Source organism: Peribacillus sp. SRI_006, assembly GCF_057586375.1.
In genome coordinates this window covers 288,357-346,027 of record NZ_JBYCZT010000001.1, presented here as the reverse complement: position 1 = coordinate 346,027, position 57,671 = coordinate 288,357, and the positions used below count along the sequence as shown (strand labels likewise).

Annotated in this window: 60 protein-coding genes and 1 other annotated feature (2 of these 61 cut by a window edge); of the genes, 6 read left to right on the top strand and 54 right to left on the bottom strand. The window is 42.2% G+C overall.

Annotated features, from left to right (window positions below; translation table 11 throughout):
• The 26 genes from AC2YHV_RS01655 to rpsU form a co-directional block, all read right to left on the bottom strand.
• A protein-coding gene (locus tag AC2YHV_RS01655; protein WP_098865759.1) for a Nif3-like dinuclear metal center hexameric protein crosses the window boundary here: on the bottom strand, positions 1–675 show its 5' portion. The gene continues 444 nt to the left of window position 1, outside the view; 675 of the gene's 1,119 nt are visible here — the first part of the coding sequence; its start codon is at positions 673–675; its stop codon lies off the left edge, out of view.
• A complete protein-coding gene (locus AC2YHV_RS01650) occupies positions 672–1,379 on the bottom strand; it encodes a tRNA (adenine(22)-N(1))-methyltransferase (protein ID WP_057278884.1) in 708 nt (235 codons plus the stop codon). Before AC2YHV_RS01650 ends, AC2YHV_RS01655 begins: the two co-directional genes overlap by 4 nt.
• 214 nt (positions 1,380–1,593) lie before the next feature.
• Positions 1,594–1,962: a cytochrome c550 gene (gene cccA / locus AC2YHV_RS01645; protein ID WP_328145143.1), complete on the bottom strand. Its 369-nt coding sequence runs from the start codon at positions 1,960–1,962 to the stop codon at positions 1,594–1,596.
• A 206-nt stretch (positions 1,963–2,168) separates the two neighbouring features.
• The gene (locus AC2YHV_RS01640; protein ID WP_487372470.1) at positions 2,169–2,720 is read right to left on the bottom strand and encodes a hypothetical protein; all 552 of its coding nucleotides are present in this window, start codon (positions 2,718–2,720) and stop codon (positions 2,169–2,171) included.
• Between the two features lie 178 nt (positions 2,721–2,898).
• On the bottom strand, positions 2,899–4,032 hold the full coding sequence (gene rpoD / locus AC2YHV_RS01635; protein ID WP_034308477.1) for an RNA polymerase sigma factor RpoD: 1,134 nt from the start codon (positions 4,030–4,032) through the stop codon (positions 2,899–2,901).
• Between the two features lie 35 nt (positions 4,033–4,067).
• A complete protein-coding gene (gene dnaG / locus AC2YHV_RS01630; protein ID WP_095389827.1) occupies positions 4,068–5,873 on the bottom strand; it encodes a DNA primase in 1,806 nt (601 codons plus the stop codon).
• Between the two features lie 51 nt (positions 5,874–5,924).
• Positions 5,925–6,380 carry a YaiI/YqxD family protein gene (locus tag AC2YHV_RS01625; protein ID WP_034311344.1) on the bottom strand — a complete coding sequence of 152 codons (456 nt, stop codon included), beginning with the start codon at positions 6,378–6,380 and terminating at the stop codon, positions 5,925–5,927.
• 511 nt (positions 6,381–6,891) lie between these two features.
• Positions 6,892–7,701, bottom strand: a complete 810-nt coding sequence (locus AC2YHV_RS01620; protein ID WP_034311346.1) for a pyruvate, water dikinase regulatory protein — start codon at positions 7,699–7,701, stop codon at positions 6,892–6,894.
• Between the two features lie 28 nt (positions 7,702–7,729).
• Positions 7,730–8,368, bottom strand: a complete 639-nt coding sequence (gene ccpN, locus AC2YHV_RS01615) for a transcriptional regulator CcpN (protein ID WP_034308483.1) — start codon at positions 8,366–8,368, stop codon at positions 7,730–7,732.
• A gap of 161 nt (positions 8,369–8,529) precedes the next feature.
• A complete protein-coding gene (gene glyS / locus AC2YHV_RS01610) occupies positions 8,530–10,599 on the bottom strand; it encodes a glycine--tRNA ligase subunit beta (protein WP_487372469.1) in 2,070 nt (689 codons plus the stop codon).
• The gene (gene glyQ, locus AC2YHV_RS01605; RefSeq protein WP_054400193.1) at positions 10,586–11,482 is read right to left on the bottom strand and encodes a glycine--tRNA ligase subunit alpha; all 897 of its coding nucleotides are present in this window, start codon (positions 11,480–11,482) and stop codon (positions 10,586–10,588) included. Before glyQ ends, glyS begins: the two co-directional genes overlap by 14 nt.
• A 95-nt stretch (positions 11,483–11,577) precedes the next feature.
• Positions 11,578–11,754: a binding site (T-box leader), on the bottom strand.
• Positions 11,755–11,812: 58 nt separating this feature from the next.
• Positions 11,813–12,565, bottom strand: a complete 753-nt coding sequence (gene recO, locus AC2YHV_RS01600; RefSeq protein ID WP_034308490.1) for a DNA repair protein RecO — start codon at positions 12,563–12,565, stop codon at positions 11,813–11,815.
• Positions 12,566–12,598: 33 nt separating this feature from the next.
• Positions 12,599–12,742: a YqzL family protein gene (locus tag AC2YHV_RS01595; RefSeq protein WP_065310843.1), complete on the bottom strand. Its 144-nt coding sequence runs from the start codon at positions 12,740–12,742 to the stop codon at positions 12,599–12,601.
• Between the two features lie 98 nt (positions 12,743–12,840).
• The gene (era, locus tag AC2YHV_RS01590; RefSeq protein ID WP_034308493.1) at positions 12,841–13,770 is read right to left on the bottom strand and encodes a GTPase Era; all 930 of its coding nucleotides are present in this window, start codon (positions 13,768–13,770) and stop codon (positions 12,841–12,843) included.
• Positions 13,763–14,161 (bottom strand): cytidine deaminase, encoded by a 399-nt coding sequence (locus AC2YHV_RS01585; protein ID WP_048685709.1) that lies wholly within the window; start codon positions 14,159–14,161, stop codon positions 13,763–13,765. The genes era and AC2YHV_RS01585 overlap by 8 nt, the downstream gene beginning before the upstream one ends.
• Positions 14,162–14,200: 39 nt before the next feature.
• Positions 14,201–14,578: a diacylglycerol kinase family protein gene (locus tag AC2YHV_RS01580; protein WP_034308499.1), complete on the bottom strand. Its 378-nt coding sequence runs from the start codon at positions 14,576–14,578 to the stop codon at positions 14,201–14,203.
• Complete coding sequence (gene ybeY / locus AC2YHV_RS01575) at positions 14,556–15,032, bottom strand: rRNA maturation RNase YbeY (protein WP_034308501.1); 477 nt, start codon at positions 15,030–15,032, stop codon at positions 14,556–14,558. Before ybeY ends, AC2YHV_RS01580 begins: the two co-directional genes overlap by 23 nt.
• A complete protein-coding gene (locus AC2YHV_RS01570; protein WP_187049757.1) occupies positions 15,029–17,194 on the bottom strand; it encodes an HD family phosphohydrolase in 2,166 nt (721 codons plus the stop codon). The genes ybeY and AC2YHV_RS01570 overlap by 4 nt, the downstream gene beginning before the upstream one ends.
• Positions 17,195–17,383: 189 nt before the next feature.
• The gene (locus AC2YHV_RS01565; protein ID WP_057278839.1) at positions 17,384–18,346 is read right to left on the bottom strand and encodes a PhoH family protein; all 963 of its coding nucleotides are present in this window, start codon (positions 18,344–18,346) and stop codon (positions 17,384–17,386) included.
• 3 nt (positions 18,347–18,349) lie between these two features.
• Complete coding sequence (gene yqfD / locus AC2YHV_RS01560; RefSeq protein WP_487372468.1) at positions 18,350–19,537, bottom strand: sporulation protein YqfD; 1,188 nt, start codon at positions 19,535–19,537, stop codon at positions 18,350–18,352.
• 15 nt (positions 19,538–19,552) lie between these two features.
• Complete coding sequence (gene yqfC / locus AC2YHV_RS01555; protein ID WP_034308511.1) at positions 19,553–19,837, bottom strand: sporulation protein YqfC; 285 nt, start codon at positions 19,835–19,837, stop codon at positions 19,553–19,555.
• Between the two features lie 127 nt (positions 19,838–19,964).
• A complete protein-coding gene (locus AC2YHV_RS01550; RefSeq protein ID WP_487372467.1) occupies positions 19,965–20,459 on the bottom strand; it encodes a hypothetical protein in 495 nt (164 codons plus the stop codon).
• A 22-nt stretch (positions 20,460–20,481) separates the two neighbouring features.
• Positions 20,482–21,465 (bottom strand): flotillin-like protein FloA, encoded by a 984-nt coding sequence (gene floA, locus AC2YHV_RS01545; protein ID WP_370023731.1) that lies wholly within the window; start codon positions 21,463–21,465, stop codon positions 20,482–20,484.
• A 56-nt stretch (positions 21,466–21,521) separates the two neighbouring features.
• Positions 21,522–22,847, bottom strand: coding sequence for an NfeD family protein (locus AC2YHV_RS01540; RefSeq protein WP_487372466.1), 1,326 nt, complete (start codon positions 22,845–22,847; stop codon positions 21,522–21,524).
• Between the two features lie 293 nt (positions 22,848–23,140).
• Entirely contained in the window at positions 23,141–23,584 is a 444-nt protein-coding gene (locus AC2YHV_RS01535) for a GatB/YqeY domain-containing protein (RefSeq protein WP_034308521.1), read from the bottom strand.
• Positions 23,585–23,598: 14 nt separating this feature from the next.
• Positions 23,599–23,772 carry a 30S ribosomal protein S21 gene (gene rpsU, locus AC2YHV_RS01530; protein WP_028391853.1) on the bottom strand — a complete coding sequence of 58 codons (174 nt, stop codon included), beginning with the start codon at positions 23,770–23,772 and terminating at the stop codon, positions 23,599–23,601.
• Between the two features lie 236 nt (positions 23,773–24,008).
• Between rpsU and AC2YHV_RS01525 the strand changes: the two genes are divergently transcribed.
• On the top strand, positions 24,009–24,941 hold the full coding sequence (locus AC2YHV_RS01525) for a Na/Pi symporter (protein WP_487372465.1): 933 nt from the start codon (positions 24,009–24,011) through the stop codon (positions 24,939–24,941).
• A gap of 540 nt (positions 24,942–25,481) precedes the next feature.
• Here AC2YHV_RS01525 and deoC read toward each other — a convergent pair.
• The 13 genes from deoC to gpr form a co-directional block, all read right to left on the bottom strand.
• Positions 25,482–26,153 (bottom strand): deoxyribose-phosphate aldolase, encoded by a 672-nt coding sequence (deoC, locus tag AC2YHV_RS01520; protein ID WP_145504659.1) that lies wholly within the window; start codon positions 26,151–26,153, stop codon positions 25,482–25,484.
• Between the two features lie 159 nt (positions 26,154–26,312).
• Positions 26,313–27,650 carry a tRNA (N(6)-L-threonylcarbamoyladenosine(37)-C(2))-methylthiotransferase MtaB gene (mtaB, locus tag AC2YHV_RS01515; RefSeq protein ID WP_034308527.1) on the bottom strand — a complete coding sequence of 446 codons (1,338 nt, stop codon included), beginning with the start codon at positions 27,648–27,650 and terminating at the stop codon, positions 26,313–26,315.
• Between the two features lie 6 nt (positions 27,651–27,656).
• On the bottom strand, positions 27,657–28,409 hold the full coding sequence (locus AC2YHV_RS01510) for a 16S rRNA (uracil(1498)-N(3))-methyltransferase (RefSeq protein WP_034308528.1): 753 nt from the start codon (positions 28,407–28,409) through the stop codon (positions 27,657–27,659).
• Between the two features lie 138 nt (positions 28,410–28,547).
• Positions 28,548–29,489, bottom strand: a complete 942-nt coding sequence (gene prmA / locus AC2YHV_RS01505; protein WP_098185694.1) for a 50S ribosomal protein L11 methyltransferase — start codon at positions 29,487–29,489, stop codon at positions 28,548–28,550.
• Between the two features lie 37 nt (positions 29,490–29,526).
• Complete coding sequence (dnaJ, locus tag AC2YHV_RS01500) at positions 29,527–30,642, bottom strand: molecular chaperone DnaJ (protein WP_057278850.1); 1,116 nt, start codon at positions 30,640–30,642, stop codon at positions 29,527–29,529.
• Between the two features lie 287 nt (positions 30,643–30,929).
• The gene (gene dnaK, locus AC2YHV_RS01495) at positions 30,930–32,762 is read right to left on the bottom strand and encodes a molecular chaperone DnaK (RefSeq protein ID WP_034308533.1); all 1,833 of its coding nucleotides are present in this window, start codon (positions 32,760–32,762) and stop codon (positions 30,930–30,932) included.
• A gap of 37 nt (positions 32,763–32,799) precedes the next feature.
• Entirely contained in the window at positions 32,800–33,393 is a 594-nt protein-coding gene (grpE, locus tag AC2YHV_RS01490) for a nucleotide exchange factor GrpE (RefSeq protein WP_063575648.1), read from the bottom strand.
• 99 nt (positions 33,394–33,492) lie between these two features.
• Positions 33,493–34,521 (bottom strand): heat-inducible transcriptional repressor HrcA, encoded by a 1,029-nt coding sequence (hrcA, locus tag AC2YHV_RS01485; RefSeq protein ID WP_048682856.1) that lies wholly within the window; start codon positions 34,519–34,521, stop codon positions 33,493–33,495.
• A 124-nt stretch (positions 34,522–34,645) separates the two neighbouring features.
• On the bottom strand, positions 34,646–35,797 hold the full coding sequence (gene hemW, locus AC2YHV_RS01480) for a radical SAM family heme chaperone HemW (protein WP_487372464.1): 1,152 nt from the start codon (positions 35,795–35,797) through the stop codon (positions 34,646–34,648).
• Positions 35,798–35,886: 89 nt separating this feature from the next.
• Positions 35,887–37,722: a translation elongation factor 4 gene (gene lepA / locus AC2YHV_RS01475; protein ID WP_063575647.1), complete on the bottom strand. Its 1,836-nt coding sequence runs from the start codon at positions 37,720–37,722 to the stop codon at positions 35,887–35,889.
• A gap of 175 nt (positions 37,723–37,897) precedes the next feature.
• Positions 37,898–38,221, bottom strand: coding sequence for a YqxA family protein (locus AC2YHV_RS01470; protein WP_053535740.1), 324 nt, complete (start codon positions 38,219–38,221; stop codon positions 37,898–37,900).
• A 21-nt stretch (positions 38,222–38,242) separates the two neighbouring features.
• Positions 38,243–39,442: a stage II sporulation protein P gene (gene spoIIP / locus AC2YHV_RS01465; protein ID WP_034308549.1), complete on the bottom strand. Its 1,200-nt coding sequence runs from the start codon at positions 39,440–39,442 to the stop codon at positions 38,243–38,245.
• A gap of 86 nt (positions 39,443–39,528) precedes the next feature.
• On the bottom strand, positions 39,529–40,647 hold the full coding sequence (gpr, locus tag AC2YHV_RS01460; protein ID WP_063575646.1) for a GPR endopeptidase: 1,119 nt from the start codon (positions 40,645–40,647) through the stop codon (positions 39,529–39,531).
• Positions 40,648–40,921: 274 nt separating this feature from the next.
• Between gpr and rpsT the strand changes: the two genes are divergently transcribed.
• Positions 40,922–41,188, top strand: a complete 267-nt coding sequence (gene rpsT / locus AC2YHV_RS01455; protein WP_034308554.1) for a 30S ribosomal protein S20 — start codon at positions 40,922–40,924, stop codon at positions 41,186–41,188.
• Positions 41,189–41,281: 93 nt separating this feature from the next.
• Here rpsT and holA read toward each other — a convergent pair whose 3' ends face one another.
• Positions 41,282–42,295: a DNA polymerase III subunit delta gene (holA, locus tag AC2YHV_RS01450; RefSeq protein WP_487372463.1), complete on the bottom strand. Its 1,014-nt coding sequence runs from the start codon at positions 42,293–42,295 to the stop codon at positions 41,282–41,284.
• A 340-nt stretch (positions 42,296–42,635) separates the two neighbouring features.
• Here holA and AC2YHV_RS01445 point away from each other — a divergent pair, with 340 nt between their 5' ends.
• Positions 42,636–42,770 (top strand): YqzM family protein, encoded by a 135-nt coding sequence (locus tag AC2YHV_RS01445; RefSeq protein ID WP_034308559.1) that lies wholly within the window; start codon positions 42,636–42,638, stop codon positions 42,768–42,770.
• Positions 42,771–42,846: 76 nt separating this feature from the next.
• Here AC2YHV_RS01445 and AC2YHV_RS01440 read toward each other — a convergent pair whose 3' ends face one another.
• From AC2YHV_RS01440 to AC2YHV_RS01430, 3 genes are all read right to left on the bottom strand, one after another.
• A complete protein-coding gene (locus AC2YHV_RS01440) occupies positions 42,847–45,153 on the bottom strand; it encodes a DNA internalization-related competence protein ComEC/Rec2 (RefSeq protein WP_487372462.1) in 2,307 nt (768 codons plus the stop codon).
• Between the two features lie 18 nt (positions 45,154–45,171).
• Complete coding sequence (locus AC2YHV_RS01435) at positions 45,172–45,732, bottom strand: ComE operon protein 2 (RefSeq protein ID WP_487372461.1); 561 nt, start codon at positions 45,730–45,732, stop codon at positions 45,172–45,174.
• Between the two features lie 68 nt (positions 45,733–45,800).
• Positions 45,801–46,436 carry a helix-hairpin-helix domain-containing protein gene (locus AC2YHV_RS01430; protein ID WP_057278858.1) on the bottom strand — a complete coding sequence of 212 codons (636 nt, stop codon included), beginning with the start codon at positions 46,434–46,436 and terminating at the stop codon, positions 45,801–45,803.
• 109 nt (positions 46,437–46,545) lie between these two features.
• Between AC2YHV_RS01430 and comER the strand changes: the two genes are divergently transcribed.
• Positions 46,546–47,376, top strand: coding sequence for a late competence protein ComER (gene comER, locus AC2YHV_RS01425; protein WP_222619912.1), 831 nt, complete (start codon positions 46,546–46,548; stop codon positions 47,374–47,376).
• Between the two features lie 97 nt (positions 47,377–47,473).
• Here comER and AC2YHV_RS01420 read toward each other — a convergent pair whose 3' ends face one another.
• From AC2YHV_RS01420 to AC2YHV_RS01385, 8 genes are read right to left on the bottom strand one after another with little or no spacing between them, the layout of a single operon-like run.
• On the bottom strand, positions 47,474–48,217 hold the full coding sequence (locus AC2YHV_RS01420) for a class I SAM-dependent DNA methyltransferase (RefSeq protein WP_057278859.1): 744 nt from the start codon (positions 48,215–48,217) through the stop codon (positions 47,474–47,476).
• Complete coding sequence (rsfS, locus tag AC2YHV_RS01415; RefSeq protein ID WP_034308569.1) at positions 48,214–48,570, bottom strand: ribosome silencing factor; 357 nt, start codon at positions 48,568–48,570, stop codon at positions 48,214–48,216. Before rsfS ends, AC2YHV_RS01420 begins: the two co-directional genes overlap by 4 nt.
• The gene (yqeK, locus tag AC2YHV_RS01410) at positions 48,570–49,142 is read right to left on the bottom strand and encodes a bis(5'-nucleosyl)-tetraphosphatase (symmetrical) YqeK (RefSeq protein WP_054400178.1); all 573 of its coding nucleotides are present in this window, start codon (positions 49,140–49,142) and stop codon (positions 48,570–48,572) included. The genes rsfS and yqeK overlap by 1 nt, the downstream gene beginning before the upstream one ends.
• Positions 49,132–49,701, bottom strand: a complete 570-nt coding sequence (locus AC2YHV_RS01405) for a nicotinate-nucleotide adenylyltransferase (RefSeq protein ID WP_034308571.1) — start codon at positions 49,699–49,701, stop codon at positions 49,132–49,134. The genes yqeK and AC2YHV_RS01405 overlap by 11 nt, the downstream gene beginning before the upstream one ends.
• Positions 49,702–49,712: 11 nt before the next feature.
• Entirely contained in the window at positions 49,713–50,003 is a 291-nt protein-coding gene (gene yhbY / locus AC2YHV_RS01400) for a ribosome assembly RNA-binding protein YhbY (RefSeq protein WP_034308574.1), read from the bottom strand.
• Positions 49,997–50,839: a shikimate dehydrogenase gene (aroE, locus tag AC2YHV_RS01395; RefSeq protein WP_063575642.1), complete on the bottom strand. Its 843-nt coding sequence runs from the start codon at positions 50,837–50,839 to the stop codon at positions 49,997–49,999. The genes yhbY and aroE overlap by 7 nt, the downstream gene beginning before the upstream one ends.
• 20 nt (positions 50,840–50,859) lie before the next feature.
• Complete coding sequence (gene yqeH, locus AC2YHV_RS01390) at positions 50,860–51,969, bottom strand: ribosome biogenesis GTPase YqeH (RefSeq protein WP_222619913.1); 1,110 nt, start codon at positions 51,967–51,969, stop codon at positions 50,860–50,862.
• On the bottom strand, positions 51,966–52,487 hold the full coding sequence (locus tag AC2YHV_RS01385; RefSeq protein WP_034308582.1) for a YqeG family HAD IIIA-type phosphatase: 522 nt from the start codon (positions 52,485–52,487) through the stop codon (positions 51,966–51,968). Before AC2YHV_RS01385 ends, yqeH begins: the two co-directional genes overlap by 4 nt.
• A 466-nt stretch (positions 52,488–52,953) precedes the next feature.
• Between AC2YHV_RS01385 and AC2YHV_RS01380 the strand changes: the two genes are divergently transcribed.
• Positions 52,954–53,094: a sporulation histidine kinase inhibitor Sda gene (locus tag AC2YHV_RS01380; RefSeq protein WP_034311351.1), complete on the top strand. Its 141-nt coding sequence runs from the start codon at positions 52,954–52,956 to the stop codon at positions 53,092–53,094.
• 53 nt (positions 53,095–53,147) lie between these two features.
• On the opposite strand, the gene AC2YHV_RS01375 is transcribed toward AC2YHV_RS01380, so the two are convergent.
• Positions 53,148–53,933, bottom strand: a complete 786-nt coding sequence (locus AC2YHV_RS01375) for a phosphatidylserine decarboxylase (protein ID WP_106026908.1) — start codon at positions 53,931–53,933, stop codon at positions 53,148–53,150.
• Positions 53,934–54,078: 145 nt separating this feature from the next.
• On the opposite strand from AC2YHV_RS01375, the gene pssA reads away from it, so the two are divergent.
• Entirely contained in the window at positions 54,079–54,618 is a 540-nt protein-coding gene (pssA, locus tag AC2YHV_RS01370) for a CDP-diacylglycerol--serine O-phosphatidyltransferase (protein ID WP_034308587.1), read from the top strand.
• 66 nt (positions 54,619–54,684) lie between these two features.
• On the opposite strand, the gene AC2YHV_RS01365 is transcribed toward pssA, so the two are convergent.
• Both AC2YHV_RS01365 and sigK read right to left on the bottom strand, forming a co-directional pair.
• Positions 54,685–56,475, bottom strand: coding sequence for a M3 family oligoendopeptidase (locus AC2YHV_RS01365; protein WP_487372460.1), 1,791 nt, complete (start codon positions 56,473–56,475; stop codon positions 54,685–54,687).
• 652 nt (positions 56,476–57,127) lie between these two features.
• Positions 57,128–57,671 carry the 3' portion of an RNA polymerase sporulation sigma factor SigK gene (sigK, locus tag AC2YHV_RS01360; protein ID WP_034308596.1) on the bottom strand. 179 nt of this gene lie beyond the right edge of the window, so 544 of the gene's 723 nt are visible here — the last part of the coding sequence; the start codon falls outside the window, past its right edge; the stop codon is at positions 57,128–57,130.

Here is a 57,671-nt window from a genome sequence, read left to right as displayed (position 1 = left end):
ATATGGATGGGCTTTAATCATCGCAGCTAATACTTTCTTCTCGATATTTTCCGGGAATATCGTTTCAATCCGCATTTCAGCTACTTCTTCAAGCCTTCCTTCAGAGCCGATAACCGGTTCACTGCCTTCACCTGGCAAGAAGCGTCCGGTACCTTCCCCCGAAAACGAACAATTGCTGTAGTTCCCGATCGCTCCGGCCCCCGCCTTGCCCAGGGCTTCCCTCACCTTTTGTTCGTCGGTCTTTGGAACATATACGACCAATTTCTTAAGAGCTGTCTCATAGGTTGGAATCAATACCTCTGTGTCCTGCAATTGAAGTGCTTCGGCAAGTAAATCATTCACTCCGCCCTTAGCAACATCCAAATTGGTATGTGCAGCATAAACAGCGATATCATGTTTGATCAGCTTTTCGATGATGCGGCCTCCAGCTGTGTTTGTATCGATCCTTTTCAATGGTCGGTAAATTAACGGATGGTGGGCAATGATCAATTCCACGCCATGTTCGATCGCTTCGTCTACAACCTCTTCCAGCACATCAAGGGCAATCAGCACTTTAGTAACCGGCTTATTTAGCTGCCCGACATGCAGCCCGATTGGATCTCCCTCCATTGCATAATGCTTTGGGGAGAATTGTTCAAACATCTCAATGATTTTGTGACCATTCACTGTCTTCAACCTTTAAGCACCTCCTCGATTACCGAAATTTGGGATTTCAATTCATTGCGCTTCGTTTCCAGTCCGCTTCTTCCGCTTTCATCCAATTGTTCGATGATTCTCTCCAAATGTTTTTTCTCAAGCTGCCATTTTTTTATGAAAATATCACTGAATTGCTCTCTTAAGAATGGACCGAAAGTGAGGCCCGTTTGCTTGTTTACACCATAAGGGCGGAGCGGGTCTCCTTTTTTGGCAATTAAGATCTCATAGATCTTCCCATCTTCCTCAAGGATCTCCTCTCCACAAAGCTCCCAGCCGTTTTCGATCAGCCAGCTGCGAACATTCGCTGCACCGACATTAGGCTGAAGGATTAGCCTTTCTGCCTTGCCGAGTTTCGCTTTTCCGCTTTCCAATATACTTGATATTAAAGTCCCTCCCATGCCTGCAATCGTAATGCATGTCGCTTCATCGGGATTCAATACTTCAAGCCCATCTCCTTTACGGACCTCTATCTTGTCTCCAAGACCCGTCATTGCCACTTGCTTGCGTGCTGACTGATAGGGTCCTTCTACAACCTCACCTGCTATGGCGCTGGCACACAAGCCGTTAGTCACCGCATAGCACGGCAAGTAAGCATGGTCTGATCCTATGTCTGCCAGGATGCTTCCTTTTGGTATATGTATGGCAACACGTTCTAATCTCATCGATAGTTTTTCATGATTCATATTTATCAACTCTCTTAATTCAAATAATGTCTTGCTATAATTACTTTCCCATTCGATTATACCAAGTTCAATCGAAAAATTACAGAAAGGAGAAATAGGGTTCTTTCTAATGGGCAAAAGAAAAACTGCAATCTGGATTCTTCCTTTTCTGAACAAATGAAAAACTGACTCAAAAAGTTCGCTTTCCAACGATTTCTTGAGTCAGTTTCATGAATTATTTCAGTCCATGAATATATTTGGCCATGGCGTCAATGTTCTGTTCTTCGACTAAACCTGGTGGCATTGCACCTCGTCCATTAGTGATTACGTTTTTAACCTCGTCCACCGAAAGGCGATCGCCAACTCCTTTTAGAGCAGGCCCGACACCGCCTTGATAGGCGTCACCATGACAAGAGATACAGTTTTGCTTATAAATGTCCTCAGGTGATGCTGAGGCATTTTCTGTTTCTTCTGTCTTTTCGCCGCCCTCTTTTTCCTTGGCAAGATCTTTGGCATCACCCAAACCTTTAAACGAAAGTAAAAACATAAGTCCAATACCAAAAACCATGATAATAATAAAAGGCATTACTGGATTGCGCTTCATAGTATTTCCTCCCCTATGTAGAACCTAAACTTACCATATTTAATATTATATACAAACAGCTATATATTATTTTACTTGAAAAGAGTTTCAAGTAAAAGCCCAAAAATAGAAGATATTATATAATTTCTTAAAATTGTCAAAAACTTATGTATATTTCCAAACATTTTTACTTTTTCTTACATATGTTTCATAATACCCAAAAATCATTATTTAAAACCGCTGGAGTGTCCTTGAATTATATTATTAAAAAGTAAAGAGTGACCAGTGCTCAAAGGCTTCCCGCTATGGATCAGCTTCAGCTTATAGCCCAATAAAATCCAGAGTCCGCAATTAATGAATAAGAAAATATAAAGGATACCCGCTTTGCCGGGTGCCATGAATTCCGCCAAACTGACAGTTAATAAAAGCAATGATAGTACCATCCCCATCAACGCCACCTGAAAAATGATTTTCCTGCCTTTTAAGCGGCGGACTGCCAGCCCAAAGACAAGTATTGAAATTGTTGTCATAAGCATTTGCATTCTTATGGTTATTTCAGTAAAATAATTCAAAAATACAATAAATGCAAAAAAAGTTCCATTTAACACCCCGAAAAAGATGTCGTTTTTTTTGCTCGCGGTTTCATTCGATTTTGATGGCGGAATTTCGCCTTGACCGTATAATGCAAGCAGGTAATTACAATATTGCTCCGGAAGCATACGACTTTCCCTCCAGGAGTTTATTTCTTGAATGATGATTTTCTTTCTCATTTCATCCATGAATCTCACATCCTCATGATGATCTTCTTTTTAACGGCTAAGCTTTTAAATCTTTTTCCGTTACATGGAAAAATGGATAACCATTGTTCTGATTAGGATATTTTTACATCGGAATTGAAAAAAAGAGCCGCTCCCGAACGCTGGGCATTCAAAGAGGGCTCTGTTAAGGGCATATATTCTATTCAAGGAAATCTTTCAATCGTTTGCTTCGGCTTGGATGTCTCAGTTTACGCAGCGCCTTCGCTTCGATTTGACGGATACGCTCGCGGGTGACCCCAAACACTTTACCTACCTCTTCAAGAGTACGGGTACGGCCATCATCAAGTCCAAAGCGGAGTCTCAAGACGTTCTCTTCACGGTCAGTAAGAGTATCCAATACGTCTTCAAGCTGTTCTTTCAATAGTTCATATGCTGCATGCTCCGATGGGGAAGTCGCATCCTGATCTTCAATGAAATCACCTAAATGTGAATCGTCTTCTTCACCTATTGGCGTTTCCAATGAAACAGGCTCCTGAGCTATTTTCAAGATTTCACGAACTTTTTCGGGAGTCAGGTCCATATCCTCCGCAATTTCTTCCGGTGAAGGCTCACGTCCTAAATCCTGAAGAAGCTGTCTTTGGACACGAATCAATTTATTGATGGTTTCCACCATATGCACCGGTATCCGGATCGTTCTTGCTTGGTCGGCAATGGCACGGGTTATCGCTTGGCGAATCCACCATGTTGCATACGTACTGAATTTGAATCCCTTGCGGTAATCAAATTTTTCCACAGCTTTGATAAGTCCCATATTACCTTCCTGAATCAAATCAAGGAAAAGCATTCCGCGTCCGACATAACGCTTGGCGATACTGACAACAAGACGTAGGTTAGCTTCTGCCAAACGGCGTTTCGCTTCTTCATCTCCATCTTCAATTCTCGTCGCCAAAGAGATTTCCTCTTCTGCCGATAAAAGGTCGACCCGGCCAATTTCCTTTAAATACATGCGTACTGGGTCATTGATTTTCACGCCAGGAGGAACACTTAAATCATTTAAGTCAAACTCTTCTTCTTTTGCAAGTTTCTTCTCATCTGGATCATCTTCATCTTCGTCTTCCTCACCATCAGTGAGTATTTCGACGCCGTTTTCTGCTAACACCTCATAGAACTCATCCATTTGATCGGAATCCAACTCAAAACCGCCAATCATTTCAGCGATTTTTTCTAAAGTCAAAGAGCCTCGTTTTTTACCTAGCTCTAGTAGTTTTTCTTTCACCTGTTCAAGGCTAAATTCATTATCAACTTGTTTGGAACGTGCTGGTTTTTCAGCCATTAGTTCCCCTCCTTCCAGGACTTACACCTAAACGACTACAACATTTTACGCAATTTAATGATTTCCATGGCAATTTGTGCAGCAGTGACATAATCACTTCGTCTAACTGCATCTTTTTCTTCAACTTGTTTTTCTTTTATCTTTAACAACTTTTCATATTTCAACACTTGATTTATACAATCGGTCAGTTCTTTATCGGTAACTTCCTCATTCACTGACATCATTTCTATTTCCGAAACGATCCTTCTCAAGTTTGGATCCGGTAAATAAGTAAGGAAAAAGCTTGTATCCGGTTCATGTCCATCTTCATAGAACGCATATAAATAGGTGATGATTGCCTGATGTTCATCTACATGAAAGACCGTTTGCCCAAGCAACTGCTGAATTTTGAAAGTCATATCCCTGCTTTTCAGCATATGGGCAATCAACTTCGTTTCAGCATTATGGTGAGCAGGTTTTAACTTATGCTCATATTGCAGGGCCATTTTCTTTTGGGCTGCTGGCTGCGGCAATGTCCCCTTCTTGCGTTCCGTAAAGAACACCTGACGCTGCTGCTGTTCCAGCGCATCCAATGAAAGGGAAAATTCAGAGGATAGCTGCCGGAGATAATGATCCCTCTCCACTGCATTGGGCAATCGCGAAATTTCTTTAAGGACTTCTTCGATATATTGAATTCGATCTCCTTCATTATTTACATTTTTCCCTCGACGCAAATAATGCATTTTGAATGCCATGTAGGTTAAACTGGCCCCTATTACTTCAGAAACAAAGCTTTTTTCACCGAATTCCTTTATGTAGTCATCGGGGTCCAGGTTATCAGGCATGAGAGCGACTTTCACGGAAAACTCATGGTCCTGTAGCATATTGACTGCACGATTGGCAGCGTTCAATCCCGCTGAGTCCGAATCGTAGCAAATAAGTATCTGGTCAGTATTTCTCTTTAAAAGCTGGATATGCTGGTCCGTCAGGGCAGTGCCCATTGTAGCGACCGCATTCTCCACACCTGCGCCAACTGCTGAAATGCAATCGGCAAAGCCTTCAAAAATGACTGCTTGTTCTTTCTTTCGTATGTGTGGTCTTGCATGATGGAAATTATATAAAGTTTTACTTTTATTAAAGATTGGCGTTTCAGGACTATTCAAATATTTGGGCTCATCGTCCCCCATTGCTCTTCCTGAAAACGCAATCGTATTTCCTTGATGATCCATAATTGGAAACATGACTCTATTTCTGAAACGGTCAAAATATGACTCGTCTTTTTCCCTGAAAATAATAAGCCCTGCCTGCTCCATGTATTCCGCTGGAAACCCGCGTTTTAAAAGAAACTTGGACACGAAGTCCCATGAATCCAAGGAGTAGCCAATTTGGAACTTTTCTATCGTCTCTTCAGTAAACCCTCGTTTAAGTAAATATTCGAGAGCATCCTGCCCCTCTTTCGTATTAACGAGGAGATGATGATAAAACTTCCTCAGCAGGTCATGGGCTTCAACCATTTGCTGAGCGCCTGCCGGCATGTTGGAACGCTTGGAATCCTTATTGATTTCAACTTCCAAAGGAACATTTCCTTTTTCAGCTAAAACTTTTGCAGATTCCACAAAGCTGTAGCCTTCTATATCCATTAAGAAGGTAAAAATATTTCCGCCTGCCCCGCAACCGAAACAGTGAAAGATTTGTTTTTCCGTTGAAACGGAAAACGAGGGCGAGTTTTCACCATGAAAAGGACATAGGCCAAAGTAATTGCGCCCCTGCTTCTTCAGCTGGACATACTCCCCAATTAAATCAACAATGTCAACAGCTTCACGAATTTGATTAATTTTCTCATCTTCTATACGGCCATTTATCATTTTTCCACCTTGCAATATTGGTGATAGTTTCTTATTCGATACTGTTTCCTAATTCCCTGCAAAGTTCGACAATGTTTTCATAAGTTTATTTGTAAAACATGCACGATCTTCCTTTGTGAATGCTTTCGGCCCTTTCGTATGCTTACCCTGCCTGCGGAGTTTCGCCGACTGATAACGCATATCCAAAAGCATGAAAATATTCTCTTCCGTGTATTCTTTTCCCCTTGGCGAAAGGACATAAACGTTTTTAGGAAGCAGTGTCCCAGCCAAACCAATATCTGCAGTAACGACAATATCACCCTTTTTTACTGAGTTTACTATATAAAGATCTGCCGCTTCTTTGTCAGCATCGACATATACCCATTTACCTTCAGGGTTATTCATCATATTTTTATATGATGCAACAAAACAGACTTCAATTTCGTGCAAACTTGCACAATGAAGGATTTCGTCTTTCACCGGGCATGCATCGGCATCGACGTGTATCGTAGGTTTATTATTCATACCTTCTAATTCTACATCTTTCTGCATAATCCTTTTTCTCCCCTAAACTTTATGAAGATATGGTGAATTTCCAGCATGATTCAAAGCGTTCCCTCTAAAAGAGCAAACATTATCCTTCAAAGAATACCTGTTTATGCAAGTGAAAGCACCTCATTTGCCTTGAAAAAGACCAGCCCTTCCTGAATTATACGGAACATGTCGAATTATTTTTATGATAAAAACCTTGACATCTCATTAACCTTTAGTTTATTCCTTATTAATTAAGTCTAAACCTTAAGATTACTTTTTTCTCACAATTTTTTATTATAGTCTATTTGATTAGAAGATGCCAACATTTAAATCCCGAATGTGTTTTCATGCAAATCAATGGATTTGCACGAGGAAACTAAGAGGAATTTTATGTAATTATTTTGAATTTATTCTTATTAATCCCTTATTTGACCTTGGCATTAAAATGTGAGCTGACACATAGAGTGTCTAGCTCACATTTTGATTTGCCTTAATTTAAGGATCAACGGTTTTTGTTTTGAAGGATATTGATGATTAAATTGGCTGTTTCTTCAACAGCTTTATTGGTTACATCAATGATAGGACAATTCAGCCTTGATATGATTTTATCAAAGTATGTCAATTCTTCTTTTATGCGCTCCACATTTGCGTAAATGGCATGATCATTGAGCCCAAGTGACTTTAATCGTTCTTTACGAATATGGTTCAGCTTTTCCGGGCTGATCTTTAAACCAATGCATTTTTCAGGAGGTACCAGGAACAGCTCTTCTGGCGGTTCCACTTCAGGCACTAAAGGTACGTTCGCCACTTTATAGCGTTTGTGGGCTAAATATTGTGATAATGGCGTTTTGGAAGTGCGTGAAACACCCACAAGGACGATGTCTGCACGTAAAATGCCGCGAGGGTCACGTCCATCATCATATTTTACAGCAAATTCAATGGCTTCCACACGCTTGAAATAGTCATCATCCAGCTTTCTTACCAGACCAGGTTCATTAAGCGGCCCTTTTGGAGCCCTTTCCTGAAGGATGTCCATGAGCGGCCCTAAAATGTCATAAGCAGCCAGGTTTTCTTTCTCGACCTGTGCTTTCATATACGCTCTAATTGCTGGCTTCACCAGAGTATAAGCAATGATTGCCCCATCCAACTTAGCCAGTGATATCACTTCATCCACGTTTTGTTCATCTTCAATATACGGAATTCTCTTTATGGAAAAAGCAGATCCCGAGAACTGGCTTGCAGCGGCTTTTGTGACCAATTCCGCTGTTTCTCCTACTGAATCCGATACAACATATATAATAGAACCGTTCATATTCTCCGTCATTCCTTTTGCAAGCCCCCTAATAGCCTTCATCAGCCAAAGCTACGAATGCTTTCGTAATATTGGTTTTTGTAATCCTTCCAATTACTTCATAGCCCTTTTCTGTGTCTTTGACGACCGGTAATGAGTCGATTTGTTTATCAATCAGTTTTTTGGCAACATCAATCAAAAGATCTTCTTTTGAACACATTGTAATATTGGGCATCCTAGTCATGATGATATTGACTGGAATGGAGTTAAGCTCTTGTTTCCCAATACTCGCACGCAATAAGTCTTTCCTTGATAAGACACCAACAAGCAATGCATGCTTATCGACGACGAACATTGTTCCGACATCTTCTAAAAACATCATGACGATTGCATCGTATACGGAAATGCCCTCGTCAACGACGACAGGTATCGATTGGTAGTCCCGTACATAAAGATGGTTAAGGCTATCTGTCAAAAGCTGTGTCCCTGACCTGCCTGTATAGAAATACCCCACTCTGGGCCGGGCATCAAGAAAACCTGCCATCGTTAAAATCGCTAAATCCGGGCGAAGTGTCGCCCTGGTAAGGTTCAATCTATCCGCAATATGTTCTCCAGTAATCGGTCCGTTTTCTTTTACAATTTGTAAAATTTGTTCCTGACGCTTATTCAATTGGATTATAATCACCACCCCACTGCTTTCGCAGAGTAAAGTAACAAAAGTTATTCATTTAATAATTATATACTAAATAATTTAATTAGGGCATTTTTGTCCTATTTATTGAGCATTTATCTTTTTAAGAAATCGGAAACCCATATTCAAAGGGTTTCCGATTCCATACATCCTTTCGATCATGTAAGGATGATTTTATTCATGGCAGCAAAACCTGCAACCAAATCACTGATTTCCTTCATTAAGGATAAACGGTTGTTGCGGATTGCTTCATCCTCTGCCATGACCATTGTATTCTCGAAATATGACTCTATTTCCGATTGAAGCGAAACAAGCTCTTCAAACCGCTCATTCTCATCTTTAGATTCCATATAACGCATTGCCACTTTTTGATATTTTACATATAACGCATTTTCTTGATCATTTTCAAAGGCAGCAGGGTCGACTGTCACCTGATTGTCACATTTTACGGCAATGTTCATGACCCGGCTTAAAGCTTCCAGGCTTTCCTTAAAGCCTGCTTCTTCTTTTTTCGCATCCAATACATGTGCACGTTCCACGATTGAGTGGATATAACCGATCTCATTGAACAAAACTGCGTCAATCAAATCATAACGGATTTGCTGTTCTTGAAGCATGTGTTTGACACGTGCTTTAAAGAATGTGAACATATCCGCTTTAACTTCTTCAAGATCACGTTTTAAGATACCTTTTGATTCCGGTCCTTTAAGACCTAAAACAATAAGCTCCTCTAATGAAATATTCCATTTCTTCTCAGCTAGAATTTGGACGACACCGCTCGCCTGCCTTCTTAATGCGTAAGGATCCTGGGAACCTGTCGGGATAACGCCAATAGCGAAGAACGAAGACAATGTATCAATTTTTTCAGCCAAACTCACAACCGCGCCAATGACTGAAGGCGGTACAGCATCCTCCGCATGCCTTGGCATATAATGTTCATTGATAGCCGCGGCCACTTCTTTGGCTTCCCCTTTTAAGAGAGCATATTTTTCACCCATATACCCTTGCAATTCAGGGAATTCATAAACCATATTACTTACCAAATCGAACTTGGCAATTGCCGCTGTACGAAGCGCCATTTCTTTTTCCGCCTTTAAATTCAAAGCATCCGCAAGAGCACCGGTCACTTCAGTTACCCGGGCAGTTTTCTCGGCCAATGTACCGATTTCTTCATGATAAACGATGCTGTCAAGCTTTTTCAAAGCATCCGAAATCTCTTTTTTCTGATCTTCTTTATAGAAAAATGCTGCATCCGATAAGCGGGCACGCAATACTTTTTCATTACCTTTAGAAACCTTATCCAAATGGCGGTCATCGCCGTTGCGCACGGTTACAAAGTAAGCAAGCAGGTTCCCTTCTTGATCTTTAACAGGGAAATAACGTTGGTGTTCCTTCATTGATGTGATAAGTACCTCAGCAGGAAGCTCAAGGAATTCTTCTTCAAAATGTCCAAATAACACCGTTGGATACTCTACCAAATTATTTACCTCTTCAAGCAGATCTTCATCGACAGGGATGATCCAGCCTTTCTCCTGCTCAAGCTCTTTAATCTGATCCAATATAACTTGCCGGCGTTTATCTGGATCTGCCATTACAAATTGTTCTTTCAGCGTATCTTCGTACCGTTCCGGCTGCTCGATGATGGCGCTATTGCCTAAGAAACGATGTCCTTTTGTTTCACGGCCCGTTTCCACATCAGCAATGCTGAATGGCACTATTTCATTGCCAAATAAGGCAATCAGCCATTTAATCGGACGGACGAAGCGGAGCTCCTGATTGGCCCAGCGCATATTTTTCGGGAACGTCATGCCGCTGATGATTTCAGCAAGCTCAGATAAAAGCTGAACGGTCTGCTGTCCTTTTATGAATTTATTCACATGGACATATTCAACACCCTTGAGTTCTTTAAAATATATGTCCTCTGAAGTCATGCCTTGACCCCTGACGAATCCCAATGCTGCTTTAGACCAGTTGCCTTCGCTATCCAACGCGATTTTTTTGGCCGGACCTTTTGCCTCTTCTTCGATATCCTTTTGGGATTCTTCCACGTCCTTCACCAATACTGCCAAACGTCTTGGTGTGGAAAAAACTTCAACCGTCCCGAATTCTATCGCTTTTTCCGTAAGCCATCGCTGTACTTTATCTGACAACTGTTTCATTGATGCTGTCACAAAACGGGCAGGCAGCTCTTCCAATCCAATCTCCAATAACAAATCACGCTTGCTCATTTGTATTCTCCCCTTTCACTTTCAGGATCGGGAAGCCTAATTTTTCCCGCTCTTCATAGAAGGTTTTGGCAACCTTACGCGCTAAGTTACGGCACCGGGCAATATAACCCGTTCTTTCCGTCACCGAGATGGCACCTTTGGCATCCAAAAGGTTAAATGTATGGGAACATTTCAAAACATAATCATATGCAGGATGTACAAGACCTTCTTCCATTTGTCGATGCGCTTCCTTTTCATACATCGTGAAAAGCTGAAACAGCATGTCAAGGTCGGAGGTTTCGAACGTATATTTCGAATGTTCGTATTCCGGCTGACCAAATATATCGCGAACAGTGAATCCATTTGTCCATTCTAGGTCAAATACGTTTTCCTTATCTTGAATGTAAGAGGCGAGACGTTCGATCCCGTATGTAATTTCCACGGAAACCGGTTTACACTCAAGGCCGCCCACTTGTTGGAAATATGTAAATTGCGTGATTTCCATTCCATCAAGCCACACTTCCCAACCGAGTCCGGCACACCCTAGGGATGGATTTTCCCAATTGTCCTCCACAAAGCGAATATCATGCTCGAGCGGATTTATCCCTAAAGCACGTAATGAATCCAAATACAACTCTTGGATATTGTCAGGAGACGGCTTCATGATCACTTGGAACTGATGATGCTGATACAGTCGATTAGGGTTCTCACCATAACGACCGTCAGCAGGACGGCGGGAAGGCTCTACGTAAGCCACGCTCCAAGGCTCCGGTCCAATGGCTCTCAGGAACGTGTATGGGCTCATCGTTCCTGCCCCTTTCTCGACATCATAAGCATTCATCAATATGCAGCCTTGCTCAGACCAATGCTTTTGTAACGTTAAAATCATATTTTGAATATTCATCGTACACCTCCAGGTTATTTAAACGGCTTTTAGATTAAAGGTCGGAAACCCATTACATTTAGGCAAACAAAAAACTCCCGTCCCTATGCGAAATGCATAGGGACGAGAGTATACCCGCGGTTCCACCCTAATTGCCGTTTACAAAACGGCCTCTTTTCAAAGCAACATGCTCCGGAAACGCCCTTCCCTGTAAATCCATATCCCGGCTTCCACCGTCCCGGGTTCGCTTTTTATGGAGAATGACAGATACTCTTTTCCATCAACGCAATCTTCTTATTTTGATGATTAGAATTTTATACAAACTAGCATGGAATGTCAATAGGTCAGAACCTAAAACATATCTTTCATCGTATCAATCTGTTTCAGGAACTTTTTTGATTTCAAAAGCAGACCGGAATATTCCTCATAATATGCATCGATGATCTTCCGCAGTTCTTTTTTCGTTTCAGGCTTGACGGAAATGTTTCCGAGCCTTGATAAATCTAAATAATAAAAAATCCGAAGCAATTTGACGGCTGCAGGTGAAATTTTAAAATGATAAGGGTCTTTCCCCAGACAGCGGTGACAAATAAAGCCCGCTTCCCGAAGCGAGAAGGAGAATTCCCCTTCCGTTTCACCACATACAGCACACTGATTCAACACTGGGTTAATCCCATTGACGGGCAGCATCTTCATTTCAAAAATGAATGTCAAAACCTCCGCGTCATATTCCTCGTTTATGTAATGCAAGGTTTGCGAAAGCAATTCATACAAATATGGATTCGGTTTCTTATCCTCGACGCTTTTATCAAGCAATTCAACAATATATGAAGCATAAGCGGTGGCAAAAAGATCCTCCCTTATGAAACGGAGTGAATCGACCATTTCGCCTTGCTGAAGACTGCCGAGTCCGGTTGATGTGGTTACAAGAAAATACCCGGAGCAAAAAAGCTGTGTGACGGCAGAAAGCCTGCTGTTAGGTTTACTGGCCCCTCTCGCCATGACGCCAATTTTCCCTAGCTCACGGGTATATATAGTAATGATTTTGTTATTTTCTCCATATGCAGTTCGCCTTATGACAATGCCCTCACATTTTTGGAGCATACCAAGACACCACCCATGCTCGCCAAGGCTAACCTATGAAACAGGAAAATCAATTTCTGCTAGCTCATCATTCAATCCCAAGTGTCTTTCCTGTCTTTCGACTTCTATCTCCTTAAACAGCAAATAGGTGTCCACATTACCTGTTTCTGTGAATAATTCCCAGGTAAAATCCAACATATAAAGCCCACCTTTCATTTTAACTAGCAATATGAATATCCGACCATATGATTAGCTTGACCGTTTTCCTAACTTTCATGACGCGTAAATTTTGTTAATTAATACTCGCTTTCATTGAAGCCGTAATCGCGAAGCTGGCTTGCTTTGTTACGCCAATCCTTCTGTACCTTCACCCACAGTTCCAAGAAAACTTTAGAGCCCAATAGGTTTTCGATATCCACCCTGGCACGGCTGCCGACTTCTTTAAGCATTTTCCCTTGCTTTCCGATGACAATGCCCTTTTGTGAATCCCGTTCGACAACGATAGTCGCCATGACATTGATGGTGTCGCTATTATCCATCTTTTTAATTGAATCGATGACAACAGCCACTGAATGCGGAATTTCTTCCCGTGTCAGGTGCAGTACCTTCTCGCGGACCAATTCGGAAATGATAAAACGTTCCGGATGGTCGGTCACTTGGTCAGCTGGATAGAACTGGGGACCTTCAGGCAGATGCTCTTTGATTTGTTCAAGCAGAGTATCCACATTATTTCCTTCAAGCGCAGAAATCGGGACGACTGCCGCAAAAGGGTAAAGCTGTTGGTATTTTTCAATGATCGGAAGCAAATCATCTGGATGCATCGCATCGATTTTGTTTACGACCAGGAAAACAGGCGTTTTTACGGATTGAAGTTTTTCGATGATAAACTCGTCCCCGCGTCCGTATCCTTCAGTCGCATTGATCATGAAGAGAATCAAATCGACTTCCTTCAATGTATTCGTTGCCACTTTCATCATGAAGTCGCCAAGCTTATGCTTTGGTTTATGAATGCCGGGTGTATCGATGAAAATCATTTGTGAATCGTTTTGCGTAAGTACACCCTGGACCTTATTTCTTGTAGTTTGCGGTTTATCACTCATAATGGCGATTTTCTGGCCGATGACCCGATTCAGAAATGTACTTTTTCCAACATTAGGTCGTCCAATTATTGAAATGAAACCTGATTTGTAACCTTTTACTTGTGTATCGTCAAATAGTTTATCCATTTAAATCCTCCGGTGAAAAAGCTCCTGGAAGCAATTCCTGTACTGTTAGTTCTTTTATATCCCCATGTAAGTTGGTCAAAACGACCGGCATATCCTTTTCGCACAGTTCTGAAATAACCTGCCTGCATGCCCCGCATGGAGCGACGGGACCATCGGTATCCGCCACGACTGCAAGTTTGGTGAATTTTTTATCGTCATGGGCATAAGCGCTGAATAAAGCTGTCCTTTCGGCGCAATTACACATGCTGTATGCAGCATTTTCTATATTACAACCATGATAGACCTTTCCATCAGCGGTTAAAAGGGCTGCCCCCACCTTAAACTTGGAGTAAGGCACATAAGCTTTATCCCTTGCTTTTTTAGCTTCCTCAATCAATTCTTTTGTATTCAATTCACATCTTCCTTTCAAATTGAGTACCATTTCGGCAACCTACAGGCCAACCTTAGGCAAAAAGATAATCAATCCAACTATTATAGAAAATATAGCATATATGAATACAGCTCCGGCTGCAATATCTTTTGCCTGCTTGGCAAGCGGATGGATTTGGTCCGTTACCAGGTCCACTACCCTTTCAATCGCGGAATTAACGAGCTCCAACGTAATCGTACCGGCTATGGCCGCCAAAATGAAAAGCCACTCCATCCCATTCAATGAGAAGTGCCAACCAAAGAATACGACGATTGCCGTTAACGCGAAATGGATCTTGATATTGCGTTCAGTCCGAACAGCCTCCAAAATTCCCTGACAGGCGAAAGAGAAACTTTTTAATAAAGGATACTTTTTTTTATCCTTCTCTTGAAAGTCCATATTCTTCCAAGATCTCCTTTTGTTTAGTGAACATCACTTTTTCATCTTCTTCATTCATATGGTCGAATCCCAATAAATGAAGAAAACCATGCAGTGCTAAAAATCCAAGTTCCCGGTCAAATGAATGACCATATTCTTCAGCTTGTTCTTTCGTGCGTTCAATGGAAATGATGATATCACCTAACATGCGGGGCATTTCCGCTCCGACAATTTCCACTTCATCTTCCCCCATTTCTTCAAGCGCAAAAGAAATGACATCTGTAGCTGAATCTTTATGACGATATTCTTTATTGATTTCCCGAATCCTATCATTGTCTACAAATGTAACAGACAGCTCGGTGTCTTTTTCAATGTTTTCTTTTCTTGCCGCAAATTGAAGAATGCTTTCAACAAGCTGCTGAGCTTCCTCCGTTACTTCATTCGTTTCATCCATTAAATCGATAGCTAAAATCATTCTTTCACCTTCTGTCCTAATTTATCCGGCTCCGGATATTCAATCCTGGAGTGGAAGATACCATTCAGCGATTCACATAAGGAATGCTTCACGATACTTAATTCTCTCATAGTAATGTCACATTCATCAAATTGTCCATCAGAAATCCTGTCCTGAATGATGAAACTTACCAGCTCTTCAATCTTCTCCGGAGTTGGGTGCTTCATCGACCTCACTGCAGCTTCCACACTATCGGCTATGCCGATGACGGCCACTTCCTTCATTATCGCCCTCGGCCCGGGATATCGGTAGGCCGCCTCGAGTGTGGACTCATCCTGTTTTTTTGCCTTATGATAGAAAAATTTCAATAATGTGGTCCCATGATGCTGCTCTGCAATATCCACAATCTCTTTCGGGAATTTGTGACTGCGCAGCATCTCCCCGCCATCTAAGGCATGGGCAATGATGACATCCCTGCTCGTTTCCGGCTGCAGCCGATCATGCGGGTTCTCTTCACTCATCTGATTTTCGATGAAGAAGTGCGGCCGCTTCGTTTTACCGATATCATGATAATAACTGCCGACCCTTGCCAGCAAGCCATTCGAGCCGATGGCTTCACAAGCCGATTCCGCCAAATTGGCGACCATTACACTATGATGATATGTCCCCGGAGCCTCAATCAAGATCTTCCGCAATAACGGATGATTGGGATTCGCGAGCTCGATAAGCTTAATCGATGATAAAATCCCGAAACCAGCCTCGAAAAACGGTAACAGGCCCATTGTCAAAACGGCTGCACCCACTCCAGAACCTAGGGCAGCAGAAGCATAATACAAGTACTCCATTCTAGTATAATGGCTGTCCATAATAAAGATGAGCGAAAAAACAAATGTCATATTGATTAAAGACAACAGCAGCCCCGCTACCAGCACCTTTGATTTGAAATTGGGCCTGGATAGGATGATGATTGCCGTCAATCCCCCGAAAATGATATAAAGCCCCATCGAGAAATCCAGATTTCCAGGTGTATCACCATTAAATATAATCGTACCATACGAACCTAACAATATGATCATTGCTACCGCTAACCTATCATTCAATAATATCTTGATGAGCATCGCCGCCATGGCACCCGGAAAAATGTATTCCAAGTTCGAGTTTTTCAGGTCTGCCAGAATGCTGACCGTTTTCATGGTAGCCATTGAAAGGATAAAGACAAGACTGAAGATCAATAACTGATTGTACTTGTTATCCTTTTTGGAAACGGAATAGTAGAAATAATAATAAAAAGCCGCAAAAGTCAGGAATATGAATAACAGCAGGCCGATATACGGGTAAATGGTGGACTCCGTATTTAAGAAGCCTGCCAGTTCAAGCTGCCTATATACATCCCTGTCCACTAACTGATTTTCTTCAACGATGATCTGGCCTTGAAGGATCCTGATCGGCTCCACGCTTTCAACCGCTTTCCTTCGCTGTTCCTCGGTTTTGTCCTTATCGAAAAATACATTCTGAATGATTGCCGTACGAGCAAGGGAAGTGGAGGCTTTTTTCATATCGCCACTAATGCTCATATAACCCAATTCCTCTACAACTTTTTTCTTGGCATTTTCGACGTCACTTGCAGCGATTCGGGAACTCATCACATTATTCACTGCCGTAATGGTCGAATCCTTCGCTATTTTCAACTCATCTTCATCCGCCTGCACTAATGCTAGGAAAACGGATTCCTCGATATTTTTATTCACTTCATCAGTCAATTTTTCTTTTAATATCGAAACTTTTTGAGCATCCGTCTTTACGGTCTCTTTTTTATCCTCATCTTCTTTATGATCTTCATCGGGGTCCGTTTCTTTATTCACCTCAATCGCTGAATCGAAAATGGATGAAATCAGATCGACTTTATTTTTGGCATATTCTTTTTTTAAAGAATAAACATCCGCCACCTGTTTTGAAATCTCTTCTTTTTCCTGTTCCGTCTTATAGGTATCTTCCACAGTCTTGGTTGATCGGATCGTTTGTTCCGCAGGCTTAAAAAGCTCTACCTGAACCCTTTCCGGCTTCACATTGGAGAACATTAAACCATACGCAAACAAACCAAGTATGATGAACAAAAGCACTTGAAAAAAACGATGGACCAACAGCCCTTTTATTTGAGTGAAAAATTTCTGGATACGATTCAAGGAAGGTCCTCCTAAAAAAATGATGTTTATTATTCTAGATATGTAAAATCATAACAGTTTTCATATGAATTTTCACCTTCGTATTGATAAATGTAAAGGTTCTGTCATTTCATATCCACTTTTCCACCATAAAGTTCGTCATTTAGACACATCACGAAAAATCCGCCGATTGAAATGGCGGATTTTTTCTTATGACTTCGCCTGCTCGTAAGCAGTAATGATTTTAGCGACAAGCGGATGCCTTACTACATCACTTTGTTCAAAATAAACAAAGGAAAGGCCTTTAACATTCTTCAATATCTCTTCTACCCGGACAAGACCTGACTTCATGCCTTTTGGAAGGTCAATCTGGGTCCGGTCTCCCGTAATGACCATTTTCGATCCGAAACCAAGCCTGGTCAAGAACATCTTCATTTGGGCTTCCGTCGTATTCTGGGCTTCATCCAATATGACAAAGGCATCTTCAAGCGTACGCCCCCTCATATAAGCCAGGGGAGCTATTTCGATCGTTCCGCGCTCTATCATCCTTAGCGTCTGTTCCATCCCCAGGAGGTCATGGAGAGCGTCATACAGCGGTCTTAGATAAGGATCTACCTTTTCCTTCAGATCACCAGGCAGGAAACCTAGGCTCTCCCCTGCTTCGACGGCAGGCCGTGTCAGGATGATCCGTTTAACATGTCCATTTTTCAAAGCATTGATGGCCATCACTACAGCAAGATAGGTCTTCCCGGTTCCGGCAGGCCCAATTCCAAATACAAGATCCTGTTTCTTTATTGCCTGGATATAGTACCTCTGCCCGATTGTTTTGACTTTAATGGATTTCCCCTTAGCCGTTTTAGCGATTTCCTCATCATATAATTCACCGAAATACTCCAATGTGCCTTTTCTTGCCAATTCAATTGCATAAAGCACATCTCTGGAACTGATTGCAATTCCTTTTCTGACTACAGTCAATAATGCCTTGAGGATTTCCTCCCCCATCGTTACCCGCTCGATATCCCCGGCAACACTCACCGCTTCACCTCGGGTTATGACGGAAATGCCAAGTTCCTCTTCGAGCACTTTTACATTTGAATCTCCATTGCCCAATAACGCGATCGCTTCATTGGGTGATTCGATTTCGAGCTTAATTACTTTCACATCATCTGCCATTCGTTAGTCTCCTTGAATGATTGGCTGTCCAATCGCTATATCTTCAATAACTTGGTAATGTATAGACAATTTAACTTTACCATTCTCCATGCTTTCGTGCAAAATTTTTTCTTCGACGATTTCATCTTCCTCGTCTAAATGTTTTTTTAATTCCGCTTTGGCCATTTTCCGGCCTTCCTCCACCGCTTCTTTCTCCGTATAGCTTCGTACAATATCTTCCTTGCTCCTTAAGGTCACTTGTTTATAAGAAATCGGCAGCTCCCATTGAAGAAAGTGAAAAGGCCTCACTGTCGTTTCCTTTTCCTGTTTTTCATATCCAGGATCCTTGAAGCCCCATACCGGAAGGGAAAAGCCCCCCATTTTCAAAAAGTGCTTGCTCGTTTCATCTCCGTTAAAAACAGAAAACTTGGTTTTTAACGGAACTTCCACTTTCGCTTTATACCACGTTTTCCCTTTTATTACTCCCTTTGCGGATACAATTTCCTGTTTACCCTCTTTACCAATCAATCCTGAAACAAGAAGTTGTCCTTTTCCTACATAATCATTCACATTAACAATAGATTGTCCTTTTTCAACGAACATATCAGCGATGATCGCTTTTTTTGATGCTACCAAATTCTGTGGAGATGTTTTCTCGACCTCTTTGGGCTGCCGTTTTTCCACAACCTGAAAATGATATGTCGTTCCCTTTAGCTCGACCCCCACCCATGTCAATGCACCGATCCGGTCCGACAGCTTACGCTGAATCGTATCCACATCATCAACAAAGAATTGCACTTTACCGATCTTCACGCCCATCTTGTCCAATTCTTTCCGGATGGCATGCTCAGTTGCCGGTTTGGCATCTTGAACCTCGATGCCCCATACCATATTGGAAAGCACAAATATACATAGCAGGAAAGCGATCATCCCCGCTAAAAACCCGCTGTTTTTCATGACTCTTTTCATCAGGAAAGGGAAACCCTTTCCCTGCATGAACTTTACTTTACAATCACTCTTACGCATGACCTGACGTAGTTTGGGGATATCCCTGATATCCATATGGAAAATCAGGGCTTCACTTCCGACACGCTTCACATCCCAGATATGAAGCCCCCTTCTCGTCAGCATATTAATTAACCGTTCTGCACCTTTTCCATAAGCCTTCACCTTTACATAGCCTGTATAATAGTTTGTCCATTGGTTTTTCATGGAGACCTCCCGGGATCATTCATTGATAAAATAAACCTTGTCAATTTTGCCTTCGAGCATGATTTCTTCCGGCAAAATCGTCTTTATGACAAAGGCATTTCCCTTTATCAGCAACTGCCCATTTTTCAGCATCAATCGTACTTCGCTGTCTGTAAAAGCCAATAAGCCACGATGGTTTTCAATATAAATATGTAATTGTCCGATCATTGTAATTCGCGGCAGGTCCATCATGACATCTTGCGGAAGGTCCATTGTTTTGGTCATAAGCTGTTTCACTTTTTTTCCCCAATTGCGTGCCATAAAAAAGAACCCCCTTTCATCTCAATGTATGAAATGAAAGAGGGTTCTAGCACAAAATTATAAGTGAATGAAAGTCTATTTTTTCATGCTCATTCAATGATGGTCTAAAAAAGCCCGGGGCTCCGAATCACCTTCTGGACCTTTGAAGACTTCTCTTCGCCCTTGGCGGTCCCAGCACTTCTGACATGATGATGCCATCAATCAGCTGCTTTTTGCCAAAAGACGGTCCTTTGCGATAGACCGGACTATTATTATCAGCAATAGTTGAAGTGAGTTGATCTGCCTTCGCTTTTTGATACAAACGCTCTTGATCGTACTTCTGCTGTAGCCGTCTAAGCTCCGCAATCCTTTTGTTCGCTTCGTTCGTCGTCTCATCGATCACTTCTGCAGCCTGTGCTGCCTGCTGTTCGACTTTCCTTACGGGAGCAGGTGCAGGTCTTTGCTGCTGATTCCCTTGCTGCATTTCACCTTGAAGCTCCTGCATGACCTCCTGCCATTTCTTTTTCGGAGGGGTGTTAGGATCTTGAGTCTGTTTTCTCTTTCCTAACATGGACGTTAAAATACCGATCAAGACAATGATAAGGAATGGGTTCTTGAGAAAGAAATCAATAAAATCTCCCATTTAAAGACCTTCCTTCCCTGACCTAATTATTATTATGGTTATTGTTGTTATCTTTTGGATTTTCGGAAATTTTACTGATGGAACCGCGCATATCCGTATCGGCCGTGATATTTTGGATATTCATATAATCCATCACTCCGAGGTTTCCGCTTTTCAGTGCATCGGCCATGGCCAGCGGAACTTCCGCTTCGGATTGAACAACCTTCGCTCTCATTTCCTGAACACGGGCAACCATTTCCTGTTCAAGTGCAACAGCCATCGCACGTCGTTCTTCGGCCTTTGCCTGGGCTATTTTCTTATCGGCTTCGGCTTGGTCCGTCTGTAATATGGCCCCGATATTTTTGCCGATATCCACTTCAGCAATATCAATGGAAAGAATTTCGAATGCCGTCCCTGAATCCAACCCTTTCGATAAAACCGTTCTTGAAATCAAATCGGGATGTTCCAGTACATCCGTATGCATTTGCGAAGCACCGATCGTCGATACGATCCCTTCCCCTACACGGGCAATGATCGTCTCTTCACCGGCACCACCGACCAGGCGTTCAATATTGGCCCGGACCGTGATCCTTGCCTTCGCTTTCACTTCAATACCATTCATCGCCACACCTGAGATGAATGGAGTTTCGATCACTTTCGGGTTAACGCTCATTTGAACGGCTTGCAGTACATCACGACCGGCAAGGTCAATGGCTGCACCCCGTTCGAAAGGTAACGTGATATTGGCGCGTTCTGCAGCAATTAATGCATTCACCACTCGATCGACATTACCGCCTGCAAGGTAATGGCTCTCCAATTGATTCGTCGAAACATTGATTCCAGCCTTGTGGGCCTTGATAAGGGGATTGACGACCCTGCTTGGTATAACACGGCGAAGCCTCATCCCAACTAATGTAAATATACTGATTTTGACTCCTGCCGCTAAAGCGGAAATCCATAACATGACTGGTACGAATGTGAAAAACACTGCCAATACGATGATAGCAGCAATCACTGCCAGTACAATAAATACCGTTCCTGAAGTTATCACTTAATGATTCATCCTTCCTGTATCCTTTAATTTTAATTTGAATCCGGAATTTCCCGGACGACTACCCTTGATCCTTCAACTTTAACGATAATGATTGTCGAACCTTTGGAAATAAAGCTCCCTTCGGTCACGACATCCACTCTTTCTTCTTTGACCAAAGCTGTTCCTGAAGGCCTCAAATCTGTTAGGGCCTTCCCTTCTGCACCTAATAAATCCAAACGATTCGGATTGCTGACATATCCTTGTTCCGTTTTTGTTGCATCGGTTAATATCATTTTCCTGAAAAATTTCATCTGTTTTCCAAACACCTTTACAAGTAGGATGAATACCAAAATGGATACGGTGACCGCAATTAGCAAGGAGATCGTCATATGGACCGGATCACCTGTCGCAAGGAATAGACTCCCCACTACCGCTGTAAACCCGAGCAGCCCGATAATCCCCCCTGGGATAAAAAATTCAATTAGTACGAGAATGACCCCGATGATGAACATCGCTAACGATTCGTATCCGGTGATACCGGCGACAAGATGACCATAGAAGAATAAGACAAGACTGGTGATTCCAATTACGCCCGGAATTCCAAAACCGGGTGAAAACAATTCCATCACAATCCCGATTCCCGCTATCGTTAATAAAATGGGAACGACGATCGGGTTGGTCAAAAAGCGGGCTAATTTCTCAGGAAAGCTTTCTTCGATTGTCCGAATATCAGCATCTTCAACTCCAAGTATACTATACAGCTCCGCTTTTCCAGAGACGGTGCCTTCGCTATACCCAGCCTTTTTTGCCTGTTCGGCTGTAAATGTCAGCAGCTTCCCTTTTTCCGCTCCATATTCGGGTAAATCGATGTCAACATCCGCCATCGCCTGGGCGTATTTGGGATCACGTCCATTTTGTTCAGCAGCGGTCTTCATGGCAGCCAACCAATAAGATTGCGCTTTCTTACTTGCAGCGTTCCCTGTTGAATCAATCACAGCTGCAGATCCCATGGTGGCACTCGGAACCATATAGATCTCATCCGCACTTAAAGAAATGTATGCCCCTGCAGATAAAGCCCTGTTATTGACATAGGCAACTGTCTTTATTGGTGAATCCGCCAGTAACTTTGCAATTTCCCCCGCTGCATCCACAGCACCTCCAGGGGTATTCACCTCGAAAACGACAAGATCTGCATCTGCTGCTTCAGCAGTGGTCAGTGCTCGTTCCAAAAAGGCCGAGAGTCCCTTTTCCACCGTTTCTTCAATGGGTACATGGTAAACGATCTTCTCGTTTGCAGATACCGTCGCTCCACCAAAGGAAGACATGGTGAACAGCAATCCAAATAGGAGAACAGATAAATAACGCCAAATTTTCAACGGAACGCCCCCTTTCCCGTATTAAACGCGGTAAGTGTCCCATTATCCAGGAACTTACCAGTAAATTCAGCCCGCAACTAAAATTCGAATAAGGAGCAATTGAAGCAACCCTTTACCCTGTTCTTTAGTTATTACGTATGTATATGAAAAAGGTTTCAAAAAAAGCAAATAAAATTAAAAGTGCCACAATTATCTTGGGCTTCGTTTCAATAATATACGCATAAAATTCATGAAATACACAAAAACCACAGGCAATTTGCCTGCGGTTAGGTTTCGAGTTTTAAGTTTAGAGTTTAAGATAGATGTTGTTGTACTAATTTGTTAACTAGAGAACCATCCGCTTTACCTTTAACTTTAGGCATTAAAGCTCCCATAACTCGGCCCATATCTGCTTTGGATGTTGCATTGACTTCTAAAATCGTTTCGTTAACGATTTTAGAAATGTCTTCTTCTGAAAGTTGCTGAGGCATATATGCCTCTACGTATACTAGTTCGGTGCGGACTTTATCCACGAGATCTGAACGACCTGCGTTTTCAAACTCCTGGAGGGAGTCTTTGCGTTGTTTTAATTCGCGAGAGAGCACTGTCAATTCTTCATCATCTGTTAAATCTTGTCTCTGCTTCAAGGCTTCGTTTTGAATAGAAGCTTTCAGCATCCGAATAACAGATAGTTTGTCCTTTTCCTTGTTCTTCATCGCTTGTTTCATATCATTATTTAAACGCTCGAGAAGACTCATCTTTCCACCCTCTCTTAGAATTTACGTTTTCTTGCAGCTTCAGACTTTTTCTTACGTTTTACGCTTGGTTTTTCATAAAATTCACGCTTCCTAGCTTCCTGAAGCGATCCTGCTTTAGATACAGTACGTTTGAAACGACGAAGAGCATCTTCAAGCGATTCGTTTTTACGAACGACGGTTTTAGACATCTCTTTCCCTCCCTCCGAAAACAACACACTAACTCAAGTTGTCAACATGTTATACATGTACTAAACAATTATAATATATCATCTTTAACAGGTCAACCAATAAAATCAAACTTATTTTGAATATAATCGTGTTATTATCATAATTTTTCACTAAGCGATGATTCAACTTGCATGAAATTCCAATTTATAGCATGTCCCCCGTTAATGGGCCATAAGCTTACTATGAGGTGACAGTCATGCATGAGCTCTTTTTATTCATTTTATTCATAGCGATATTTCTGGCAGGTATGTCGGTTTTACGAATCGGACTGTTCAATATGTCCGGTGCAGCATTAAAAGCATTTCTCTCAAAGGTGACGGATAAGCCATGGAAAGGCTTCTTGGCCGGAACCATCTTTACCGGGATCCTGCAGAGCAGCTCGGCGGTCATGGTCATGACGGTCGGCCTCGTTTCCGCAGGAAGCTTAACATTCCCGCAAACAATCGGGATCATTCTTGGAACGAATATCGGATCCACCTTTACTGCAGAGTTCATGACTTTCTCTTTGGATCGCTGGATCATTCCCGGTGTCGTAAGCGGCGCTTTCCTTTGCTTCATGCCAAAAGCATTCCCGAGAAGCCTAGGAATGTCCCTGATCGGAATCTCGGCCATCTTCGCGGCGATGAGCGGTTTTAAAACGCTTTCGACACCGATTGCAGCCTATCCATCCATACAAACGCTTATCCAGTACATAGAGAGCCATATGAGTTATGCCCTGATTGCCGGGTTATTATTGACGGCACTCATTCACTCCAGTTCTGCAACCATCGGGATAGCCATGAGTTTTTTGATGAATGGGGAGTTATCTGTGTCCTCGGCAATCATCATCATGCTCGGATCGAATATCGGCACTTGCATCACCGGATACATGGCCAGCATCGGTTCTGGCAGACAAGCTGCCTTCACAGCTTATGCACATATTTGGCTGAACATCATCGGGGTTGCCGCATTCCTGCCTTTTGTGGACATCCTGGAAAGTACGGCTGCCTATTTCACCGAAAACAAAGGGACACAGCTCGCGCATGCCAGTGTCATTTTCAATATCTTGACTTCATTGGCCGTCTTGCCATTCGCACGGCGATTCTCCAACCTCATTCTTTGGGTGCATCGGCCAAACTTAAAAAAATAAGAGCTGTCCAAAAGTCATTGGCAACTGACTATGGGACAGCCATAAATAAGATAGTCATAACCTAAACGCAAAGATAATAAGGGCGGTAAACGATTTCAGCTAACCTTTTATAATTAGTTTTATGGTTCAATAAGCTCAAACCACTCAATAATACAACAGCTACTATCAAAATCAGCAAACTTTCATTAGAGAATGATGTTAGATAAAAAGCAGTTACTGCCATTATTAATAAAACGGTTATTGAAGTGAAAAATTCCACCATACATTTTACCATTCAAAATGAAAACCCAATTTAATATAAGCATGTTTACTCCCTGTTTGATACCTCCTAATTTCTATTAAATCCACAATAAACATATTTTTGAGTGTATGGGTTCCATAAATGATACAGGTCCTCTTCTTTTATGAAATAGGCCAATATACGGGCAAGGGAAATTGCCAGTTGAATTATTTTTGGAATCAATAAAAAACAGGCGGAGAAAAAATAATTCATTTTTCTCCGCCTGCTTTATTTTAGGGAATTATACGGTCCTTACAAAATCAATAATCGGAATCAGCCGTTAAGCCCTTCACGATGGAGACACCTGCACTCGCTCCAATTCTTGTTGCACCAGCTTCTATCACATTCTGGGCATCGCTCGTGTTGCGGACCCCGCCTGAAGCTTTGACACCGATATTCGGGCCAACCGTTTTTCTCATAAGTGCGATATCTTCAACTGTCGCTCCGCCGGTCGAAAAACCAGTTGATGTTTTCACATAATCCGTTCCGGCTTTTACGGCCAATTCACATGCACGGACTTTTTCTTCATCGGTCAATAAAGAAGTTTCAATGATCACTTTTGAAAGAGCCTTACCAGTGGATGCCGCTACCACAGCACGAATATCCCGCTCTACCAACTCATCATCCTTGTCCTTCAATGCGCCGATATTGATCACCATATCGACTTCGTGAGCACCATTAGCGATGGCATCTTTCGTTTCAAAAGCTTTGGTTTCCGGTGTGTTTGCACCTAGAGGGAAGCCGATCACCGTACAAACTTTCACTTCTGAACCTTCCAAAAGTTCACTTGCATATTTCACCCAAGTTGGGTTTACGCATACGGAAGCAAAGCTATACTCTCTCGCTTCTTCGCATAATACCTTTATTTGCTCTTTGGTTGCATCTGCTTTTAATAACGTGTGGTCAATTAAACCTGCTACATTTTGTGACATTAATAAATCCTCCTCAAAAACAATCTATACCTAGTTGTACGTACCTCTCATGATACCATAGTTTATCCATTTTGACGATATATATAGTCTTTACCCGAAAGCGCCAAGAAAACACATCTAAAAAAGGATAATAAAAAAAGACAGCGGTTAACCGCTGTCTTAGATATTGGATGCTTGTTGCAACGGAAAATCCTTAACGACCGTCACGAACTGACCTTCACTAAATGGATAGCCAGATTTTGTGATTTTAACTTTGACGATTTCACCGACCATTTCTTCCGATGCCGGGAAGACGACTTTCATGTAATTATCTGAGTAGCCCTCATAAAGGCCATTTTCCAACTTCGTTTCAGGAATGACTTCCAGAACTTCCCCCTCGAATCGGGAGGCATACTCTTTTGCCAACTGATCCGACAACGTAATAAGGCGGTGGACTCGTTCATTTTTGATATCTTCATCCACTTGATCTCCCATACGGGCAGCCGGAGTCCCTGTCCGTTTTGAATAAGGGAAAACATGAAGTTCGGAGAATTTATATTTTTCTATAAAGTTATATGTCTCCATGAATTCTTCTTCAGTTTCACCCGGGAAACCTACGATGACATCAGAGGTAACAGCAAGGCCCGGAAGTGCAATTTTCAGCTTTTCGATTCGATCACCGAAGAAATCCATCGTATATTTACGTCTCATCCGTTTTAGAACGGTATCGGAACCCGATTGGATTGGTATATGCAAATGACGTACCACTTTTTTCGAATTCGTCAGCACTTCAATGATCTCATCTGTAATTTGGCTGGCTTCAATTGATGAAATACGGATACGCTTCAGCCCATCGACTTTTTCCAAGTCACGCAGCAGCATCGCCAAATTATAGTCTTTCAAATCGTCTCCGTAGCCGCCCGTATGGATTCCGGTAAGGACTAGCTCCTTATAGCCTGCCTCAACAAGCTGTTCAGCCTGGTGAACGACTTCTTTTGGATCGCGGGAACGCATCAAGCCACGTGCCCAAGGAATGATGCAGAAAGTGCAGAAATTATTGCAGCCTTCCTGAATCTTCAGTGAAGCGCGTGTACGGTCTGTAAAAGCAGGTACATCCAACTCTTCGTAGACACGGTTTTTCATGATATTACCTACGGCATTGATTGGTTCACGCTCAACCTTGAATTGCTCAATGTAATCAAGCAGTTTAACCCTGTCTTGTGTTCCTACAACAATATCCACACCTGGTATGGCCATGATTTCTGCCGGCGATGTCTGTGCGTAACATCCCGTTACCGCTATGACGGCATTCGGATTCTTACGAATGGCACGACGGATGACCTGACGGCTTTTCTTATCGCCAGTGTTTGTCACCGTGCATGTGTTGATGACATATACATCTGATGTATTTTCAAACTCAACACGATCATATCCCCCAGTTTTGAATAATTGCCATATAGCCTCTGTTTCATAATGATTCACTTTACAGCCTAATGTATGGAAAGCGACCGTTGCCATTTTTCATCACCTCAAAAGTTCTACATGATAAGAAACAGCGGAAAGTGCATATAAAGGTGCTGTTTCAGTTCTTAATATTCTTGGTCCAAGACCGCAAGCCATAAAACCGGCATCAGTCAGTTTTTCAATTTCCTTATCTGCTAAACCACCTTCAGGCCCAAAAACGAATAGGATGGATTGCCCAGCAGTAATATCTTTCAAGACAGAAGCGAGTACAGAAGTTTCCCCCCGTTTTGCCTCTTCTTCAAAAGCGATTAATTTATGATCGAAACCGGAAGCATACCCAGCTAGCTGATCTGCCGTCATCGGTTCCTTGATGGCAGGGATAACCGTGCGGTGAGATTGCTCAGCCGCCTCTTTTGAAATCTTCTGGAGCCTCTCCAATTTCTTGCCTACCTTTTTGTGGTCCCATTTTACCACCGAACGAGCAGCAATAAAAGGGATAAATTCAACGGCACCCAGTTCAGTGCCCTTTTGAACGATATATTCCAATTTATCCCCTTTAGGCAGACCGCTCGCAATCACTACCCTTACAGGAAGTTCCTTTTCTTCATTCTTCCATTCAGTTACCGTACCTATTACAGCATCATCAGTAATTTCCGAAATTTCCGCGATTGCTGTCATGCCATTACCTTTCACCGTGATGATCCGCTCACCTGGTCCCATTCTCATCACTCTGGCGATATGGTGAAAATCATCACCTGATATCGTCACCATGTTTCCATTGATATCTGCTTCGTTAAGAAAATACCGTTGCACACTGCCACCTACTTCGTCTAGTCTAAATAACTCACAGGCTAACAGTCGGGAATCCAGAATGCAAGCCGTGCAAAGATTCAAGCTAAAAAAAGGTACTCTGACTATCAAAAAAACCGATAATCAGAGTAACTTTTCCAATTAAGCATTTCTTTTTGCGATTATTGCCACCCAATCTTCCATCAAGATCGTTTCCTCAACGGTGAAACCAGATGCTATAATCGCTTCCTTCACATCTTGTTTCTTAGTTTGAATGATTCCGGAAGCGATGAAAAATCCGCCAGGTTTAACGACTTTCGCTACATCATCCGTAAAACGCATGATCACTTCGGCAAGAATATTAGCCACGACAATATCCGCTTGTTCATTTACACCATCCAATAAGTTGCCTTGTGACACGGACACTTTATCCTGCACGTTATTTAGTTCAACGTTTTGCTTGGCTGACTGTACTGCCACTTCATCCAAATCAAGTGACTGGATTCGCTTTGCATCCAATAATGCAGCTGCAATACTTAGAACACCAGAACCAGTTCCTACATCAACGACTAAATCCCCAGGCGTTACTGTTCGTTCCAGCGCTTGGATGCACATGACCGTCGTCGGGTGTGTTCCCGTTCCGAAGGCCATGCCTGGATCAAGTTCAATGATCAATTCGTCACTGCTTACCGGAGTATAGTCTTCCCACGTTGGCACGATGGTAAAACGTTCGGATATCTTGACGGGGTTATAATATTTTTTCCAAGCCGTCGCCCACTCTTCTTCATTCACTTCACTAATTGAAACAACATTTTTCCCAAGGTCAATATCAAAAAGTTGGAGATTATTGATTGATTCCTTAATAGCATCAATGGTATCGCCAAGGAAGCTGTTTACGGGCAGATAAGCCTTAATGACTACACCTTCATCCGGATAATCATCGGGGTTTAAGTGGTAGATTTCGCCAAAAACATTTTCACGTTCCTTGACTAATTCTAGAGGATCCTCAATGACAACACCGCTCGCACCTGCCTCATGAAGAATATTCGAAACAGGTTCAACCGCTTCATTCGTTGTTTGGATTGCAAATTCAGACCACTTCATAATCTACCAACTCCCAATTTGTTCTTTTTACTTTTATTCACCTATCTTTGAAAGCCCGCTTCACTTTTGAGAAAAAGCCATCATCTTGTTCATCTACACCTTGTCCGCTGATATCACTGAACTCACGAAGCAATTCCTTTTGTTTTTCCGTTAATTTCTTAGGCGTGACAACCAATACGACCACATGCTGATCTCCTTGGCCATATCCTCTGACATTCGGAACTCCTTTGCCCTTTAAACGGAAACGAGTGCTAGTTTGTGTACCTGCTGGAATCTTCAGCTTCACTTTTCCATGCAGCGTCGGAACTTCTATTTCATCGCCTAATGCTGCCTGGGCAAAAGTAACCGGCATTTCACAATAAATATCATCGCCATCCCGTTCAAAGAATTCATGGCTGCGCACATGGAAGACTACATACAGGTCTCCTGCGGGGCCGCCATTGATTCCAGGCTCGCCTTGGCCTGTTACGCGCAACTGCTGGCCATCATCAATTCCTGCTGGCACCTTGACTTGGATTTTTTTACGTTTTTGGACTTTTCCGTCGCCGCCGCATGTTGAACATTTATTAGGAATGATTTTTCCTGTTCCTTGACAATGGTGACATGCTCTCCGGTTCACAATCCTTCCGAAAGCTGTGTTTTGTTCAACATTCAATTGACCGGTTCCATGACAATGTGAACAGTTTTCCACCTTTGTACCTGGTTTGGCACCGGATCCTTTACATGTACCGCAATCCTCTTCACGCGGAATTTCGATCTCAGTATCTTTTCCGAATGCAGCCTCTTCAAACGAAAGCGTCATCGTATACTGTAAATCCGCTCCTTGACGCGGTGCATTAGGATCTCTCCTGCGTCCGCCGCCCCCAAAGAAGCTACTGAAAATATCTTCAAAACCGCCGAAACCGCCAAAGTCCTGACCGCCAAAGCCTTGATTGGGATCTGTATGTCCGAATTGGTCATAATGGGCTTTTTTCTGTTCGTCACTCAATACTTCGTAAGCTTCCTTGATTTCCTTGAATTTATCCGCAGCATCGTCCGCTTTATTAATATCAGGGTGATATTGTTTGGAGAGCTTTCGATACGCTTTTTTGATTTCATCCTTCGAAGCACTTTTCGAAAGGCCTAACACCTCATAATAATCGCGTTTACTCATATCTAAAATCCACTCCCGATTCGATTCACATAAAGGTAATATTATCACTGAACGAAGATAATAATCAACTAGAAAAGTACAAACGGCTTTAACACATTTTTGCAAATGGCATTGCCAGCCCCAATTTGCACACATTTTTCTCTAAAATCCCACGATTCCCCATCAGTAATTGCAACAATGTTTCCATTCACTGTAAAAAAAGCCAAAGTCAAGATAACCTGACTTTGACTTTTTTACAATGGGGCAGAATACTGCCCGATATATCAGTGTCCCGATTGGGGCACTTTTTATTTTTTCTCTTCTTCGTTCACTTCAGTGTATTCAGCATCAACGACATTATCGTCTTGAGCAGACTCGCCAGCACCCGCTTCGCCAGCTTGCTGAGCTTTTGCCGCTTCTTCATAAAGCTTCATTGTCAAAGCTTGAACGATTTCGTTAAGTGCATCTTTTTTCACGCGGATTTCTTCAAGCTCATTTTTCTCGATTGCAGCTTTCAGTTCATCCTTCGCTTCATTCGCTTTTGTCACTTCCGCTTCGTCCACTTTACCTTCTAGATCTTTAAGCGTTTTTTCCGTTTGGAAAACTAATTGATCTGCTTCGTTACGAAGTTCAACTTCTTCTTTACGTTGTTTATCGCTATCGGCATTTTCTTCCGCTTCACGTACCATGCGTTCGATCTCTTCATCAGAAAGGCCTGAAGATGATTTGATGGTGATTGCTTGTTCTTTGTTCGTACCAAGATCTTTCGCACGAACGTTCACGATACCGTTTTTATCGATATCGAATGTCACTTCAACTTGCGGAACTCCACGCGGTGCCGGTGGAATGTCACTCAATTGGAAACGACCAAGAGTTTTGTTATCCGCTGACATTGGACGCTCACCTTGAAGGACATGGATATCAACTGCCGTTTGATTATCAGCCGCTGTCGAGAATACTTGTGATTTACTTGTCGGAATCGTAGTATTACGGTCGATCAGTTTCGTGAATACTCCGCCCATCGTTTCAATTCCAAGTGAAAGTGGAGTTACATCAAGAAGGACAACGTCTTTAACATCACCTGTCAATACGCCACCTTGAATTGCAGCACCCATAGCCACCACTTCATCAGGGTTTACACCTTTGCTTGGTTCTTGACCGATTTCCTTTTTGATCGCTTCAACGACAGCAGGAATACGTGTAGATCCACCAACAAGGATTACTTTGTCGATTTCAGATGCTGAAAGACCGGCATCTTTCAATGCTTGACGAGTAGGTCCCATCGTACGTTCCACAAGACCTGTGGAAAGCTCATCGAATTTAGCTCTAGTCATCGTTACATCCAAGTGAAGCGGGCCAGCTTCTCCAGCAGTGATGAACGGTAAAGAAATTTGAGTTGACGTTACGCCGGAAAGATCTTTCTTCGCTTTTTCAGCTGCATCTTTCAAACGTTGAACCGCCATTTTATCTTTTGAAAGGTCGATTCCGTTTTCTTTCTTGAATGCTTCAACCAGGTAATCGATGATGACTTGGTCGAAATCATCTCCACCTAGACGGTTGTCGCCTGCTGTGGACTTAACTTCGAAAACGCCGTCTCCAAGTTCCATGATCGATACGTCAAATGTACCGCCGCCAAGGTCGAATACAAGGATCGTTTGATCTTCTTCCGTTTTATCCAAACCGTATGCAAGTGCTGCAGCTGTCGGTTCGTTGATGATACGTTCCACTTCAAGGCCGGCAATTTGACCAGCATCCTTGGTTGCTTGACGTTCTGCATCATTGAAGTAAGCAGGTACAGTGATAACCGCTTTAGTGACTTTTTCGCCAAGATACTCTTCAGCGTATGATTTCAAGTATTGAAGGATGATTGCAGAAACTTCTTGAGGTGAGTATTCTTTTCCTTCAATTACTTCTTTATGGTTGGTACCCATATGGCGTTTAATGGAAATGATCGTGTTAGGGTTTGTAATCGCTTGGCGTTTTGCCACTTCCCCAACTTGCCTTTCTCCATTTTTGAATGCCACTACGGATGGTGTTGTACGGTTTCCTTCCGGATTCGGGATTACTTTTGGTTCCCCGCCTTCAAGTACAGATACACAAGAGTTTGTTGTACCTAAGTCAATACCAATAATCTTGCTCATAGTTTCACTACCTCCCAATTATTTATATGTAAAAATCCTATTCGTTCACTTTTACCATTGCAGGTCGAATCACACGGTCTTTAAGAAGGTATCCTTTTTGGAATTCCTCGACGACGATGTTCGAACCGAAGTTTTCATCTTGAACTTGCATGACCGCTTGATGCAAACGCGGATCGAACTCTTCGCCAACCGAACTGATCGGTTCGATGCCTTCTTTAGCCAATGCACCAGTAATCGCTTTATAGACCATTTCCATGCCGGATAGCAAGGATTTCGTCTGTTCATTTTCCGCTTCGATTTTTGTTGCTCTTTCAAAATTATCAAGAGCCTCCACTAAATCACTAGCAATACTTTGAACTCTATATTTTTGAGCCGCCTCCATATCAAGCTTGGCACGGCGTCTTGAATTATCAAAATCGGCCTGCAGACGAAGATAACGGTTATCCATTTCTTCGATTTTCGCCTCAAGTTCGGCAATTTTTTCTTGAGCCAATTGAAGTTCATCTTTTTCAACAGGACCATCGTTTTCTTCCGCTGCTGGAATTTCTCCTTCAGCGAAAACTGCTTCTGCAGCGCTTTCCTCGATTGTTTCATTTTCCAATGTTTGTTCTTCGTTTTTATTTTCTGTCACAATCTCACCTCCCTAAAAGGGTTATACAATTTATGCTAAAGTAATATGCCAGGCCGCGGAATACACTCCTCCGCCACCTTAACAATATTACCTTTGCTACTATTTTTGATACAGTTTTGTCATCAGGGCCGTTAAATCTTTCGAGAAAAACGAAAGCAAACTGATCACTCTCGAATATTCCATTCTCGTTGGACCCAATATGGCCAATGTGCCAACTTGCTCCTGCCCGATTGAGTAGGTTGCCGTAATCAAACTGCAGTCATCGAGCACTGTGTTTTGATTTTCACGGCCGATCTTGACGTGGATGCCCGATGGATTTTGAGTAATTAGTTCATAAAATCCCTGTTCCTGCTCAATCATCGATAAAAGCGTGCTTACTTTCGCAATATCATGGAACTCCGGCTGCCTCAGCATATTCGTTTTCCCGCCGAAAAATATTTTTTCGGGCTTTGTGTCCGTCAGGGTCTCCGCAAGGACCGAGACCATCGATCCATAGTTATGAATGTGGCGGCTCAATAGAACGGCCACTTCCTTATAGATCTTATCCTTTAGATCAACTAGCGGAACATCGACCAAACGGGAATTCAATATATTCACCATCTTTTCAATTTCATTTATATCAAAAGAAGGCGGTAAGGAAATCATTCGATTTTCCACATGACCTGTATCCGTAATAATGATGGCTATTGCCGTTTCAGGACTTAAGGGAATGATCTGGATTTTTTTCAGCTTATGCTCATTCACTTTTGGTCCCAGTACAATCGCCGTATAATTCGTCAGTTCCGAAAGTATTTTCGCTGACTTCTGAACGATCTTTTCCAATTCATAAATTCGTTCTACAAAAACGGATTTTAAAATCTTCACTTCATTCTTTTTCGGAGCTTGAGGAGAAAGTAAATGATCCACATAATATCTATACCCTTTTTCAGAAGGGATCCTACCGGAAGAAGTATGGGTTTTTTCTAAAAACCCCATTTCTTCAAGGTCAGACATTTCGTTGCGAATTGTGGCAGAGCTGAACGTGATTTCATCTTTCTTCGACAAGCTTCGTGACCCGACTGGCTGGGCAGAATGGATGAAATCCTCGATTATCACTTGTAGAATCAATAATTGACGATCAGTTAGCATGTATGATCACCTCTGTTAGCACTCTGTCTCATCGAGTGCTAATATACTAATAAATTATCAAATGCAGCTTATGATGTCAACAATGAAAACCGCTAATTCATCGTTAAAATAACATGGATTTCCTTCAGTCGGAATCAATAACGCCTAAAAATGTTTGGAACACTTCATTTCCAAGCAGTTTGCCCCGCTCAGTCAAGCGCACGAACCCGCCTTCCACCTTAAGCAAACCCTTTGCCGATCCTTCTTCGAGCGGTTTCCTGAAAATCTCCGTCATTTCTACAAAAAATTTATTCTTGAAGATTTCCAATGAAACCCCTTGCGTTTTCCGGAGACCCAAAAACATCTCCTCTTCCATCCGTTCATGAAGCGGTACTGGATGTTCTTCCAACACAGGCAGCTCGTTCGAAAGCAATGGAGTGATATATTTCTTCACTGGCCCATGATTGGCCACTCTTTTACCTCCAGTATAGCCATGTGCACCAGCACCAATCCCATAATACTCCACATTATCCCAATATGTCAGGTTGTGCCTGCTTTCAAACCCAGCCCGGGCAAAATTACTGATTTCATATTGATTCAGACCATGCTTCTCCATCTCTTCCATCAGCCTCTCATACATCGAAGCCTCGAGTTCCTGCGGCGGCAGGTTTAATTTACCTCTCCGCATCTGATTATAAAAAACCGTCTTCGGTTCAACGATCAATGAGTAGCTTGAGTAGTGCGGCAATTGAAGCGCGATCGCTTTATCCAGCGTATCCTTGAAATCTTCCATCGTTTGGCCCGGCAATCCATAAATCAAGTCGATGCTTATATTCGTAAAGCCAACTTCTTGAGCCAAATGGATCGTTTCATATACTTCTGAAGCCCGGTGAGTCCGGCCAATTCGTTTTAATAATTCATCATTGAAGCTTTGCACTCCAAAGCTAAGTCTATTGACCCCTGAATCATAAAGTATCTTGAGTTTTTCCCTTGAAAGATCCCCGGGATTGGCTTCAAATGTATATTCAGCCTTCTTGGGATCAAAGGGCAGGGTTTCATTGATTGCTTCACATAAGAATGCAAGCTGCTTTTCATCCAGTGAGGTCGGTGTCCCTCCACCGACGAAAACCGTATCCAAACCTGCAGTCGGGTATTTGGAAAGCTGCATCACCATTTCCCTTTTCATCATCTGTAAATATTCGTCGACCGGCTGTCCCTGCAAAAATACTTTATTGAAATCACAATAGTGACAAATATGTTCACAAAATGGTATATGGAGGTAGGCGCTTTTGATCATTGTGTTCACAACCTTTTAATCGAATGAGTCGATAGAAAAAGAGGCTAGATCTCCTCTACCCTCTTTTTTCTAACTATCGTTTATTTTATTTATTTTTTGGGTGTCGTATCATCCATTTTCAAAACAGCCATGAAAGCTTCTTGCGGAACTTCAACGGAACCTACTTGTTTCATCCGCTTTTTACCTTCTTTCTGTTTTTCGAGCAACTTACGTTTACGGGAAATATCGCCGCCGTAACATTTAGCCAATACGTTTTTGCGCATTGCACTAATCGAAGAACGGGCGATGATTTTTTGCCCGATCGCCGCTTGGATCGGCACTTCGAATTGTTGCCTTGGAATCAATTTCTTCAATTTTTCAACAATGACTTTACCGCGTTCATAAGCAAAGTCCTTATGAACGATGAAACTTAAAGCATCGACAGTTTCAGCATTCAATAAAATATCCATCTTCACAAGCTTGGACGGTTGGTAGCCGATCAGCTCATAATCGAATGAAGCATAGCCTCTTGTATTGGATTTCAATTGATCGAAGAAATCATACACGATTTCCGATAATGGAATTTCATAATGAATGCTCACACGAGTCTCATCGATATATTCCATATCAATGAAGTTACCGCGTTTATTTTGACAGATTTCCATGATCGCCCCGACAAACTCCGTCGGAGCCATCATTGTCGCTTTGACATATGGCTCCTCGACACGTTCGATCTTTTGAGCATCAGGCATATTGGACGGGTTATCCACTTTCAGGACCGTTCCGTCCGTTTGCACCACATCATAAATAACACTCGGTGCAGTGGTGATTAGATCGATTTTGAATTCACGTTCAATCCGTTCCTGGATGATTTCCATATGAAGGAGTCCAAGGAATCCGCAACGGAAACCGAAGCCCAATGCTTGCGATGATTCCGCTTCGAACTGAAGCGCTGAATCGTTCAATTCCAATTTCTCCAATGCATCCCGTAAATCATTGAATTTCGATGCGTCAATTGGGTATAAACCGCAATATACCATCGGATTCATCTTCCTGTAACCCGGCAATGGTTCTGTCGCACTATTCACGGCACCCGTGATCGTATCACCGACAGTCGTATCACCAACGTTTTTAATGGATGCCGTAAGGAAACCTACATCACCGACGTTCAGTTCATCCAAAAGCTGTGTTTTAGGGTTGAAAACACCCAATTCGGTAACATCGAATTCCTTGCCAGTGGACATCATTTTGATTTTGTCGCCCACTTTAATGGAACCCTCAACAACACGGATATAGGCAACTACACCGCGGTACGCATCAAACAGTGAATCGAAAATAAGCGCCTTGAAAGGAGCATCCGGATCACCTTGCGGAGCTGGAACCAATTCAACTACCTGTTCCAAAATCTCCTCGATTCCGATTCCGGCTTTAGCCGAAGCCAAAACTGCATCGGAAGCATCCAATCCGATCACTTCCTCGATTTCTCCGCGCACCCGTTCCGGATCTGCACTCGGCAAATCAATTTTATTGATGACCGGAATGATTTCAAGGTTGTTGTCCAAAGCTAAATACACATTTGCAAGCGTTTGGGCCTCAATTCCCTGTGCCGCATCGACAACAAGGACAGCGCCTTCACAAGCTGCAAGGCTTCGTGACACTTCATACGTAAAATCGACATGTCCCGGTGTATCAATAAGATGGAAGATGTATTCTTCTCCATCTTTCGCGTTATATTTCAATTGAATCGCATTCAATTTAATCGTAATTCCACGCTCACGCTCTAAATCCATGGAATCCAACAGCTGACTCTTCATTTCACGCTGAGTCATGGCGTTCGTTTTTTCAATGATACGATCCGCCAATGTAGATTTACCATGATCGATATGAGCGATGATGGAAAAGTTACGAATTTTTGATTGTCTTTTTAATTTTTCTTCTCTATTCATGACGTTCACTCCCACTAGTCGACACAATACACTATTTTTTATTATATCAATAGAAAATGCAAGATTCAACAGAATAGTTACAAAAGAAGCATCATTGCAGGACAAAGCATAAAAAAAGGCTGCATCCCGGATTCGGATGCAGCCTTTTGCAGGGCACAATCAACTTATTTCCTACCTAAATCATATCAATAAGGGCTTGAAAGGCACCTGATATGGTTTCTCCAAGCGTTTTGCCGATCGATGAGAAAAAGTTGAAAGCTTTCATTTCTTCAAGCTTTTCTTTTTTCGTCTCCAAATCATGACTCGTCACTTTTTCGCCAAGGATATCCGCTTCCATCTCCCCTTGGTCCGATTGGTTAATGATGAATGCACTATTCAAAGAGGGATCTTCATACCCCTTCATTTTTTTCATCCCGTCGTTCGCTTGCTGCATCCCGATTAGAACACCTAAAAATAATACGAGCACAATCCCTGTACATTTCAACCAAAATCGAACCATGATAAGAGAACTCCTTTCAAATTACCTCGCTTCCGAATCCCCGGTCGGGTTATCCACCGCTTTGGCATCCCAGTAAAATTCACTGAAAACCTCGGTAAAGGCATCAACGGTCAAGTACATTTCCTCGAAAGTATTATCCACACCGCCAACTTCAATAAGCATGGCATTGCCTGATAAATCCTGATTATATATACCATTATGGCTAGATCCGCCCTGTTTCATAACCCCTCGGGAAATACCTGGGTATTTTTTCTCCAATGCTTTATGAAGCTTATTGGCAAGCGCGGCATTTTTTTCATAGTTCGGGTTATTCCCCCCGATCACGAAGGCGATCTTGGCATACTCTTTACCTCTGATTGTAATTGTCGTATGTTTCTTCCGCTTTGAATCGCGGTGGATATCAATCAGGTATTCTAAATCTTTGTTATTGGCCAATGCCGTCTGGACCGATTTCCGTGATTCTTGATACGATTTGGCATAATTCAATCCTTTATTATTCAGATTTCCCATGATATCCGTTTTATCGAGCGAGGAGCCGATCCCTTTATCAGCCAAATCTTCAACCATCCGTTCCCCGAGTTTCGTAATATTGATTTTAGAATGGTAGGCTAGATCGGGGTCTGTCACCCCTTTTAAATATGGAAGATATGACTCCCGGTTATGGCTATGGTATATCTCGACCACTTTCCGGCCATTGGTCGTTTGATTCGGCTGATTGGTCACTCCTTTATCCGGTTCTTTAATCTCATCCAGGTTTTGAAGGGATGCATCCCTTTCTTCATTCAGGACATCCACTGGCGGTGAAGATTCATACGGCATATTCGTATAATTCGTTCCTTCCCCAGCAACGAGGATCTCATTATCAAAAATCGAAAAGCCAGGAAGCTCCCTTCCCAGTAAACTTCGCGGGTCCTCAAGTGAAATGTTGGTCGAGACTTTTATCAATTGATTCGTGATGATCGATTCCTGCTTACCTTCCGGCAGGGCATTAAAAAGATAATGATTTTCGTTGGCCAGCATCGAAAACAGCATTTTTCCCGAGAATTGATTGGCTACAGTATGTACGGAGTTAGAAGATATCCTATACTCCGGTCTTAGGGAAGTCATGACCCCACTGACTGAAAAAACAAAAAGAAGCAAGGCGAGAATACCTAGAAAAGTTTTTATTATTGTTGATCCGTGAATGGCTGTTATGATTCCTGGGGAATTTCTTCTTTTCATCTTTCCACCCTCTCTATAGCTTGTCTATTAATACCTATGACTTTGCTAGAAAGGGTAGAACACCATTTTTGGGCACTGAAAGTGATTTAACGGGTGTAATAGCCGGCATTATCTTGATTTATTGAATGATGCAAGGCTGCATTTAAACCATTGGCTATCAAATTGGCCATATCCTCGATGAAAACATCGACTTCTTTTGGTGTAACCATCAAATTTTGACCAAGCGGTGACAGTACCTCATAAATCAACTTCCGTTTCTCTTCATCAGGGAGGACACCTATCATTCCCAAGAAGGTTTGGCGCTCCTTTTCACCTGGCATATCCTCTTCGGTCAGCTTTGTGCGCTTCCCAAAACTGAATCCAGCTGGTGCCAACGAACGTGATGGCCTGTCCCCTTCATTCAGTTCCTTGCCAAAGTGCTTCAAAATATAATCTATCGTATCGCTGGCAATGGATACGGCATCCACGACAGTAGGTATTCCTATTGCTATAACGGGAACTCCCAGCGTATCCTGGCTCAATTCTTTTCGTTTATTTCCCACACCAGACCCTGGATGGATGCCTGTATCCGTAATTTGAATCGTAGAGTTCACCCGTTCGATCGAACGGGCAGCCAATGCGTCAACGACGATAAGGAAATCAGGATTACTTTTTTCGATGACGCCTTTTATGATGTCACTCGTCTCGATTCCGGTAATCCCCATCACCCCTGGGGAAATGGCACTGACCGGCCGATAGCCTTCCTTGACGGACTCTGGCTGCAATTCGAACAAATGTCTTGTGACCACAAGGTTCTCAACGACTGCAGGCCCCAAGGCATCGGGGGTAACATTCCAATTACCAAGACCGACAACCAAACAACTGCTTTCTTTTGTGATTTTATTCCGTTTCAAGAAGTAAGCCAGTTCGTTGGCGAACACCTTTTCCACCCGTTGCTGCGTTTCCGTATCCTGCTGGCGGATTCCCTGCACTTCGATGGTCAAATAACTGCCCTGTTTCTTACCGATTTCTTTTTCTCCCTCAGCCGTGACCTCAACTAAGGATACCTTCAGATCATCCACTTCTTTTTCCTTAATAATGACACCTTCGATGCGGGAAACATCCACTTCCTCTACTACACCTTTATGTTCAAGGGCAATTTCCTTTGCTTCAATCGCCAAATCTGTCCGAATTCCGTATTCACTAAGGTCCAATTTATTTTCCATAACGGCCTCCTGATGTTTGAATTGTATCTAATCTAGTATTTTCAATAGTCTCTCTTAAACATTCTGTCGTTTTTGCTTTTTTATTATTCATTTTTTTGGTACAATGAATGATGACGAGATGAATTTATTACTGAAATTATAATTCCTTTTCGATTCTCAATCTGAAGTATTGCATATTTATGAGCAGTCTGATAGAATATCACTTGTGCTATTTGATATGGATTTGAAAAGTCGAGTTCATATAATCTCGATTTCTTTGTAGGAGGTGAACGGAATGCCAAACATTAAATCTGCTATTAAACGTGTAAAAATCAACGACAAAAAACGCGTTCATAACATTACTGTTAGATCAACTATGCGTACTACAGTGAAAAACGCTGAAGTTGCATTAGCTGGTGAAAACGTTGAAGCTGCTAAAGAAGCTCTTTTAACAGCTGCTGTGAAATTAGACAAAGCTGCATCTAAAGGATTAATCCATAAAAATGCGGCAGCCCGTAAAAAATCTCGTTTAGCGAAAAGACTTAACGCTCTTAACGCATAATGACAAAAAATTAAACGATCCAATCGGATCGTTTTTTTTGTGCCGTTTTTTGCATAAAAAAGGTGACAGGATATCTGCCTGCCACCTTTTTTATCATCTAATTTTTAAAAGCAGCAGCTCAAGCGTGATTGCCTTATCTGCTTGGCCGGTCTTCATTTTATAATCCGCTTCCGCTAAGTCGTTCATGATGCTCAACAACTCGCGTTCCTGGAATTTCCCCGTCTTTTCAAGTGCCAGCTTTACCCTGTAAGGGTGCACCTTCAGTTGACCCGCAATTTTTTGCTGGCTATAGCCCTGACGGGAAAGCTCCTTCACTTGATACATGAGCCTGACCTGACCTGCCATGACACTCAAGATCTTGATCGGCTCTTCATTCTGCCTGAGAAGATCGTGCAGTATCGTCATGGCACTCTCCATTTTTCTCTGTAACACATGATCAACAAGTGTGAAGATATTCTGTTCAAGGGATTTTGCGACCAGCTTTTCCACTACCTCGACTGTAATGTGCTTCTCAGCTTCCGTATAAAGCACCATTTTATCCAGTTCATTCGTCAGCATCATCAGATTCGTTCCTGCAAGTTCAAGTAAAAGCTCTGTAGCCTGCTCATCTATTCGGACTGAAGAAGCTTCGACCCTCTCCTTCACCCACCCCTTTAACTCCTGATCACCAAGCTTCTTCGCTTCAACGAGAACCGCCTTACGCTTCAGTTCCTTGGTGATTTTTTTCCGTTCATCCAGTTTCTCATAAGGTGCGGTCAATACGACAATAGAATATGGAACCGGGTCAGCCAAATACGCTTCCAGTCTTTTCACATTATGCTCAACTCTTGACTTCGTTTTTTCAGCTGTCAAAAAAAATGGGTTTTGCATGAAGACAAGGCGCCTTTCCCCGATAAACGGGAGGGTTTCGACATCTTCAAGCGCAGTTTCAACAGGCGTCTCTTCTAAATCAAATTGAGAAAAGTTAAAATCCATCTCATCTTCATGAAGGACATTGTCAATCAATAGCTGCTTCGTTTCATTAATTAGATAGGCTTCCGTCCCATATAACAAGTATACTGGCGCGAATTGCCCTTTTTTTATACTTTTCCAAACGTCTAATACCAATAGAATCCGCCTCTTTACTATGTATTCTTCTCTAATGGTATAGGTGGATGGACCATTTGACAAGCTATAAAGGGAACTAGCCCTTAAAAGGGCTAATTCCGGATCTATATGAACACTTTCAAGAAAGGCCCGGGTAATCTCCCTTGAAAGCGGGTAGAGTATTCATGTAGAACAAATGAGCTTTTCGTTTTTCGCTTGCTTTGTTTGTACTTTTATTTTGACCTCAAAATCCCAAACTATTTGTGACAACTCTTGTCAGTAAAGGAAATGAAGGAATGAAGCCTGTAGATTTTTTTTTGGTAATGTTTTATACTATTAGCAGAAATAGGAGGGGTAAATAATGAACGAATTTGAAAAGAATGTTCAATCAAAGACAGATGACGTCGCTGATTCCGCTATAGGATTCATCGGTTCTTTTGTATTTTTCGCTGCCATGTTCACCATAGCTGTCGTCATTAAAGCTGTCGGATCCTGATTTCATTCATTACATGCACTTATTTTTCCTGATGGGGGCTGCTGCTGCAGTCCCTTTCTTTTTGATTTTCTATATACTATGGGAGAGTCTTCAGAAAGGTTCCACTGCTTTTGTAATACTTGTAAATAATAGAACCATCCTCGTCCGTCCTGAACACTTTTATGCCATTCCCCTCCAAATTCCCAATTACGTCTCCATGAGGGTGCCCGTAGCGGTTATCTTTTCCAACTGAAATAAGCGCCGCTTTCGGCTGCAGCTGTTCAAGGAAGGGCGCGGAAGAAGACGTTTTACTGCCATGGTGACCGACCTTCAAGATATCCGCCTGCAACTGCGGAAATGTTCTCAAAAGTTCCCTCTCCCCTTCTTCTCCCATATCGCCGGTCAATAACCATGACACTCCGCCAAGCTCCGTGAATAGAACGATGGATGAATCATTCTTATCTTCCTCTTGCTTAAATGGACTTAGCACAGCAAACCGCACTCCGCCCGCCACCCATTGGTCCCCCCTTTTCAGGACGGTCATTTTCACTTTTTTCTCTCTCGCCACGGCTACAAGATCCATATCCCTATATTGCTCTTCACTCCAGCCTCCAATGATGATCTCCGCAACTTTAAAATGATCTATTAATTCTTTTGCACTTCCCATATGATCTGCATCCGGATGGGTTAAAATCAATTTGTCCAATTGGTGGATTCCTTTACTTTTCAATAATGGAATAATGATATCATCCGCCGTGTTGAACTTCTTTCGCTTTATCGCCCATGCATCGATTGGAAATGTAATTTGCCCGCCCGTATCAATTAAATAATTACCGCGATTGAAAGGCAGGGAAATGAAAATGGAGTCACCTTGTCCTACGTCGATTATTTGCACTTCACCGAAAGGCGAGAACCTTTGTAAGTTATACTGCAAAAGTAAAAGGACGATTATCATTCCGCACCAGATTTTACTTTTTTCAAAGGATACTTCCCAAGTCAGGCATAACCCTATAAGGGAAATAACAAGTAGTAACATCATGAGGAAAGGCGGCTTTCCAAACGGTATGGAAGCGAGCGGCAATTCCGATGCTGCATCTGCGGCTTTATTGCAGAGTACGAAGGTGAAATTCAATAATGATATGAGAGGTTGACCAAAGGAAGGAAGTAATAAATGAATGAGGAGGGAAATCAGTGAAAATGGCAGCAATATGATGGAATAAAGCGGAACATACAATACGTTCAGAAACACTCCAAGTAAAGATACTTCAAAAAAGTGAAAAAGCAAAATCGGAAGGGCTGCCAGTTGGCAGATGGAACTGAGGATGAATAGCTGCATCGATTTCTTCGGGTATTGCAAGAAGATGCTTGTAGACATGATAATGGAGAATGTGACCGCGAATGAAAGCTGAAAACCTATATCATAGAGCATATTAGGCCGAAAAAACAAAAGTGCCAAATAAGTCGATCCAATTGCGGCACCCGCTGAAATCCGCTTCTTGAATAGCAGGAGTAGAAAGAAAAGCATAGCCATTGAACAGGATCGCACCACTGATGGACTGGCACCTGAAAGTAACATGTAAACCGGAAGGAAGAGTAAGATGGCCATCATCATTCTTTCCCGTGTAATCCCGACCCTGATGCCGATGTAAAATAACATCCCCGTTAAAAAACTGACATGAAGGCCGGAAATCGCCAGTAAATGAACCAACCCCAACCGCTGATAATTAGTAAGGTCCCCTTCATCTATATATCTCTGGTCACCGAATATGAGCGCTGTGACAAAACCGCTCGACTCTTCAGGAAAGTGTTCTCTAATATATGCAATCCCCTTCAGGCGCAAATTACGAATCGAAACCAGAATCGAGTTTCCACCTTCTTTGCATTCTTGAAATGAAATGGAATCCGCTTTGAATATCCAATGGGTGCCGTGGCGGAAAAGATAACGCTGGTAATCGAAACTGTTTTCATTCCTGTTTTTCTCGGGAATTTGCAATGTCCCTTCAGCCGGACAAGATAAACCGATTCGCAGAAACTGACTAAGCTTTTCCTGTTCCAATTTGGACGTGATTTTATAACGAAGCAATAGCCGTTCGCCTTTCTCACTGCCAATGAATCCTTTTAATGAATTTCCATCTATATTCGGTTGGTCGGTAAATGTGATGATAAATTGGCTTTCCGTTCCATGATAGGCAGTTTTGTTTCGGTGATCGGAGAAGGAGGCGGCCCCTAAAAATATCCCCATGATCACCAAATGAAAACTAAGGGCCTTCACACTTAAGCCCACCGAATAATAAAGGAAACAGAGAAAAATTAGGATAATGATCAGCAGCCTTACATTTAAAAGAGAATGGGCCGTAACACCAAATGTAGCTGAAACGGCCAGTAAGATAAGATGTCTGGCCATGCCTGCCCCCCGTCCTATTTAATTTTCGAACATCTGATTGGCCTGCTTTTCCAGTTCCAATAAATCTTCTTTTCCCAGACCGTTTTGTTCAAGTTGAGCTAGCAATGAGAATACAAAGTCCTTTTTTTGTTTTCCATTCACATCGATGGCCCCTTTTGCTTCAACCTTCTCGGTCTTGACACCCGCCTGTCTGAATAATTCGAGGGCATATGGATGATTTTTGTAATCCTCGGCATAATAAACGGCCTTTATGCCAGCTTGGATGAGTGATTTACAGCACTGAAGACACGGAAAATGCGTCACATATATTTCCGCCTGATCAGTCGGCACCCCAAATTTCGCACATTGTAAAAGTGCATTCATTTCTGCATGTATCGTTCTGACACAATGGTTATCAATTACATAACAGCCGTCATCAATACAATGCGTCCCTCCCGCAATGGACCCATTATATCCCCCAGCAATGATTCGATTGTCCCTGACGATGGTCGCCCCTACAGTGAGGCGTGTACATGTGCTTCTTAAAGCTAATAAATGGCTTTGTGCCATGAAATATTGATCCCAACTAATTCTGTTCATGTTGTATCCCCTTACCCCTAGAATGATTTTCTTCAATTTTACCCTCTTCCTGTCCATTTGTGTAGCATTCATTTCACCGAAATGGAATCCCGTAACCTTTCAAACGTTTTATCGCCGATTCCCGTAACCTGCTTCAATTCATCGACCTCCTTGAATTTCCCTATCGTCTCCCTGTATTCCAGGATCGCATTCGCTTTGGAGGGTCCAATTCCCGTCAAGGTTTGCAAATCTTCCTGTGTAGCAGTATTCAAGTTCACCAGCCCTCCTGACGTACCCTTAGTGACGGCATCACCAGACGTCCCGACTTGTATATTCTCCAAGTTCCCTTTGTCTTCTTCACCTATTTCCGGAACATAAATGACCATTTGATCTTCGATGATTTGAGCAAAATTCACTTTATCCGTGTCAGCCTTTTCCGTAAAACTGCCCGCAGCGGAAATCAAATCAATCACCCGGTCACCTGCCTGTGCAGTAAAGATGCCCGGGGATTTGACCGCTCCTTTAACATCCACTTTAATGATCTCAGGCTCGGCAGCCGATTCATTTACACTTTGTTCCATTTCAGCTTCTTTTGCAGTAACGGAAAATATATCTTCCGTATCAGCCGGATCCTCCCCTTGTTGAGAAAAAAAGTAAATGCCCCCTGCCACAAATGCCACGGCAACGGTAATCATCGTCATTTTCCTTTTTAAAATCCCTTCCATTTCTTTACCTCCTTATTGGTTTCGCACGATACATTGTCATAGGACAGATTAAAAATACATAGTGTTTTTAGGAGAATCAATCGCTTTAAGCGAGAGGAGTTGATCGGAATTGAAGAAAATCGGTGTTATCGGAACCGGAAATATGGGTACCATTTTAATCGAGGCATGGCTGGAGGCAAAAATATTGAATCCGGCAGATCTAATCATTACAAATCGCACACTTTCCAAAGCATTGGTGCTGAAAGAGAAACATCCGGGTATAAAGGTTGCGGAAAGCGCAGCCGAAATCGTCGAACAAGCGGACTTTATCTTTCTCTGTGTAAAACCATTGCAAATTAACAGCCTATTACAAGGCATCAAACAGCATATAAAAAGGGATCAGCTGGTTATTTCCATCACAAGCCCGCTTTCCGTCTCCCAGCTCGAATCGGCAGTGAATGCACCCTGTGCCCGCTTTATCCCGAGTATAACGAACCGTGTGGGTTCAGGCGTATCGTTACTGAGTTTCAGCGAGAGCTGCAGTAAGGAGAAAGTGTCAGCTTTATTTGATTTGGCCTCCGCCATATCGGCACCGGTCATCATTGAAAATGATATCACCCGGGTAGCTTCCGATATTGTCAGCTGCGGCCCTGCCTTCTTCAGCTATTTAGCTCAAGCTTTCATTGACGCGGCTTGCCAAACGACGAAGATAGATAAAGAAACGGCTACGACTTTGACTGAGAATATGCTGGTCGGCTTAGGGGAATTGCTCGGTAAAGGGGTTTATACATTACCGACCTTACAGGAAAAGGTTTGTGTAAAAGGTGGAATAACAGGTGAGGGGATCAAGGTTTTAGAAGCTGAAACCGGGGAAATGTTCCATCATCTTTTTCAGGCGACACATGAAAAGTTTGCAGAGGATCTTCACGAAGTTGAAAAACAGTTCGGCCATCCTTATTAATATTCGTAATCAAGATCTCAATCCCTTCTAAAAGTAAAAAAAAGAAGAGGTCAGACCTCCTATCGTCCTAGTACGAACGGAGATCTTGACCTCTTTATCATTTACTGGCTACAAACAAGATTCTTTCGGTTTCCGTTACAAGCGGTGCTTCTTCAAGATCCGCCAGAATTTCTGAAACCGTGAAACCTGCTTGCTCCAGCCACTTTTTATATTGTTCAACCGGATAGGTCCGTTGATAATGCAACTCATCAAAACGGTCATAAAGACCGCTTTCATCATCCCTTACGAAAAAACTTAAATCATGTTCCACACTGTAAGGTTCTTCACCCGGGAAGCAATCCCATATATAGGATACTTCTTCACCATTGACAGCAAACGTATGATCACTAAAGATTTCTTCCATTTTATATAGGGAATGGATATCAAACATGAATAATCCGCCATCCTTCAAATGCTCATGAACCCGGCTGAACGTCTTGACGATATCCTCTTCGTCACGAAGGTAGTTCAGCGAATCACAAAAAATCGTGACACAATCAAATTGGCCAAGTCCTTCGAGTTCTGCCATATTCTGCTGGAAAAGCGGAATCGATAATCCAAGCTTAACCGCTTTTTCATTAGCTACAAGAAGCATTTCATCAGATAAATCCACGCCGGTGACTTCGAATCCGTGCTGCGCCAATTCAACGGTCATTTCCCCGGTTCCACATGCTAAATCCAGGACTTTCCTTCCACCAATTCCATACTGTTCCAGCTTCGCCGTAAGGATCATCAGCCATTTTTCATAAGGTGCGTCCTTCATCAATTCATCGTATACATAGGCAAAGCGTTCGTAAGTCATGAAGTCAGTTCACTCTCTAGATCTTCAAAAGGTGCATCTCCCCATAGACGTTCAAGGTTATAATAGTTTCTTTCATCTTTATGGAAAATGTGGGCCACTACATCGCCAAGATCCACAAGCACCCATTTCGCCTCGTCAAAACCTTCAAGACGCTTTACATTGATTCCTGATTCATCAGCTTTGCTCTTCATTTCACGAGCTATTGCTTGTACTTGTTTTTCAGAATTACCGTGGCAGATCAAAAAGTAATCCGCTACAAGGGAAATACCTTGCATGTTCAATGCCACGATATCCTCTGCTCTTTTATCATCCGCCGCTTTTGCTGCAATTACAAGAAGTTCACGTTCAGTCATTACATCTTCTCCTTCAAATTCATGATCAAATCATTATATGTCTTAAATGTGTCAGGGTAAATTGCCTGATTTCTTTTCATTAAAAAAACAACTGTATTCCTTAAAGCCTGGATGACAGCATGATCCAAATTTTGCTTTGCTGTCTGCCTGACTTCGTCGACACCGGGAAAAGAACGCCCCGGCTCGATATAATCAGCAAGGTATACGACTTTATCCAAAAGGCTCATGCCAACCCTGCCAGACGTGTGATAGGCAATCGCATCCAAGATTTCAGCGTCCTGAATGCCTGCTTCCTTATTCACCAGATAAGCCCCGACAGGAGCGTGCCACAGCTCCATATTATATTCAAGTAACGCCGGGTCCATTTTTTCAGCGATTATTATTTGCTCCATTTCTTCTTTAGGACGAAATTTTGCATAATCATGGAAAATGGCTGCAAGTTCCGCTTTTTTGACGTCGGCACCATATCGTTCAGCAAGTTCAATCGCTGACTCGACCACACCCAAGGTATGAATGTACCTGCGCTCGGTGATTTGTTCTTTGACCAGCGCCAATGCTTTCTCACGATTCATATAAACCATTCCCTTTAATATACTTCACCACTGGATCTGCTATTAAATACTTCACGGTTTTCCCTGTTCTTAACTTCCTTCGTATCATGGAAGACGAAATGAACATCTGCGGGACTTTCACCATCGTGATCGGGTATAAGGTATTCTCATTATATCCAGGGCGCTTCACCCCGACGAAATTGACCATATGCACCAGCTCGTCGATACGATGCCAATTCGGTAAGTACTCAATCATATCTGCGCCAATTATGAAATAGAACTCATTGGCTGGCTCAAGTTCTTTAAGCAATTTTATCGTGTCATACGTATAAGATGTGCCTTTTCTTTCTATTTCAATACCCTCAATATAAAAAGATGGGTTTCCGGCTATCGCGTTTTCCAACATGGCCAGCCTGTCCATATCGGTTACTTCCTCCGATTTTTCCTTATGTGGAGGAACGTGATTTGGCATGAACCTGATTTCATCTAGCTCAAGGGCATCCAGCACTTCATTAGCTATAATTAAATGCCCGATATGCGGAGGATTGAATGTACCGCCAAGAATTCCAATTTTTTTCATAGATAGGTTCCTTAAGGTAATTTAAGTTGTTTGTTTTCTTTTGATTCTTTATACAGCACAATTGTGTTGCCGATAATCTGAACCAATTCAGCCCGTGCACCTTTTGATAAAGTAAGCCCCACATCATTGCGGTCTTCTTCACAGTTTTGCAGGATGCTGACCTTGATCAATTCACGTACTTCAAGCGCCTCACCAATTTGCTTGATGAGATTATCATTGACTCCGCCTTTACCAACTTGAAAAATTGGATTGAGGTGATGGGCCTTTGATCGTAAAAATCTTTTTTGTTTTCCTGTTAACATGTGTTACCTCCTAGTTTGTTCAAGACAATATCTGTCATTCTTGCTGTATCCGGCATAATGCCTGTCCATATCTCAAAGGCAAGCGCAGCCTGGTTGATGAACATTCCCAGACCATTTTGCGTTTCCGCCCCTTTTTCCCCAGCTTCACGCAGCAGCTTGGTTTTTAGAGGGTTATAGATGATATCACTGACAATTGCACCGGTTTTAAGCTGGTCGACCTTTAACGGCGAATGATCCAGTTCAGGACTCATTCCAGAAGAAGTCGTTTGGATGATTAAATCATATTGTGATAAGCTTTCTTCCGCTTCGATAATCGAGAGTGCCTTCGATACTTTATCATAAGGGCAATCAGAAACAAGCTGGGCCGCTCTTTCCTTTGTCCGGTTTGCAATATCTACTTGCTTTACCCCTTCTTTCACGAGGGTAAAATAAATCGCACGCGCAGCACCGCCCGCTCCGATCACTAACGTTTTTTTAGCCTTGATGTCACCTGATATTTCATCGCATAAAGATTTAAAAAATCCTTTTCCGTCTGTATTATACCCTATAAACCGACCATTTTTGTTAACAACCGTATTTACAGCCCCGATTGCCAGGGCCAGTTCATCCACTTCATCAAGGAAAGGGATGATTGAAGTCTTATGAGGGATCGTGATGTTAAACCCTTCTATACCAAGGGCTTTCATGCCTTTCACGGCATCGTTCAAACCTTCTTTCGTCACATGAAAATGGTGATAAACCGCTTCTATATTTTCTTTTTCAAATGCATCATTATGAATGTCTGGTGACATCGAATGTGCAATTGGATCTCCCATTACCCCATATATCTTTTTCATAGACTAGACGACCCCTATATTTAGATTAATGATTTGCGAACGATCACATTGACGCCCTTTGGAACATGTGCAACGATTTTCGCCCCTGGCTCATTGACCGTCACCCAGCCAAGACCAGAAAACACAATATCCATTTTACCATCTTTCAAGGAAAATTCATGTGGAATCAGCTTCGGAAATTCCTCGATTTGTTCCGGCCGTGGGGGAGTCAGTAATTCCCCGGCATGGTTTTTATACAATTCATCGGCATTTTCCAGTTTCGTACGGTGAATATTCAATTCGTTCGAAAGGTAGCAAGTCAATGAACGCCTTCCGCCTGAAACATAGTCCAACCTGGCCAACCCTCCGAAAAATAGCGTCTGCCCTTCATTCAGTTGGTACACTCTCGGCTTGATTTCCTTTTTCGGCATAATCACCTTGAAGTCCCGTTTGTCCACATAGTGAGCCATTTGATGATGATTAATGATTCCAGGTGTATCGATCAATGCCTGTTCATCATCCAAAGGAATTTCAATCATATCCAAGGTAGTCCCAGGGAAGTGGGAAGTCGTGATGATATCACTTTCACCGCTCACTTCTTTTATAAGACGGTTGATGAAAGTCGATTTTCCTACATTCGTACAGCCCACCACATAGACATCTTTTCCTCTGCGATACCGCTCGATCGCATCCGCCGCTTCAAGTATGTGCTTTCCCTTTTCCGCACTGACAAGCAGGACATCGATCGGATTAAGACCCAATTCCTTCGACGATTGCTTCATCCAATTGATCAACTTGTTCGGTTTTACCGATTTAGGCAATAAATCGACCTTATTTCCGATCAAAAGAACATCATTTCTTCCTACAAATCGATGAAGGCCAGGCAGCCAGCTTCCATTGAAATCAAAAATATCGACGATTTTGACGATTAAAGAGTCGGTTTCGCCTACTTTATTCAAGATTTTCAAGAAGTCATCGTCTGTTAAGGATACATCCTGAACTTCGTTATAATGTTTCAATTTAAAGCAGCGCTGACAAACGATGCTCTCTTTTTCCAGAGCCGATTTAGGGGCAAAGCCCAACTCCTTCGGATCTTCAGTCTGGACCTTCACACCGCAGCCGATGCACACTAATTCTTGATGATTGTTCAATTGTGATCCTCCCATTCTATCATTCCTTTTCGTTTAAAAAACGCCATGATCTTTCTTTCAAAATAACGATTGATCCTTGTTCTGAATTCGTCGGTTTGTGCGACAGGAACCACTAAGATCGTATGAAACCCGCCTCTGTTCCCTCCCAATACATCCGTCAATAACTGATCGCCGATTACCACCGTTTCTTCTAATTTCAACCCCATTGTCTTACGGGCTTTATGGAAAGCCCTTGCCATCGGTTTTCTGGCCTGGAAGATAAATGGAATGTGAAGCGGATCGGAAAAAGCCCGAACCCGATTTTCATTATTATTGGACACAATCGTCACTAAAATCCCATGATCCCGCATATTGTCGAACCATTTGATTAAATCGGGGGTAGCAGTCGGCCTGTCCCATTCAACGAGAGTATTATCCAAATCGGTAATGACGCCCTTAATCCCTCTTTTTTTCAATTCTTGAGGATCTATATTAAAAATGCTTTTAACATGTTCACTCGGCAAAAATAATTTAAGCATATTGACACCTCTATATTTTCATTAAAATTTACCGTTTCCATCATATCGAATTTTCAGCCCACTTTCAAAAAAAATTAGGAAAGAATGGCTGACGGTAAAGAAACATCATAATGTATGTTTTCTGATATGGAAAGGCATTTTTCATTAAATAATGGGAAATTTGCGGGCAGACCAGAACCAAAGAACTAATTATTCATAAAAGATTTCGACAAAAAATTCATTTATTCAACCTGTGGATAACTTTACTAACATTTTCCATACTGATGGGCACCATTTCGTTCACTTTGCAAACAACTTAACCACAGGTTATCCACTTTCATCTGTGGATAACAGAACGATTGTTCTCCAAGTTTATTTCTGATACAGTAGGGGTACATCAAGGAAGACTTATCAATATATGCAGGTAAACACCAAATTATTCCTCGCAATCCCTACTGGAGGTGAGCAGCCCTTAAGTGGCGTTCTGATGCAAAAACTATCTGATGACCTGTTGCTTGAATCCTATTTTAAAGCACAGAATTTAAAGTTGAGTACCGATTTCATCCGCCTCATAGAAACGGAAATTCATCGAAGGTCCCTAACACATAAAATCCGGTCCATATTTTAATATGAAATACATAGGCTGACATCAAATGTCAGCCTCTTATTTTATATTTGAAGTTAGACCGCTCTCATGAATCCGATTGTTTCACCTACACGGACATCTGCGGGAATGGATATGTTTCCTTCAAGTTCAAAACTTCCTTTTTCAAAAAGAAGCACAACTGTGGACCCAAAGCTGAAATAAGAAAACTCCTGCCCTTTTTCCAATTGATCCGAATCATCAGTAATGACGATCGAATTTATGAACATGGCCCCGACTTTCACCATTGCCAGATTTCCCGCCTCATTTTGTAGTTCAGTTATTGTCCGGTAATTTTTTGATAAAGGCTCTTTTCCATATTTCATCCCCCATTTATTAACGGGGTATGATTTCCTTCCAAGCGTCCATCGCTTGACCACGGAACCCTTGATAGGCGCATGGATCCTATGGTAATGACTCGGGCTTAAGTATAACACGAGATATTTGCCGCCTAAGTACTTTTCCAATAAAAGCTCATCCCCGAGCATTTCCTCCATTGAATATACCTTTCCCTTAACGACGATCTTTTTATCAGCGTGTATCTCCCCTGAGTCCTCAAGAACACCGTCCACGGGACAAGCTACAGCAGATGGAACTGCCGTAATTGGCCTCGCGTCAGCCTTTAACTGCCTTGTAAATAGCTCGTGCAAATTGGTATATGCTTTTAACTCCTTACCAAATTCCTGTGTATTAAGCTTGAATGTTTTTACATAAAGTAAAATTAAGGGCCTGCTCCAACGAGATTGGCTAAAGTGTTTTAATAAACCTGATGAATACTGACCATTCGTCAGTTCAATAAGAACGCGATACAAAGACTGAAACAAAATATAACCACTCCAAATTGTAAAATTGTAAAATTATTCTAAAAACCTCTTGCATAAATTGTATTAAATAAAATATTATTATATAATAAATACTTATGTTTACTATATTTTGTTTTAATTTGTTTCACTTGAAAGGAGTGAAAAGATGTTTTTATTACACGCCCTAGATCAAACCATTAAAAAAGTGAAAGCACAAACAGCAAATATACTTACCTTAATTAATTTATCCCTTGGTGGATTTGCGATAATTGCCGTGATGCACGGTCAATTGAATTTAAGCTTGCTTTTAATCTTCCTGGCTGCCCTTGCAGATCGCTTTGACGGTATGGTTGCACGGAAATTCAACATTGAATCGGAATTGGGTAAGCAACTTGATTCCATGTGTGACATCATATCCTTTGGCGTCGCACCGGCTCTATTATTATACCAAGGAATATTGATAGAATTCGGAGCACCTGGCACACTCTTCACGGTTTTCTATATTGGCTGTGGCGCGTTTCGTCTCGCCCGCTTCAATATAAGTGAAAGCAATGGATATTTTACAGGAGTGCCCATTACGGTTGCGGGCTGCATCGCCACTTTAAGTTATTTAGCCATTCCGTATTTCCATCCGGTCTTTTTCTTATCCCTCATGATTATATTATCATTACTCATGGTCAGTCCATTTAAACTGAAGAAAGTTTAATAAGAAAAGCGGATGTCCTAAACCGGACATCCGCTTTCTTTTGTTCCTATTCCACCTAAACCCATCTTATGCTTTTCGGACTAATGGGTCGGTCAAACGCATGAATTCTTCTACATCCTCCATGCAGGCATTGACTGCTTCCTCCCAAAAATCCCGGGTCTTTAAATCGACGCCTAAATGTTTCTCCGCCAAATCCTCGACCTTCATGGAACCGGTATCCTTTAATAGAGCGATATATTTTTCTTCGAATCCTTCAGGTTCTTTCAGAGCATTCGCGTATATGCCTAATGAGAATAAGTAACCGAATGTGTACGGAAAATTATAAAATGGTACACCCGTAATATAAAAATGGAGCTTTGAAGCCCAGAAAGTTGGATTATAATCACTTAAAGCATCGCCATAAGCTTCTTTTTGTGCATCGACCATCAGTTCATTCAACCGTTCGGCACTGACATATCCTTGCTTCCTCTCGTCATAAAACCTAGTTTCGAATAAGTAACGCGCGTGGATATTCATCAATAATGCCACGGAACGCTGAATTTTATCTTCTAAAAGCACCAGCTTTTCTTCCTCACTGGCTGCTTCCTTAACAGCTGCATCCGCTACGACCATTTCAGCAAAAGTGGAAGCGGTTTCCGCCACATTCATTGCATATGACCGATTCAATGGATGGATATCCCTCATCGCATAAGAATGGAATGCATGTCCCAATTCATGAGCCAATGTCGATACATTGGACGGTGTGCCCGAATACGTCATGAAAATTCTTGACTGCTTATTCAATGGAAAGCCGGTGCAAAAACCGCCTGGTCTCTTACCTGGTCTGTCCTCAGCTTCAATCCAGCTGTCTTCAAAAGCTTTTTGGGTGAAGTTCGCTAATTGAGAGCCGAATTTAGCGAATTGCTGGATGATGAAGTCTGCACCTTCTTGATAATCCATTACTTTGGATTCTGCCGTAGCAGCGAGCGGTGCATCCAAATCCGCCCAACTTAATTTATCCAAATCCAGTAACTCCGCTTTCCTTTTTAAAAATCTCACAAGCGGCTCTTTATGATCGGCAATTACATTCCACATGCTTTCGAGGGTTTCTTTTTTCATCCTTCCTATTTCAAGAGGCTCTTTCAAAATATCATCCCAGCCCCTTTTTTCATTCACACTGAGACGAAAGCCAGCCAAGTGGTTCAAAGTCCGGGCAAACAGGTCACTTTTTTCCTCCCAAGCCTGTTCCCACGCAGTAAATAATTCTTTCCGGGTCCTTTCATCAGGATCAGAAAATTTATTCGCCGCTTGGCCTACAGAAAGCTTTTCACCCTTATAAGGGATGGTCATTGAACCGACGATCGTATCATACATTTGGCTCCAACCTTCAAAACCGTCCATGGCCAATTGGGTGATTAATGATTCTTCCTTCACGGAAAGCTTTTCCTTTGCCTTTTCCCGACGTTCATTCAATACGAATTTCAATTCATTCAATGGTTCTTTTTCGAGGATTTTCATGAAAAATGCATCATCAAGCTGTATCAACTTTTCATCCAGCTTGCTTAACACCATTTTTAGTGAAGCGACTATCTTCATTTGTTTGATCCGCAGCTGACCAGCCTTCTTATCCTGCGCATTTTGAGCTTCCAGGCATCCAATGAAAGCACCTGCCTGCGAAGATTTCATATTTGTATTTTTAAAAAGATCAAATGCCTGGATTAAACTGAATTCATCATTTCTTACCGGATTGATATTGCTTACAAGCCTGTCTAATTCTTTTACCTCTTCGTTGAATTCATCTAAAAAAATCAGGAACTCCTTAGAAGAGCTTCCCCCTTTAAAAAAGATATCCAAATCCCATGTCATAGAATATCCCATACTAAATTGCCCCCTTTTTATCACTAACCCCATTATAGAGGTTCATTCAATATTTTTCTAATTAAAAGGAATTTTCAGTATTTTTCAGAACATTTTTCTATATCCCAGATTAAAAGCATGTTATGATGAATATAATCTTGGGAAAGGGGTGGTTGATTCATATGAAATTCTTTATTCACATGTCTGCCATCATCCTGCTCCTTTGGACACTGCCCATACAGTTCCACCATCATGCACAGCAGCTAACCATTGAAGAACATACCGATGTTCACCATTGGGATAAGGCCGACAAGAAACAGCCTTTCGTGCCGTCCTTTAGTTCATGGCAGTCACTTATCGTCATACTCATTTTCGAATTTACCATTTTGGGCTTTCTTTATTTTCCCTCGAATCTTCGACGGCGATATCTCAGTCCCGTTTTTTATCAGGCGAATTACGTAGCCTCACGCTCTGACATTTTATAAAAAATAAAATGGAGGAGTGATTCATATGTGGTTTCGACTAATTATGGTAGGGGTCTTTTCTTTAACCGCTTCACGTCTGTTCCTTTTTCAGGGAATCGAGATTTATCATGCATTTACAGATTTGATCAGAAATAAATATTAAAAAAAGAGTGCGGGGAATTTCCCCGCACTCTCTTTGTTTACCATTCCTATCCTTTAGCTTTCTTTTCCTTCTCTTTTTCTGCCCTGTAAAATTCATGGAACATCTTCATCAAAGCACGTTTTTCGATCCTTGATACATAACTGCGGGAAATGCCAAGCTCTTTAGCGATTTCCCTCTGGGTTTTCTCCTTTTTCAAATCCAGTCCAAACCTGCCTACAATGACTTCCTTTTCGCGTTCATCCAAAATATCAATATACTTTTTCACTTTTTCAATTTCCATATTGAGCTGAATCGTATCGATGACATCTTCCGATTCCGATTTCAGTACATCGATTAAACTGATTTCATTTCCTTCTTTATCCTGACCGATCGGATCATGCAGGGAAATATCTTTCTTTGTTTTCTTTGTCGCTCGTAAATGCATCAAGATCTCATTCTCAATGCATCTCGCCGCATATGTGGCAAGCTTCGTACCCTTCCCATCCGAATAACTCTCAATGGCCTTTATCAAACCAATTGTCCCAATCGAAATCAAATCCTCTGTATCTTCGCCCGTATTCTCGAATTTCTTGACGATATGGGCAACAAGC

Bases quoted from the DNA above. Each gene is read 5' to 3' on its own strand.
- AC2YHV_RS01650 (WP_057278884.1), bottom strand. From the start codon at position 1,379: ATGAATCATGAAAAACTATCGATGAGATTAGAACGTGTTGCCATACAT.
- cccA (WP_328145143.1), bottom strand. From the start codon at position 1,962: ATGAAGCGCAATCCAGTAATGCCTTTTATTATTATCATGGTTTTTGGT.
- AC2YHV_RS01640 (WP_487372470.1), bottom strand. From the start codon at position 2,720: ATGGATGAAATGAGAAAGAAAATCATCATTCAAGAAATAAACTCCTGG.
- rpoD (WP_034308477.1), bottom strand. From the start codon at position 4,032: ATGGCTGAAAAACCAGCACGTTCCAAACAAGTTGATAATGAATTTAGC.
- AC2YHV_RS01625 (WP_034311344.1), bottom strand. From the start codon at position 6,380: ATGAATAATAAACCTACGATACACGTCGATGCCGATGCATGCCCGGTG.
- AC2YHV_RS01620 (WP_034311346.1), bottom strand. From the start codon at position 7,701: ATGAACGGTTCTATTATATATGTTGTATCGGATTCAGTAGGAGAAACA.
- glyS (WP_487372469.1), bottom strand. From the start codon at position 10,599: ATGAGCAAGCGTGATTTGTTATTGGAGATTGGATTGGAAGAGCTGCCT.
- glyQ (WP_054400193.1), bottom strand. From the start codon at position 11,482: ATGAATATTCAAAATATGATTTTAACGTTACAAAAGCATTGGTCTGAG.
- recO (WP_034308490.1), bottom strand. From the start codon at position 12,565: ATGCTCCAAAAATGTGAGGGCATTGTCATAAGGCGAACTGCATATGGA.
- AC2YHV_RS01595 (WP_065310843.1), bottom strand. From the start codon at position 12,742: ATGTTGGATTTTACCTGGGAATTATTCACAGAAACAGGTAATGTGGAC.
- era (WP_034308493.1), bottom strand. From the start codon at position 13,770: ATGGATAAACTATTTGACGATACACAAGTAAAAGGTTACAAATCAGGT.
- AC2YHV_RS01580 (WP_034308499.1), bottom strand. From the start codon at position 14,578: ATGGACTTTCAAGAGAAGGATAAAAAAAAGTATCCTTTATTAAAAAGT.
- ybeY (WP_034308501.1), bottom strand. From the start codon at position 15,032: ATGATTTTAGCTATCGATTTAATGGATGAAACGAATGAAGTAACGGAG.
- AC2YHV_RS01565 (WP_057278839.1), bottom strand. From the start codon at position 18,346: ATGGCAGATGATGTGAAAGTAATTAAGCTCGAAATCGAATCACCCAAT.
- yqfD (WP_487372468.1), bottom strand. From the start codon at position 19,537: ATGAAAAACCAATGGACAAACTATTATACAGGCTATGTAAAGGTGAAG.
- yqfC (WP_034308511.1), bottom strand. From the start codon at position 19,837: ATGGCACGCAATTGGGGAAAAAAAGTGAAACAGCTTATGACCAAAACA.
- AC2YHV_RS01550 (WP_487372467.1), bottom strand. From the start codon at position 20,459: ATGGGAGATTTTATTGATTTCTTTCTCAAGAACCCATTCCTTATCATT.
- AC2YHV_RS01535 (WP_034308521.1), bottom strand. From the start codon at position 23,584: ATGAGTCTTCTCGAGCGTTTAAATAATGATATGAAACAAGCGATGAAG.
- rpsU (WP_028391853.1), bottom strand. From the start codon at position 23,772: ATGTCTAAAACCGTCGTTCGTAAAAACGAATCGCTTGAAGATGCTCTT.
- AC2YHV_RS01525 (WP_487372465.1), top strand. From the start codon at position 24,009: ATGCATGAGCTCTTTTTATTCATTTTATTCATAGCGATATTTCTGGCA.
- deoC (WP_145504659.1), bottom strand. From the start codon at position 26,153: ATGTCACAAAATGTAGCAGGTTTAATTGACCACACGTTATTAAAAGCA.
- mtaB (WP_034308527.1), bottom strand. From the start codon at position 27,650: ATGGCAACGGTCGCTTTCCATACATTAGGCTGTAAAGTGAATCATTAT.
- prmA (WP_098185694.1), bottom strand. From the start codon at position 29,489: ATGAAGTGGTCTGAATTTGCAATCCAAACAACGAATGAAGCGGTTGAA.
- dnaJ (WP_057278850.1), bottom strand. From the start codon at position 30,642: ATGAGTAAACGCGATTATTATGAGGTGTTAGGCCTTTCGAAAAGTGCT.
- dnaK (WP_034308533.1), bottom strand. From the start codon at position 32,762: ATGAGCAAGATTATTGGTATTGACTTAGGTACAACAAACTCTTGTGTA.
- hrcA (WP_048682856.1), bottom strand. From the start codon at position 34,521: ATGCTAACTGATCGTCAATTATTGATTCTACAAGTGATAATCGAGGAT.
- hemW (WP_487372464.1), bottom strand. From the start codon at position 35,797: ATGATCAAAAGCGCCTACCTCCATATACCATTTTGTGAACATATTTGT.
- lepA (WP_063575647.1), bottom strand. From the start codon at position 37,722: ATGAATAGAGAAGAAAAATTAAAAAGACAATCAAAAATTCGTAACTTT.
- AC2YHV_RS01470 (WP_053535740.1), bottom strand. From the start codon at position 38,221: ATGGTTCGATTTTGGTTGAAATGTACAGGGATTGTGCTCGTATTATTT.
- spoIIP (WP_034308549.1), bottom strand. From the start codon at position 39,442: ATGAAAAGAAGAAATTCCCCAGGAATCATAACAGCCATTCACGGATCA.
- gpr (WP_063575646.1), bottom strand. From the start codon at position 40,647: ATGGAAAATAAATTGGACCTTAGTGAATACGGAATTCGGACAGATTTG.
- rpsT (WP_034308554.1), top strand. From the start codon at position 40,922: ATGCCAAACATTAAATCTGCTATTAAACGTGTAAAAATCAACGACAAA.
- AC2YHV_RS01445 (WP_034308559.1), top strand. From the start codon at position 42,636: ATGAACGAATTTGAAAAGAATGTTCAATCAAAGACAGATGACGTCGCT.
- AC2YHV_RS01440 (WP_487372462.1), bottom strand. From the start codon at position 45,153: ATGGCCAGACATCTTATCTTACTGGCCGTTTCAGCTACATTTGGTGTT.
- AC2YHV_RS01435 (WP_487372461.1), bottom strand. From the start codon at position 45,732: ATGAACAGAATTAGTTGGGATCAATATTTCATGGCACAAAGCCATTTA.
- AC2YHV_RS01430 (WP_057278858.1), bottom strand. From the start codon at position 46,436: ATGGAAGGGATTTTAAAAAGGAAAATGACGATGATTACCGTTGCCGTG.
- AC2YHV_RS01420 (WP_057278859.1), bottom strand. From the start codon at position 48,217: ATGACTTACGAACGCTTTGCCTATGTATACGATGAATTGATGAAGGAC.
- rsfS (WP_034308569.1), bottom strand. From the start codon at position 48,570: ATGACTGAACGTGAACTTCTTGTAATTGCAGCAAAAGCGGCGGATGAT.
- yqeK (WP_054400178.1), bottom strand. From the start codon at position 49,142: ATGAATCGTGAGAAAGCATTGGCGCTGGTCAAAGAACAAATCACCGAG.
- AC2YHV_RS01405 (WP_034308571.1), bottom strand. From the start codon at position 49,701: ATGAAAAAAATTGGAATTCTTGGCGGTACATTCAATCCTCCGCATATC.
- yhbY (WP_034308574.1), bottom strand. From the start codon at position 50,003: ATGTTAACAGGAAAACAAAAAAGATTTTTACGATCAAAGGCCCATCAC.
- aroE (WP_063575642.1), bottom strand. From the start codon at position 50,839: ATGAAAAAGATATATGGGGTAATGGGAGATCCAATTGCACATTCGATG.
- AC2YHV_RS01385 (WP_034308582.1), bottom strand. From the start codon at position 52,487: ATGCTTAAATTATTTTTGCCGAGTGAACATGTTAAAAGCATTTTTAAT.
- AC2YHV_RS01380 (WP_034311351.1), top strand. From the start codon at position 52,954: ATGCAAAAACTATCTGATGACCTGTTGCTTGAATCCTATTTTAAAGCA.
- pssA (WP_034308587.1), top strand. From the start codon at position 54,079: ATGTTTTTATTACACGCCCTAGATCAAACCATTAAAAAAGTGAAAGCA.
- AC2YHV_RS01365 (WP_487372460.1), bottom strand. From the start codon at position 56,475: ATGGGATATTCTATGACATGGGATTTGGATATCTTTTTTAAAGGGGGA.